The following is a 47,038-nucleotide window of genomic DNA, read 5'->3' as shown; positions in this document are numbered from 1 at the left end:
AGCTTTTTAAGATGGATAAAAATGCAAATGTCTCATTATCAAAAAAATATGCCTACTTAAAAAAGCTGGGTATAGTAAGGAAATTGAATTTAATATAACATTAACTGAGTATGAGCAAAATTAATTATCAATTTTTTCCGCGTTCTCAAGGAATAAATAATAACATCAGACAAGTTATAGATTGTTTTATAAAGGTTCAAGATGAAATTAATTCTGAAAAATTTAATCTTAAAAGTAACGAAGTTTTACAAAAAGTGCAATCAGGCTTAATTGAATTAGGGTTTAAAGTAGAGATAAGTAAATCTCAGAATGACAAAATTGATGTTCCTGTTTTATTTGGATTGGATAACAGAATTGATAAATCATTTAATGCAGATGCCTTGAGTGCAGATGGGAAAATTGTAATTGAGGTTGAAGCGGGAAGAGCAACTGAAAATAATCAATTTTTGAAGGATGTTTTTCAAGCTTGTATGATGTATGAAGTTGAATATCTAATTATTGCAGTTAGAAATATTTACAGAGGACATAAAGATTTTGAAATAATTTATACATTCCTTGAAACATTATATATTTCTAATAGATTGCATTTGCCTTTAAAAGGAATTCTTCTAATCGGGTATTAATATGGGAGAAGGCTTAGAGAGTTTTGTGAAAAATACATTCTCTAACGCATTTGGCATCGATGATAGAAACGAGAAAAACAAAATTTATAATCAATACTTTTCATATGAGGGTTCTAAAAGGACTCCTCCAGACTTGATGTTAAGAGGTGGTGATGCTTTAGAGATAAAAAAAATCGAAACACTTACTACAGAATTGCAATTAAACAGTTCACACCCTAAAGCTAAATTATTTTCTAATAGCACATTAATTAACAATCATTGCAGAACTTGTGAAGAATGGGAAATCAAAGATTTTATTTACGTTGTAGGTCATCTACCCAAATCTAATTATTTATCTTCTTTGTGGTTTGTTCATGGAGAGATTTATGCCGCTGATGAAAGCGTTTATATCGGTTTAAAAAATTCTGTATCAGAACTACTAGAAAGTTCGGATCATATAAGTTTTTCTCCAACAAATGAAATTGGTAGAGTTAACGCAGTTGATCCTTTGAAAATTACTAATTTAAGAGTTAGAGGAATGTGGTTATTACAACCACCATACAAAGCTTTTGATTATATTCATGAATATGACAAAACAGCTAAATTTCAAGCAATTGCAATTTTATCTACAAAAAAATACTTAACATATCCATCTGAGAGTAGAGCAAAAATTGAAGCTTACGAAAAAATAACAATTAAGGATATTAGAGTTAATAGTCCGAATAATCCTATGGACTTAATTGACGCAAAATTAATAACATTTAAGCGTTAAAATACCAACCTAATAGATAGGAAAACATAATTGAAAAAAGACTAGTATCCAACAGTAGTTTGGTGAAATAGCAAAGGAAAAAGCAGTTCTTGTATGGAACTTTTGTGCTCCGAGGTCCCCGGCTGAGCCAAGCTGCAAAATGATATATGCCATCACCTATATCTAACTATATCGCCTTTTGAGGTTGGATACTAGCTAATTTTTCAATTCAGTTTATACCACTGAATATTTGATAAGGGCTGTCGGCGCTGTGCATGCTTTACAGGACCGTAATATTTGCTCAAATAGTCAAGAACGATTGGTTCTGCTTCACCCAAATCCCAAAGCTTTTGTGTTCTTTGCATCCATCGAATTCTTTCTAACCAACCTTCACGAGAAGCTCGGAATTGCAAAATCATTTTACTCGAGTGACAGCCTGTACATTGCGCTTTTACCATGTCTAATTCTTTGGCAATTACAAGGCCTGTTTCAGGGTCTAATCCTTTGGTCGAATCTACGTAAATAGCTTTTGAACTGTATTTTTGTGGCGTAATTTTTCCTAGGGAAGCGAGGTAAGCCATAGAAAGCATTGTCGCTACTAACATGATTTTTTTCATAAGATAACAATTGTATTAAACCACTTTAACTGCGATTCTATGACATGAATTATTGAGATACCCTGCTGGATTCCAGGCAGGAATGACCATTGGCTGAGAGATACCCTTAGCATCGGTAGCTTTTGCCCAAACTTCATAATATCCTTTTCTTGGAAATTTTACCTCTGTTGACCAGTGTTGCCAAGCTAATCGATTTTTAGGTTTTTGTAGGCTAACCTTTTGCCAAGTTGCCCCAAAGTCTATCGAAATTTCCATTTGACTCACTTCCAAATCGCCCGCCCATGCATGTCCTCTCAAGCTGATAGTTTTACCATCATCAACCATCGCACCAGTTTTAGGATAGGTAATAACCGATTTTACAGGCATTGATTCTATAATTCTGTAATCGCTATCGGGTGCTTTTCCACCTGGTTCAATAGGGTACAAAGGCACTCGATAATGGGTACCATCCATTTTTTCACCATCGTGAACTTTGTTACGTACCACAATTTTTTCTAACCATTTTCCTGAAACAGAAGCAGGCCATCCACCAAGAATCAATCTTAAAGGATACCCATGCATCAAAGGAATTTCTTGTCCATTAACAGCCCATGCTAATAAACTTTCATCTTCTAGTGCTTTCTTTATTGGAACACCTCGAGAAATCGTAACCTTTTTAGGGTCGCCACTCAAGTGAATATCTTTGCCAAAATAACCGATATATACAGCATCATCCTTAATTCCGACTGAATTTAGTACGTCTTTTAGACGCACACCTGTCCATTCGGCACAATTAATAGCACCTTCGGACCATTGATTGCCTGAAGCTTGTGGCACAAAACCACTTCGACCATTCCCTCCACATTCTAATTGAATTTGGTAAGTGTATTGCTTAAACTGCTTTTTGAGTTGTTCTAATGTAAAAGTCTTTTTGGTTTTAGCCGATTCTCCTTCAATAGTAAGTGTCCATGATTTAACGTCGATATTTTCTGGAGGATTTCCGTTATTTCTTACAAACATTTTGTCCAGAGGAGTAACCTCATCATCTAAAAGATGAGCTGGTGCCTCGATGTTCCATGGACGATCGCTCAAAATGGTCATTTCCTTATTTTTTTTGAGCGTATCAAGCGGATTCTCTTCTAGCGAATTTAGAATAACAGGAGTATAGCCTTTAGGCATATTGTTGGCAAAAACGATTTCAGTACCAAGGACAGTCATAGTACTTGTTCCAATAAGTTTTTTCAAAAAGTTTCTTCTTTTTTGCGTCATGGTTAAATGAGGGCTTTGTACAATTTTTGTAAATATAAGGAACTTTCAGGAAGAGTGTATAATGATTTGCGTTAGTTGTATATAAGTCTATAGGATAGATAGGGTATGACTTTGGCGAAAAAGATATATTCTACTTACTGAAAGAATTACTTAGTTATATTTTTGCGATTCCAAGAAGTATACGTCTAAAATTGCTTTTGGGCGGGCAAGATATTCGCGAAGATAGGTTTTGTAGCCAGAAGGTACATCTTGGGCAGCAAATGCTACTGCATCAACTCCTAGATGTTGTGCTAAAAACAAGGCTCTAGCATTGTGCGTGGGTTGTGAGACAATCGTAAATTTCTGCTGATTAAATACTTTTTTACAACGAACAATTGAATCATAAGTTCTAAAACCTGCAAAGTCTAAAATCATGACATCGTAAGGCACACCTAGTTTAAGGAGCGCTTGACGCATATCTGCGGGTTCATTATAAAAGATAGAATCATGATTGCCACTTAGTATTAGATATTTGACTTTACCTTCGTGATAAAGTCTTGCTGCAGCTTCGATACGATAACGGAAGAATAAATTTTCTTTACCCTTAGTGACATTTTTACTTGTTCCAAGCACTAGTGCAAAATCATTGGAAGGAAGGTTCTCAATATTATAATAATTATAATTTTCTGTAGAAAAAACAATCCAGATGTTACTCATCAAAACTAAAATAATTCCCATGAAACCCAATGCAATAAGCCCCTTAATCACCCTTTTGATAAATCGGGTAAAATTAAGTGGTTCTCGAATCGCTATTTCAAGGGTACTTTTCATATAGCTTTGGTACAACTTTATTTCTTAAACTAAACTTTTCCAAAACATGATCCAAAATCCATGTACGAGTCATCTAACCTATTTTTTTAAAAATACCATTCTTATAGATAACGCTGAAATCCGTAGGATATGTTAATGAAATTGTTAAATTTTTTGTAAGAAAAGTTTAAGTTTCGGTCTTAATATTTAGTTAATATTGAAAGTATTTCCCTAATATATAAAAAAAAAGTCTGATAACCTCACCGTACTGTAGGGTACACGGTTGAATTATCAGACTTTTAATAAATGGAGTAAAAATTAGAATAATCCTAATTGTTCTCCACTTCCTGAGTCGGAGTTTTCAGGAAACTCAATTTCTTCAGGCTCAACTAATTTTGCCACAATAACATCGTTAGCTTCTGTTTTATCCTCATCTCCAATACTTTCAGGAACGGAAACTTCTACAATTTTAGGCTCTAATGGTTTTATTGCTTGTACTTTATGGGTACTAAGTTTACTACCTAACGCTTTCCAACCCCTGATTTCTGCTACCTCGTCTAGGGCAATCTCTTCATGCTCGAGCGGAGCGCCTTTTTCATCCTTTTTGAAGGTTAGCTCAATACGAGGATAAACATCTACTGAGGCAAAATGCAGTTTTGAACCCTTTTCATCCGAGATAAATAAGAATTTCTTATCAACTGTTGTTGTTTCTATTCTAAATCGTTTGACGTAATACAACTTGCTAGCTCCATCATAGTATACCGCCGAAATGATGCTCTCTGGTACAAATTTGATTAAAACAGCAATATCTTTTGGCTCGTAACGATTGGTCAATTCAAAATTGGTTAACTCATATTGACCGTCATTGTAGATGACTAAAATATGGTCTTTGGCTTCAAAATTGCCTAAGTATTTGCCATGCTCGTCGCGGTTTAGACGACCAATAGTTGGATCATACCAGATATCGAGACCACCTAAAGTAGAAACCCCCGCAGATTTCTGAACAATTTTTCTGACAGGATATTTTGTCAAAACATTGCCCATCGAGTCACGACCTTTGATGAGTAGGTCTTTGAAATCGTATTCAAATTGCTTGACACGAGCGGTACAAGATGCCGTTAGGTTGACTTGAATTACCTCTGCCTCACCGTTATCGTTCGCTGTAAAATACAGTACTTTAGATTTAGGATTTCCTGCTGTTAGGTCATATACTCTATCTCGAGTGACCGCAGTAATCTTGAAACGTTTGATATAACTTGTCCCTGATTTGGCATCAAAATACACCAAGTTGTAGACTTTGCGATCATCATTCTTTTTAAAGACAGAGCAGTAAATAATATCTTTTCCGACAAAAACCTTATCTTGAATTTTGGTTACCACACAAGAGCCATCTTTTCGGAAGACAATAATGTCATCGATGTCAGAGCAATCCATTACATATTCGTCTTTTTTTAGACTGTAACCAATAAAGCCTCCCTCACGGTCTACATAGAGTTTTTGGTTGGCCGCTGCAACTACAGCTGCTGTAATGGTATTGAAATTTCTGATTTCTGTTTTACGTTCACGCCCCTTGCCATATTTTTTGAGGAGCATTTTGTAATAATCAATGGCATAACGGACCAAATTGGCAAGATTATCATTTACCTCGTTGAGTTCCTCCTGCAATTTGATCATCAATTCATCGGCTTTAAAAGAGTCGAATTTAGAAATACGTTTGATACGAATTTCCAATAGACGAAGTAAATCTTCCTCTACAATCTCACGATAGAATTGTGGTTTATAAGGTTCTAATCCTTTGTCTACTGTAGCAACTACCTCCTCGAATGTTTCACAAGTTTCAATATCGCGATAAATCTTATTCCGAATAAAGATTTTTTCGAGTGAACTAAAGAGTAATTTTTCCAATAACTCTCCTTTGCGAATTTCGAGTTCTTGCTCTAATAGCTCTAAGGTTTGGCGTGTACAAACTTTTAGAATTTCGCTAACGCCCACAAAATGCGGTTTATCTGCGATGATCACACAAGCGTTAGGCGAAATAGAAACCTCACAGTCGGTAAAAGCATAGAGGGCGTCGATGGTCACATCGGGAGACGTGCCAGGTGCTAATTGAACCTGAATTTCTACCTCTTTTGCTGTGTTATCTATTACCTTTTTGATTTTGATTTTTCCAGCATCATTCGCTTTGATGATGGATTCGATCAAACTGGTTGTAGTAGTAGCAAAAGGTATTTCTTTGATAATGAGCGTTTTCTTGTCTAATTCTTCTATCTTGGCACGCACACGGATTTTTCCGCCACGCATACCATCGTTGTAATTAGATACATCGATTAAACCGCCTGTTAAAAAATCTGGATAGACTTCAACATTTTTATTTTTGAGAATATCAATCGAGGCTTCGATTAGCTCCACAAAGTTGTGAGGCATGATTTTGGTTGCCAAACCTACTGCAATACCCTCAACACCCTGCGCTAATAATAACGGAAATTTTACGGGTAAGGTAATCGGTTCTCTCTTACGACCATCGTATGACAATTGCCATTCGGTTGTTTGTGGATTGAAAACCACATCCTGTGCGAACTTTGACAAGCGAACCTCGATGTAACGAGCTGCCGCTGCGCTATCTCCTGTACGAATGTCGCCCCAGTTACCTTGGCAATCAAACAATAAATCCTTTTGACCCATGTTTACCAAGGCTTCGTTGATAGAAGCATCCCCGTGAGGGTGGTATTGCATAGTCTGACCGATTACATTGGCCACTTTGTTAAAGCGACCATCATCCATTTCGTTAAGGGCATGTAAGATACGGCGTTGTACGGGCTTTAGACCATCTTCTACTGCTGGTACGGCACGTTCCAAAATTACATACGATGCGTATTCCAGAAACCAGTTTTCGTACAACCCAGCCACTGCCACTTGATCATGTAATGCCTCTTCGCTTTTCGTGTTCTTGTTTTCGTCGAAATTTTCTGTCTGATTTGTGTTTTCCATTACAGCGTATTCTCAAATTTTTTAAAGTAGACTTAGGACCAAACATAATATAGTTCAGTTTTGACGGCTTTGGTCATAAGCTTACGTTTGTTGCTTTTTTACAAAACCCCAATTTACGGAAAAAATATGGGTAAAAAAAATATCTACTCAGTCTGTATTTTGAAGAAATGGCTAAGAAAACGGGCAATTTGTTGGTTTGATGAAAATTAAATCTCTAAAAATTGTTCAAGAAGGGTAATTTTGTAAGTTTTGTCATTTTTTTGAACAATTGCATACTGATATTTCCCTTTAGGAAGATTGCCACTAATAAAGGTGGTAAAGAAGCCATCACCATAATATTTTCCTCTGAGGAGTAAATCAGCTTTTGAGCCATGTTTGTGTTCAACAGGAATTAAATAATCAGCTCTTTCAGAATGCAACATTATAAATGTATCATCATTGTAGGGAAAAGATTGAGCTTCTATTAAATATGAAACCAGTGTAGTTGGATTTTTGGCATCTTGAATGATTGTTGTCGTCGGTATAACAGTCAATCGAAGTGTCGAATCTTTCTCTATTTTAATATTGGGATTCTGGAAGGAGTGCAGAACATCTAGATCAAAGTCTGTATATCGGCTAATTCCCTCATGATACGACAGTGCTAATGTTTTAGCAATATTATGGTTAAAAGCAGGAGATTCTTTGAATATAAAGCCATTCGTTCTGTAGTTGAAAGCTTCGGCACGCTGGTTGTCGAATTGATATTTCAATTTGAGTGTTGATGAATACCAACCGAACAGGTTAATCGTAAATGCTAGGAAGATTGCTAATATTCCGAGTGATTTTTGGAGGAGTTTGGGAGTATTGAGTAATAGTGTTAGATACAACAAGGCTATTGCCCAAAGTGAATTATGCGCATAACGATTGTCTAATCCTGCTGAAGCACCTATCCAAGCTCTGCTCAATGCGACTAAAATTGAAGTGATCAACAAATAGCCAAAGCAAGCTACAAGAAATAAGTTACGATCATCTACGTTAGTTTTAGTTTTCAACAACTTCCAGAATAAATATTTTCCTAAAACAAGAATAAGAGGCACGACAATGATTGCTCCAATAATAGTGGCTATGATATTTGATACAACATAGCGGTTTGTGAATTGCCAAGCAATACTTCCCCAGAAGGTGAAAAGACATCTGAGTAGCATATCAATATGTTGTAAGCTTTGCGAAACATTGGAATTTTGCCCACTTCGATATTGATAAAAATAGAAAGAAATGAGAGCTATCGTAAAAATAGTCCATTTGAGTAAATCTTTCGTTCGCCCAGTAAGGAATAGCATAAATCCCGCAATTAGGAGACCAAATAAGCCATTGCCGTGAGTAAATGTTAGAACAAATCCAACTATGAATGAACCGTAAAAGTATTTCCTATTAGGATTCGTAATGAGCCAAAACAATAGCATTGCCCAAAACAAATTACCTACCTGCTGAAGTACTGAAATCGTCCAGTAAATATTTTCGTGAGCAATAGGTTGGAATAGTAAGAGTGGGATGGGAAGAAAATACCAAGCCGATATTTTAAGTTTTTCAAAGAAAAGATTGAATATCCAACAAATCCCAAAATAGTAGAATAAGGAAATAGTGTTGAATGTTTTCCAATTAATAAAACCTTCGATTTTATAAGCCAAAAGAGTAAATAATCGAGGAAATATTATTCGGTGCTCGTTGTGTAAATCAATTAGAAGTGAAAATTGCTCTTTAAAACTACTAGCTCGTTGGGAATCTGTAACATATCTTAGTAGGTGGTAGTCGTCAGCAAAGAAAAAATTATAACAGTAATTTTGTAAAAAAAAGATAAATAATGCGAATAAAAATAATGATAACCAGAATGCAGATTTTTGTTTTTTCATTGGGTGTAATTTATAAAATTATTAAGTGAGAGTAACATTAATCATGATGATTGAATCAAATCAATCATTTCGGCGATCATCATTGCAGTTGCCCCCCAAACAGTATGACCCTGAATGTCAAAAAAGGCAGCTTCAACTTCTGTGCCTCTAACATTCAAAGTTTTTTTACCAATATTGGCTGGGTCTAACAATTCATCAAGCGATACTTCGACTACTTGGTCTACTTCTCTAGGGTCTGGGTAAAACTCAGGTCTTTTTTCCATGTAACCAATGACTGGTTGAACATAGAAGTTTGAAGGTGGAATGAATAATTTAGAAATTTCACCCAATACTTTCACATCAGTAAGACGAACCCCAATTTCTTCTTGGGCTTCTCTCATAGCTGTTCTTATCAGATTTTCATCTTCTCTTTCTTTTCTCCCTCCTGGAAACGCCATTTGTCCTCCATGAACCCCGTCGTATGCTGGCCGTAAAATCAAAGGGAGATATATTTTTCCTTCATGCGGGTAGAACAAAATCAAAACGGCACTTTGTCGAGTTTTTTCGTTAGGACCTAACTTAAACTTTAACCTCGAACTTGATGCCATACGAATATGGGCACTCTCACCCGGAAGAGGTAATGTGAAGCGCTGTCTCAAGTTGTTGATAAAGTGATTGAAGTCAGTCATAAATTATCTCAATAGCAATGTCGATTGTTTTGTTATTAAATAGAATGTATAAAATTTATATAAATTAGTAGGAAATGAGCATATATACAAACTTTAGCATTGTCATGTGGGTAAGATAATATAATTATATGACAAATAAATCACCATTTCTGTTTAAGATAAAACTTGATTTTCTGTCCTTTCAGTTGAAAATCAAACGCTTAAAATAGCCCTAACCGTTTAATAAAAAGTTATTTTTTTCTTCTTTCAAACGATTAGAGCTAGGTTTTATATTTGGGTTACAGATGGTAATGGCTATTAGGAGCGTATCGAGTGACGAGTTGTTCCGCACATCGTTCTCCATCCATCGCTGCCGACATAATACCTCCAGCGTAGCCAGCTCCTTCTCCACAAGGATATAGTCTTTTAACATTGACGTGCTCTAAACTTTCTTTATCTCTCGGAATGCGTACTGGAGAGGAGGTACGACTCTCGATACCAATAATCTGTCCAAGATTGGTTCCGTAACCTTTCATTTTTTGACCAAATTGTTTGATACCATCTTGAAGAGGCTTTCCAATATGTGGAAACAGTACATCGAGCATATCGGAACTACTCAAACCTGGTTGATAGGAAGTTTCGAGGAGTTCTTTTGATACTTTTTGTTGTAAAAAATCACCTACTAATTGTGCAGGTGCCACTTGCGTGCCGTTCATCATTTGACAAGCACGTTGTTCTTGTTCTTTTTGCAATTGCAAACCAGCCAAAGCACCATACTCTTTGTATGGCTCAAGGTCTATGTCGTTCACAGCTACAACCATTCCCGAATTGGCAAATTTTGAATCTCTTCGAGAAGGTGACATTCCATTAACTACCAATTCGCCTGGTGCTGTAGCGGCAGGTACAATAAATCCACCTGGGCACATACAGAAAGAAAATACGCCTCTTTGAACACCCTTAAAATAAGTTTGTGCAACCAAACTATATGACGCTGCAGGTAAATACTGTCCTCGTTCTTTACGATGATATTGAAGCGAATCAATCAAACTTTGAGGGTGTTCTATACGCACTCCCATAGCAAAAGGCTTGGCTTCGATATAAATATTTCTATGTTGACAAAGTTCAAAAATATCTCTAGCCGAGTGTCCTGTAGCTAAGATAACGCCAATTCCCTTTATTTCGCGACCATCTCCTAGAACAACGCCTTTGAGGGTGTTTTGTTCAAGAATAAAATCAGTGACTTTGGTTTCAAAATGAACTTCTCCACCAGCATTTTTAATGCTCTCACGAAGTTCTGCTACAATTTTAGGGAGTTTGTTGGTGCCGATGTGAGGGTGTGCATCTACCAAAATTTCTTCGGTGGCGCCGTGAGCTACAAAAATTTCGAGAATACGGCGAATATCCCCACGTTTTTTACTTCTTGTATAGAGCTTACCGTCTGAGTAAGTTCCTGCACCACCTTCTCCAAAACAATAATTTGATTCTGGATTTACGTAATGATCTTTGTTGATGGCAGCTAGGTCACGACGACGAGTTCTGACGTCTTTTCCTCTTTCAATCAAAATGGGTTTAACTCCCAGCTCAATCAAACGTAACGCAGCGAATATACCAGCAGGACCAGCTCCAACAATAATGGCTTGCGGGGCGTTTGATACATTAGGGTAGTCTTTGGTAAATTCAATCATCGAGGTTGGTGCCTCATTTATAAAAGCTTCGACTTCTACATTAACTTTTACCTGACGACCTCTGGCATCAATGGAGCGCTTGATGGCTCTTACATGAGCCTCTTCAGTTGTTGAAACTTGAAGAATATCTTTTACCTTGTTAACGAAGTTATCTTGGTCAAATGCAATTTCTGGTTCTAACACCAGAGAAAGTTGTTTTTTCATCTTTGGTAAGGTTTTTATCCTTAAATTTTTCACAAAATAACAAAAAAAGAACGATGTTTCCTTATTCCCTAGGCATTTTTGATTAGTAAGAGCGAATTGTGAAGATTTTAGGAAAAAGAAAGTAGTGAACCAGAAAATTTCTCTCATTTCATCGTTTTCTTTGAAATATAGAACTGAAATAGCCCAGTATTTATTTTCTGATTATTAGAAAAGTTCAAAATAAACCAAATACAAATTATGCTCAGAGAATTGAGAAATAAGCTTCCAATAATGGTACTTTGTTGGATGGTTTTGATGAGTGACTTTTCCCATTCATTTGGTCAAAATAACTTTGTTTTTACGCCATCAACCAGCAAAGGAACTATTAATTGGCAACAATTTCCGAACTTTTCGTTGCCATTTTTGAACGTTTACACAGGGCCTAGAGTTGCCAATGATGTTCAAGAACCTTTGAAGCATGGCTTTAGTCATTTGGCGAGATATAATCAATTTGATTCGGATTTACCTGTAAAAAACCGAGCATTTCTATGGTATGGAGTTGCTAGTGTTGCTGGGCAGCCTTGGTATGAATTGGAAAGTCCTTGGGATAATAATCTGGCATCGTATCAATCTTATTGGAAAGGTAGTATGCAAAGTTTTGCCAATGAATTTAATAACACAAGAGGGCAGACATTTCCGCAGTATGATTTTTTAGTATTAGATATTGAAAGAGAAAGACCTACCAACAATAGTATTTTGACCTTGAAGCAATCATCAGGAGTGTCGCAAAAGTATAAAAACCTTTCAGATTCGGTATTTATTGAGCGTTATAAGCGTGATATAATGAATTTGTATGCGCAACCTATGAGCTATTTATGGGATAGTGGTTTTCCTAAAACTACAAAAATTGCCTCTTACAGTGATGCTCCCATCAAAAATCAAGAATTTCCCATTGGCTATTCTTGGAAAGCGATTTTGGATGATCCTACTGCACTAAACTACTACATGAAAGACTCCCTTACCCAGAAAGTAGGAGGCCCATTTTATGCGCAAAATACCCACTTGACTCCTTCGGCTTATTTGTGTTATGAATATCGTAATTTCCCCAATTACAGTAATGTCGCTTATCAATTGTTTCAAGTAGAGGCAAATCGTGCCCGCAGTAACAAGGATATTATTTTGTTTGAGTGGCTGGGCTATAATCGCTGCCAAAACTCTAATTATGCCTTTAATCAATCATTGCCCAAACATTTGATTGAAGCTCAGGCGATTATGCCTTACTTTTCTGGAGCTAAAGGTATTTTTCTTTGGGAAGGCCCACTTGCCAGACAGGATACCATGAACCTTAATAAATATGAGTATTTTGTAAATGGCTTATATCGCTTGTCTGCTTATAAAAACTTTTTTACAAGAGATTATTCTCTATATATCCCTAAAACCGCTTACCAACATTTTCAAGAATATGATCCTATTTGGCGTGCAGTCATCAAGGGTGATAGTGTTTTGGTGGCGGCAGTCAATGAGTTTGCTAACGATAATGCTACCACAAACCTCAATATACGGATTGGTTCATGGACCAAAAATATTGCTTTAAAAGGAAAAGAAACCTTTTTACAAGCTTTTGCGTTGGAAAAGTTTACTGAAAAAATATTGGTGTATCCCAATCCGAGTGTTGGCCCTTTTAACCTTGAATATCAAGGTTCGGGCTCAATCACAGGAACGGTTCAATTGTATGATTTACTGGGTAATATTAGATTTGAAGCAAACTGGGATGATTTGACCAATGAGAGTTTTGTTGTCAATCGTCGACTTATTAATCCTAAATTGCCAACTGGCATCTATATATTGAGAGTAAACAATCAAGGACATTTGATGGAGCAAAAAGTGTTCTTGACGAATAATTAAGTTTTGCTTAGTAATAGTGTTGGATGAACACATTTAGAGCATAAATCTTTAATTTTGCCTCCTTAATTTTAAAAATGGTACATTCTTTTCAAGCATTTATTTAATCTTATACTTAAAATACAACCATTTTTATATCAAAAATTATGAATCGATTAGCAAAAGAAACATCTCCTTATTTGTTACAACATGCACACAACCCTGTAGATTGGTTTCCATGGGGCAAAGAAGCACTTGACAAAGCAAAGGAGGAAAATAAGCCAATTCTGGTCAGTATTGGCTATTCAGCATGTCACTGGTGCCATGTGATGGAACGTGAGAGCTTTGAAAGTGAAGAGCTTGCAGCGATTATGAATGAGCACTTTGTGAGTATTAAGGTAGATAGAGAGGAACGTCCCGATGTGGATGCTATATATATGGATGCGGTTCAGGCGATGGGAATTCAAGGTGGATGGCCGCTTAATGTATTCTTGATGCCCGATGGAAAACCATTTTATGGGGGAACCTATTTTCCTCCTATGAATTGGAAAAAGCTTCTTTATGCGGTAAGCGAGGGATTCCAGAACCATTTACCAGATTTACAAAAATCTGCGGAAGGCTTTACTGAGAATATGTCATTCTTGGAGTCTGTAAAATACGGCTTACAATCTGACGAGGTTGGCTTCAATATGGATGATTTAGAGTCCATGTACCAAAAACTATCAGGTACTTTCGACCCTCAATGGGGTGGTTTTGAACGTGCTCCAAAGTTTCCAATGCCTTCGGTTTGGTTGTTTTTGTTGAGATATATTCAAGCAGGGGGAGAGAAAAAAGAGGAGGCTCTTGCACATTTACGATTGACCTTGAGTAAAATCGCCAAAGGCGGAATTTACGACCAACTGGGGGGAGGTTTTGCACGCTATTCGGTTGATGGTGAATGGTTTTGTCCCCATTTCGAAAAAATGCTTTACGATAATGGTCAGCTACTGAGCTTGTATTCAGAGGCATATTCCTTGACAGAATTACCGCTTTATCAGCAGGTTATTTTCGAAACTATAGATTGGTTAGAACGTGAAATGTTAAGTCCAGAGGGTGGATTTTACTCTGCACAAGATGCTGATTCTGAAGGCGTAGAAGGGAAGTACTATGTGTGGACTCATGCCGAAATACATCAGGTATTGGGTGAAAAAGCTGATAAGTTTTGTCGTGCCTATCAGGTAAGCATGGAGGGCAACTGGGAGCATGGGGTAAATATTCTTTGGAAAAACCATACATTCTTAAATTCTGATTTTTCGGAAGAAATTGCGCTTTTAATGGCTCACAGAAACCAACGCATCAAACCAGGGCTTGATGATAAAATGTTGTGTTCTTGGAATGGATTGGCTCTCAAAGGTCTGGTGGATGCCTACAAGGTTTTTGGCGAAGAGAAGTTCTTAGATTTAGCCTTGAAAAATGCTTCCTTTATCGAAAAATATTTGTTGAATGACAATCAGTTATGGCATTCTTACAAAAACGGAGAAGCAAAAATTACAGGATTTTTAGAGGATTACGCCGCTGTAATTGATGGATTTACGAGCTTGTATCAAGTTTGTTTTGAAGAAAAATGGCTACATCTTGCCGAAAAACTTTCCCTGTATGTTTATTTAAACTTTTGGGACGAGCAGGATGAATTGTTTTTCTTTACCGACAAAAATGCAGAGGCATTGATTGTTCGTAAAAAAGAGATTTTTGACAATGTGATTCCTAGCTCAAACTCCATGATGGCTAAGAATTTTTATACGCTTGGGTTGATTTTAGATAGAGAAGATTTTATCGATTTGTCAAAATTGATGGTTGGCAAAATGAAAGATATGCTTACCAAAAATGTCGATTATCTAACCAACTGGGCTTGTTTGGCATCTCAATTAGTGACCCCAACAGTCGAAATTGCCATAGTTGGAGAGGAGTATTTGACTTTTAGAGCTAAGATTGACCAAAAGTATTTTCCTAATAAAGTCTTATCGGCTACTAAAGATAAGAGTGAGCTTCCGCTGCTCGAACACCGAACAGCATTTGATGGGCAAACCAACATTTATGTTTGTTTTAACAAAGCATGTCGCCGACCTGTACAAACTGTCGAGGAGGCTTGGGAACAAATTTTATAACTCGAAGATGGTCAGCCAAAAGGTTGACCATTTTTATTTTATGGCTTTTATTCCTTAATTTGAATAAATTCAAAAACCTATTGCGCCATGAAAACCCTATTTCTTCGAAGTCTTTTTATTCTACTATACTTTTCTTGTCAATCATTTGCCCAACTCAGTCGCAAACAAGGGAGTGCCCAATTGGGTATCAGACCTATGGCTAGCTTGGTGTCTTTGGGACTACCTCAAAGTATTCCTGTTTCAGATGGTTTTTCTTCGAGTGCTCTCAGTAATATTCCTAAACCATTTTTTCCGCTACCTATCAATTTTACTGTCAATAAAAATGGCGGAACAGAAGCATTTGGTCTTGTCGGTACTTTTGGTTTAGGGCTGAATTATCAAAAACTATTTCGAAACAATCGACTTTTTAGACTCGAGGTGGGTGCACACTATACCAAGTCTCCTCATAGCTATGCGCTCGATGACAACATTAAGTTTTTTATCAAGGGAAAAGAGGCTAGTTCTTGGGTAAATACCATCAGTAATACAGGTTTTTGGGGAAGTGTCATGTATTCATCTATTTCGAAAGGAAGAAGAGGTTTCGGTGAATTACGTAATTATCTTGAACTCGGCGTACAATCGATGAATTTTCAGTCAAAATCTATGCAAGACTCTGACACATGGATCTATGATGGCAAGGGATTTACTTTACAAAATACCATTACAAACCCCAATAGCTATTTGTTTTTTGTAGAGATAGGAAAAACCTATTGGCGACCAGCCGACGATGGTCGAGCCTTGAACTTCGGCATACGATTTGGCATTCCATATCAGGCTATTTCTGAAACGAAATTTGTAGGATATGCACAAAATCAACCAGTCGCAGGGCAAACACTTCGAGAAAATACTGGTATGATTTCGCTCCAAATGAGCTATGAATTGCCTGTGGTTCAATTACAAAAAGCAAGGAAACCTATTGCTCAATCTCTTTGTGAGATACAGCGTAAAGTGGTGATAAAGAAGCGCTTTCAGATTGCTCAAACTACCATTTTGTTATCTCTTTATGACCACGAAAATGAGGATGGAGATATTGTATCGGTCTGCTGGAATGGAAAATATTTGATAGAAAACTACACTTTGACCAAAAAAACTAAAGTACTTGAATTACCCATGAGTCCTGTCGGTCAAAATATCCTAACTGTTTATTCAGTCAATACAGGAACAGAGGGAGCCAATACTACGGCTATTTCTTTTGAGAATGGAAGCAAAAAAGAGGAAATTCTACTCTATGCAGATAAAAAATACTCAGAGGCGATAGAGTTTATCAGAAAATAATATTACTTAAGTGAGTGTGCAAAATTAAATAAATTTTACCCGTAATAGGCGTTAGGCTTAATGCTTACGGCTTATTGCCTAAAGCCTACTGCATACCTTATTTAATCCTATTGGGATTTTCATTGATAAAAGCTGCCCAGCCTTTTTTCGTACCCTTATTAGTTGCCATAATATTATTGCCATGAAAATGATGACATACTGCAATCCCCAAGGCATCTGTAGCATCAAACATTTCTGGCTCTAATTTCATTTTCAACAAATGGTCAAGCATACTTGCAACTTGTTCTTTGGAAGCATTTCCGTTGCCTGTTACAGATTGTTTGACCGTTTTGGGAGAATATTCTACAATCGGAATTTGTCTGGAAAGGGCGGCAGCCATTACCACGCCTTGCGCTCGTCCAAGTTTGAGCATTGATTGTACGTTTTTCCCAAAAAATGGTGCTTCAATCGCCATTTCGTCTGGCGAAAACTCTTCGATAATCCCGATGATTCTTTCGAATATTTTTTTTAGTTTCAATTCCTGTGTAGCATATTTGCTCACATTGATTACACCGTACTGCAAAACTGAGATATTTCCACGTTGCACCAATATCACCCCGTATCCCATAAATCGGGTGCCGGGGTCAACTCCTAAAATGATTTTCTCAACAGACTCTGCCATGTAAAGTGTAACTTTGTTTCAAAATTGATTCAATGCAAAGGTAATCAATAAATTTTATAGAATTTGAAAGAAGCTTTGGGTAAATATTTTGGTCAAAAACTCATTTTTGTAGTTCGAATCCTTCTCTTTTGTACAGTGATGTATGCGCTTTTTCGTACAATACAGCACCAACAGCAAGGGTTTGAGGGACTTATGGCTACGTTTTTGAGCTCATGGCAGGGGACACCATTTTATTTTTGGATAGTTCTTTTGACACTGATGGGGCTAAATTGGACCTTGGAATCATTGAAGTGGCAAACACTTTTACAACACATTGAACCCATTTCAACGGTGAAGGCTTTTAAATCCGTATTGACAGGTCTGGCACTTGGCATGCTACTGCCAAGCGGAACGGGCGATGTAGCAGGACGAATCATAAACCTTAAAAAGAAAACCGAAGGAATAGGGGCAGGTATTGTAAGTGGTGTTATTCAGACAATCGTCACTATAAGCTTTGGCTATATTGGATTGGTTTATATTGTTCAAAAATTTGCGCTAAAAAATTCCCTCGAAAGCTATTTAATCCTTGGGATGCCTGCTTTCTGTATAATTGCTTTAATCGTAATATGGTATTTGAGAAATCAAAAAAAGCTTATAAAATACCAGCGTATCCAGCAGGTTTTAGAGGCTATTTATACCCTAAGAAAAAAACAATGGCGAAGTTTGTTTGCGATTGGAATTATGCGTCATTTGGTTTTTATCTTACAGTTTTGTTTGCTATTCAATTGGGCAGGTGTCAAATTACCATTTGTAGATACTTTGGCCATCGTAAATAGCGTTTTCTTGGCAAAAACCATCATTCCAGCTTTAAACTTTGTCAGTGATTTGGGCGTCCGTGAGCTTTCTGCTATTTACTTCATGAGACATTACGCCGTTGATATCAACCAAGTGATTACAGCTACTTTTAGTCTTTGGCTTTTAAATATTGGAATTCCTGTACTGATTGGCAGTATTTGGATACTTTTTACTCGAAAAAATGCTCATTAATATCTTACTTTTTTTGGTGGCGATTTATGCCCTATTTACCTTCACATTAGCGGGGATTTGGCTTAAAAAGGTAACTTTTGGCAAACGTTTTATGCGAAAAGTGCCCAAAGATACGACCATTTCGGTGCTTGTTGCTGCCCGAAATGAGGCCTTGAATATTCCCTGTCTGCTTCGAGATTTGGCTAAGCAACGTTATCCCAAAACACTATTAGAAGTCATCATTATCAACGACCATTCAACGGATGACACCGTTTTTCAAATTGAAAACTTACGCAACGAGTTGGGTTTTCCTGTTCATATTATTCATTTAGAGGAGTTTGATGTAAGAGGTAAAAAGAATGCGATAAAAATAGGCATTCAAAAAGCGCAAGGTGAGCTAATAGTATGCACCGATGCGGATTGTAGAGTAGGAGAGTTTTGGTTGTTAGGAATGCAACAATTGTACAAAGGACAAAATGCCAAGCTTATTAGCGGAGGTGTTACGTTTCTTCCCAATGGTCGATTATGGACTGTTTTGCAAAGTATAGAGTTTGCTAGTTTGGTTGGTTCGGGTGCTTGTGCTATGATGATTGGCAAGCCGAATATGTGCAACGGTGCGAATATTGCCTATCCAAAAGCCGTATTTGAAGAAGTAAACGGGTTTGATGGAAATGAACATATCGCCTCTGGAGACGATGAGTTTTTGATGCATAAAATTGTCGAAAAATACCCAAATCAAATCGTTTTTGCTCATTATCAACCTAATATTGTCTTTACTCAATCACAGGAAAACCTTCGTACATTTGTCCAACAACGCAAACGCTGGGCCAGCAAATGGAATCATTATAAAGATTGGAAAGTTACTTTTCTGGCAATTGCTATTTTTACCCTTAATTTTGGTATGCTTTTAAGTCCAATTTTATGGTTAAAAGACGATTTAACAACCTCTGAATTTATGGTACTTTGGCTAGTTCGTTGTTTGCCAGAATACCTATTTTTAGCGCCAGTCTTGTCTTTTTTCAAGAAGAGTTCCTATATTAAATACATTCCCTTAGTGCAGATTTTATATCCATTTTACGTAGTATTTTTCGGTATTTCGGCTTGGAAAAAAGGATATGTTTGGAAGGGAAGGAGGCATTTTTAATTTGAAGATTTGAAAATTTGGTGATTTGAAGATGGTAAAAAGATTTTATCTTTTTTGATTGAGAATTTTGTAATCGTGCAAAACAAGATTTAACCAATTGTGTATAAAAAATAGTGATAATTAAAAAAATACATTCACAATTCACAACTCATAATTCATCGCTAACCTATTTATCTTATGTTTTTACATAAAAGCAACTTTCTTTTTCGAGCTATTTATCCAGAAATGACTTGGCGTATTCCGAAGTCTAGCCTCGGAGATGAAAAGGTGATTTATTTGACTTTTGATGATGGGCCAATTCCTGAAGTGACTGAATTTGTATTGGATACGTTAAAGCAGTTTGAGGCAAAAGCAAGCTTTTTTTGCATAGGTGACAATATTTATAAGCACCCCGATATTATGGATAAGGTGATAGCGGAAGGGCATCTGATTGGCAATCACACCTTTAATCATTTGAGAGGTTGGAAAACTGAAAATGAGTTGTATTATGAGAATTTTTTGAAATGTGAAACGTGGATTAATCAACACCAAGGCACCATTAGAGGACAGAAGCCAAAGTTTCGACCACCACATGGAAGAATCAAAAAGTCACAAGCAAAAAATATCTTAACTTCTCATGAGATTGTGATGTGGGATGTATTGACAGGGGATTTTTCTCAAAATCTTGGTCCCGAAACTGTTTTACAAAAAAGTATTCAGTACACAGAATCTGGTTCTATCGTGGTGTTTCATGACAGTATTAAAGCCAATCGAAATATGAGTTATGCTTTACCAAGGTATTTAGAACATTTTAAAGAAAAAGGATTTGAGTTCAGAAGCCTATCTTAAAGTGTTGAACTTTAATGGATTGTATTTATATGGAAATAGATGAGACTGTATTAGTTGCTAAGAAAAAACCTTTGGTAACCATCTGGATTGCAGCACGAAATGAAGAAGAGAATATTATTGAATGTCTTACCTCGATAGATGCAACCAAGTTTCCCAAAAATCAATTACAAGTTTTAATTGGGAATGATCAATCTACCGACCAAACTGCCAGATTAGTGGCAGAATATATCCAAGATAAGCCTTATTTTGAGCTGATTTCAATCCAAAAAACAATCAATAATCAGCGAGGGAAAGCTAATGTGCTGGCTAATCTTTATGAGTATTCTAAGGGGAAATATTTTTTGATTACCGACGCTGATGTAAAAGTAAACCCTAATTGGATAGCAGGAATGATCGAAGGTTTTGAAAATAATCCTAAGTTGGGGCATCAAGTTGGAGTAACTGCGGTTAGAGGCAAATCACTTTGGCATCAATATCAATCAATCGACTGGCTACATGCGCTTACTTTACTCAGAACAGCTGCGTTTATTAATCTACCATTAACTGGCTTGGGAAATAATTCAGGTATGACTCGTGAGGCTTATGAAGCTACAGGAGGTTATGCCAAAATACCTTTTTCGATTACGGAAGATTTTGCATTATTTCATGAAGTAGTACAGCAAGGATTTAGTTTTAGAAACTCGATTAATCAGCAGGTTTTTGCCGAGACCTTACCCATGACGAGCTTGAAGGAATTTTTACATCAGCGAAAACGTTGGATGGTAGGAGCTTTGCAATGTCCGTGGTGGATTGTATTTTTGCTGTATTGTCAAGCGCTCTTTTTGCCGATTCTTGTGGCAGTTGCTTGCTTACATTCATGGAAAATTGCCCTTGGCATTTGGGGAATTAAATGGCTAGGACAAACTCTGACGGTATTACCAACCATTGTCAAACTCAAACAATTTCATTTAATACGGCATTTGTTGAGCTATGAATTATATGCCAATTGGTGGCAAATTACCATGGTGATTTTTTATGCAATTCCTGTTAAAATAGACTGGAAAGGACGAATTTACTCCTGATTAGGGAGATAACCATTAACAACGATCATAATGAATATTATAGAAACCCACGCACACATTTACGATGAAGGATTCAACGAGGATATGGAACAAATGTTGGCGCGTGCCTTTGATGCTGGAGTAGAGCAAATCTGGATGCCCAATTGTAATCATGAAACCATCGATAGCATGATGGCATTAGCAAAAGCATATCCCGAGAAATGTTTGCCCATGATTGGTTTACATCCATGTTATGTAAAAGAAGATTTTGAGAAAGAAATTCAAATTATAGAAGATTATTTGGCGAAAGACAAATTCATCGCGATTGGTGAGATAGGTTTGGATTTGTATTGGGACAAAACCTTTTTTGCGCAACAACAAGAAGCATTCTTACAACAATGTGCCTTAGCAAAAAAACATAACCTTTGGATAGATATACACTCAAGAAATGCTTTTTGGGAAACGGTAGCGTTGATAGAAAAGAATGCAGATCCTAATTTAAAAGGCATTTTTCATTGCTTTACAGGTACATTGGAAGAAGCTCAAAAAGCTGTTGAATTAGGATTTTTATTGGGAATTGGCGGTGTGGCAACTTTCAAAAATGGTGGCTTAGATCAAGTGATACCACATATTTCTTTAGACAAATTAGTTTTAGAAACGGATGCGCCGTATTTGGCACCAGTTCCATACAGAGGAAAACGTAACGAACCTTCCTATTTGCCTTTAGTCGCCCAAAAGATTGCAGATTGGCATCAATGTGACGTAAGCGTAGTCTTAGAAAAAACGACACAAAATGCTAAAGCTTTATTGGGCTAAGTATCGATGACAAATTTTAAATTATCTGGTTCAAGTGAAACACTTGAACCTATTTTTTTGACAGTTTCCAACTGTTCAAAAAAATATTGAAGTCAAATGTAAATCTTTTTTTCTCCGACAATTCCCAGAATCACCGTAAAATAGTCTTGGTCATTTCCTATACTTCGGGAAATTATCCTCCAAAATCTATTCTAGCCTCATTTTTTCGCTTTTTGACAAATCCCTCAATCATCGCTTGATTCTTTGTTTGCGTTTTGATTGCTGGTGTAATTCAGTACTTTTGCGCCACAATTCATCCCCCAAACTAAATATGTACAAAACAATTAAGATTAAAACTAAATCCTCGGGTAATTCGAGGGTGCTGGTGATTTATACTGGTGGAACGCTAGGAATGGCCTACGACCATCATTCTGATAGCCTCGTGCCTTTTGATTTTGCTCAAATCCCCGACAATCTTCCAGAAATGGCACGTTTGGATTTTGAAATCACCGTGCTTACTTTCGAAAACCTCTTAGATTCATCCAATATCAAGCCTGCTTTATGGATACGACTAGCAGAAATTATCGGAGAAAAATACAATGAATACGATTCTTTTGTGATTATTCATGGTACCGATACAATGGCATATACAGCATCGGCTTTGAGTTATTTATTAGAAAATCTCAATAAGCCTGTGATTCTAACTGGTGCGCAGTTGCCCATTGGTGTAGCCCGTACAGACGCTAAAGAAAACTTTATTACAGCACTTGAAATTGCGGCTGCTAAACAAAACGGTCGACCTATAATTTCAGAGGTTTGTATCTACTTTAACTCGCTTTTGTTGAGAGGCAATCGAGCACGAAAGCATGAAAGTGTTCAGTTCAATGCCTTTGAATCCGAAAACTATCCTCCACTAGCTGAAGCAGGTGTGCGAATTGAATACAATTATCCTTTCATTGGTCATTACAAACAAAACGTACAGTTGAAAGTCAATACTAAGCTGGATGAAAATGTGGTGATTTTGAAGCTTTTCCCAGGTATTTCTGAAAAAGTTGTGAAAAGTATTCTCGGTATTGAGGGGTTACGCGGTGTTATCATGGAGACTTACGGCTCGGGTAATGCCCCAACTGAGCAATGGTTTTTAGATTTGATTCAACAAAGTATCGACAACGGAATAATCATTTACAATGTATCTCAATGTAATGGAGGACGAGTGATTCAGGGAAGATACGAAACCAGTCATTTCTTGCAGGAAGTAGGTGTTGTGAGTGGCGCAGACCTTACGACAGAAGCGGCAGTCACTAAAATGATGTATGCTTTGGGCAAAGTCAATGAGAAAGAAGAGATAAAAGCGATTTTGAAAAAGCCTTTAGCTGGCGAAATGTCGTAGTTGGTAATAGGTATTTTAACGCATAATTGGAGTTTTTTTTAGCAGAATATTTTGTTGAAAAGGCTCCATTTTTTATTTTTAGGAATAAAATAAAACAAAATTATTATCGTTGAAAACACAAAGTTGAACTTCTTGTTACATACAAGTTATTACTTCTGAGTTCTTCTAAAACTATTAATTTATATAAACTACACAATTCGATGACCTACATAAAATGTACACTTATTGCATTTACTTTTCTAATCACCTTCAAAATATCCGCTCAATCTTCCAAACTCATTGGCAAACCTGCCCCTGATATTCACTTTACAAATGTCTTGAATGACACCAAAACGAGTTACAAACTTTCTGATTTTAAAGGGAAGGGGGTTATTATTGATTTTTGGGCTACGTGGTGTGGACACTGCGTTACCTCTTTACCACGATTGGCAGAATGGCAGAAAAAGTATCCTCAAGTCTTAAAAGTTATTACTATTTCATCTGACGCTAGAGGGCAACTACAAAAGTTTTTTACATCAAAAAAGATAAACATTTCTGTAGTAATGGACTCTTTAGGGAAGTATAAAAAATATTTTCCTCATTTTGAATTACCGCACACGATTATTATTGATAAAAATGGGTTCGTAAAATATATAACTGCTGGAAATATGCTTAAGGAGAGAGATATTGATTTGCTGATCCAAGGAAAGAAAGTAAGTCTACCATTGAAGGAATAACACCAAAATTTTGATTATAAATACATATTTGATTGATTCAAAAACTTCAATCGTTCACATAAATTCACACACTTATGACCTACACAAAACTTTCTCTTATTGCGTTTACTTTTTTAATCACCTTCAATATATCCGCTCAATCGTCCAAACTCATTGGCAAACCTGCCCCTGATATTCACTTTACAAATGTCTTGAACGACACCAAATCGAGTTACAAACTTTCTGATTTTAAAGGGAAGGTGGTTATTATTGATTTTTGGGCTACTTGGTGTGGTCCATGTGTGGTTGGATTGCCTCGTTTAGAAAGTTGGCAGAAAAAATACCCAGATAACTTAAAGGTTATTACCATTGCTAGTGATTCAAAAGGTAGAATACAAAAGTTTCTGAAAAATAGACCTATTGGTCTTCCAATCGTTTTGGATTCTACTGATCAATACGAAAAATATTTTCCTCACAGAGGCATTCCGCATACGGTGATTATTGATAGAAACGGAATTGTAAGTGCTATTCCATCAGTTTACCAATTGAGAGATACAGATATGGAACTGTTGCTTAAAGGAAAGAAGGTGGATATTGTAATGGAAGAAGAAAGGCTTGATTTTAACTCAGATAATGATCTGGCAACATATTCTAAAGGAAAGGGGGTACAAATATTACTAACGCCGTACTTGAATGGTTTACCAGTTATGTCAACTTCATTTATGAATGGTAAAATGACTTTTGTTAATGTAAATCCAACCATTATTTACCGAGCAATAACAGGAATCAATCCCTTTACGCGCTCCGAGTGGTTATCTGTAAATTCGAAATATAGGGTATTCGGAGAAGAAACTTCTATATGTCTTGAATTGAAAGCTGCCGATTTTACAGAGGAGGAAGCCAAATCATCTTTGATGCGATATATGCAAGTTTACTCTCCCTTATATGCAAGCATTGAATTACGTGAACGCAAAGTGAAAGTATTGAAAATGATAAAAGATCAATTTAATCTATCGAAATCTGAGAGTCAGGAAGAAGGAACATATAGCTCCTCAGGTAATGGGATAGAGGTTAAGGGTCTTAATATAAAGCCTTTATCAGATTTTTTGGAACAAAAGCTTCGAGTGCCTATTGTAGATGAAACGCAGATAATAGATAAGCTAAATTATAAATTCCCGTGGTATCTCGAAAAACCTGAAGCCTATGTCGAAGAACTAGAAAAACTGGGACTAAAATTAGAGGATGCCACTCGACAAATTGAAGTTTTAGTTTTTTCGGACAAGAAATAAAAGCTTGTAATGAAGTTAGTAGGCAAAATTAAAATAAAATTTACCCGCTTTAAGCTCTAGGCTAAAAGTTGAAATAAATTTCTCATGAAATAATTTAAGATCTTTTGCTTAATGCCTACGGCTTACAGCTTAAAGCGTATTAATGCAATTTTATTTTGCATTAATACTTAAACATGACTTATATTTTATTTTTCACCCAAACTATACAACTCAATGACCTACAAAAAAATTACATTAATTACCTTTATTGCTCTACTTCCATTTTTTTCCAATGCTCAATCTTCCAAACTGATTGGAAAACCCGCTCCTGAAATTGTATTTAAGGAGGTACTCAACGATACGAAGCTGAGCTATAAACTCTCGGATTTTAAAGGGAAAGCTGTCATTATCGATTTCTGGTCGACAAGTTGTAGACCCTGTATCGAATCTTTTCCAAAATTAGAAAAGTGGCAAAAGGATTATCAGAAAGATTTGAAAATTATTACTATTGCTCAAGACAAAAAAGCAAGAATTGTCAAATTTCTCCAGAATAGGAAACTGGCACTGCCTGTAGTTTTGGACACAAACGATCAACAATATGTGAAGTATTTCCCTCACGAGGCTGTGCCACATACCATTTTTATTGATAAGAGTGGAATGGTACAAAGTATTACCACTGCTGGATTAGTAACAGATAAACATATCAAAGAACTTATTGCTGGCAAAAAAGTAACTGCGCAATATTCTGATGGGGTAGAGAAGGAGATAGAAAATCTGATTGGATCAGAGCAAGGAGAAACTGATGTTCAAATGGTACAAAAACCTTTTGATAAGAATGCCTATAGCGTTTACAAATCTTTCAAAAATGGAAGGTTAACTTTTATCAATATGTCATACTCAACTATCTATGAAATATTGTATAATTATCCCAACAGAACTAGGACGAGATGGGAAAATCCAAAATCATATTACCGTGGATGGGGTGCGCCTGACCAAGCAATTGGTTTGGAAATATATGCGCCTAAATTCACTGAAGAACAAGCCTCAAACGCTATACTAGGGTATTTAAGTGGTATTGCTCCTGTGAAGGTGAAGTTCGAAGAAAGAGAGATTGAGGTGAAAGTTTTGACAAAATTCAGTGATACTGTTAAAATGGAAGAAGCTAAGAGTGATGATACACCTGCTGTTTCTACCTCAGCAAATGGAATTGAGATGAAAAGCGGAGGAATAGAAAACCTTGCCTCTTTTTTAGAGGACAACCTCAGTAAACCTATAATTGATGAGACGGGATTAACGAAAAAATACAATTTATCTTTTCCTTGGTATCCCGAAAAACCAAACGCTTGTATGGAGGAGTTAGAAAAGATAGGTTTAACATTAAGGGATGGAAAAAGAAAGGTAAAGCTGATGATTTTAGTAGCTGATAAATAGTATTAGGAGCCATCATTACATTTAGTGAATGATGGTTGAGTGATTTAGTGATTATTTTAAAAATTTATATTTTACCTCTTTAGACTCAATGCTTTGCGTCTGGAGCTTAGTCATTAAGCGTCTCAATATCAAAAAAAGGGTTCGAAAATTGTTTTTTCGACCTCTTTTTTTGACGAATGGTTTGAACTCTTACAGTCAAATTAACAAAAATCCTTTCATAAAATAATCACTCAATTACCCTTCGCTAAACGATTATCACCCGATAGAGGTTCGTATCTTCAACCAACCTTTTTTTGAACCTTTTGGGGTGAAGAAAACATGGACCGTATCGCTGGAATAAAAGTCATTTCGGACATCAATATTTATTTTTCCTTTAGAAAGCTTTTGTGTACTGAGCATTTCAAATTTTAAGGTTTTTTTACCTTTTTTCTTTTCGAAAGTATAAACTCCATAGGATACCTCAGCACTATCGTCTAATTCACCTGTAATTTTTAACAGTATTACTAGGTGTGAAGAGCCTTTTGTAGAAGAAACTGAATCTACAAAACTTTGAGGTTGAGAAACATCAGAGACCTTAAATTCTGCGAATGGAATCTTGTGGGGGTATAGTTCCATAAGCCAAACTCCTAGAAGAAAAAGTAAGTGAAAAAGGATGTACGCAATACCGAGTTGGATGAAAAACCTCACGGTGGGATGTAATTTTTTTAGTGAATAGAACATGGCAGTAGAAAGTTTATTTTAGGTGTTACATCAACTACGAGAAGAACGTTCAGGTAGCTAAATACTAAATTAGGATAATCTTAAAAGCTATGAAAGTATTTCAAAAATAACTTATTCTTCGGGTGCTCACACCTAAGCTAGTGGGCAAAATTAAAATAATTTTACCCGTTTTAAGCTCTATGCTTTATGCAGTAGGCTAAAAGTTGAAAAGTATTTCTCATGAAATAAGTAAACCTTTTTTGCCTAATCCCTATGGCTTACGGCCTAAAGGTACTGTCTGAAGTTCCTAATACTTAAATTATTTATTCTTTAATGTTTGTTTGCTAATATTTGTTAAAACAACTAATATTGTAGCGATAATTAACCTTTGATATTGTACGATAAATTTTAACAAATTAGACCATTAGCACTAGACAAACCAATGAAAGAAGCACTCAAAAGATTTGAAAACAAACGACCAGAAATCGTATTTGAATGGAAAGATTCTGAAACTGAAGCTGAGGGATGGGTAGTCATCAATTCCCTACGTGGAGGGGCTGCAGGTGGTGGGACTCGTATGCGCAAAGGACTTGATAAGCGTGAGGTGGAATCTTTGGCTAAAACCATGGAAATCAAATTTACGGTATCTGGTCCTCAAATCGGTGGGGCGAAATCTGGTATCAATTTTGACCCAAGCGACCCCCGTAAAAAGGGTGTTTTGGAGCGTTGGTATAAAGCTGTGGCGCCACTTTTGAAAAACTACTATGGCACTGGTGGCGATTTGAATGTAGATGAAGTTCATGAAGTAATTCCTGTCACTGAAAAATATGGTTTGTGGCACCCACAAGAAGGTATAGTAAACGGACATTTTCATGCTTCTGAGGCACAAAAGATACGTTTGATAGGTCAGTTACGTCAAGGTGTTTCTAAAATTATTGAAGATTGGAATTACACACCGACTTCAAGCCAAAACATTCATAGATATACCGTTTCTGATTTGATTACGGGTTACGGGGTGGCTGAGGCTGTCAAGCATTATTACTCGTTGTGGGGTGGTAATTTGTCAGAAAAAAGAGCGATTATTCAGGGTTGGGGAAATGTGGCTGCCGCTGCGGGACTCAATTTGGCGCGTATGGGTGTCAAAATTGTGGGAATTATTGACAGAAACGGAGGGGTGATTGTCCCAGAAGGTTTAGGCTTGGAGGAGATTAAGGATTTGTTTTTTAACAAAAAGCAAAATACCTTATATGCTGAAAATATGTTGAGCTTTGAGAAAACAAATGCCAAAATTTGGGAAGTAGGAGCAGAGATTTTTATTCCTGCGGCAGCTTCAAGAATTGTAAGTGCCGAGCAGGTGGAAAAATTAGTTAACAATGGTCTCGAAGTAATTTCTTGTGGCGCCAATGTACCGTTTAACGACCCAGAAATTTTCTATGGTCCTACCATGGAAATGGCAGATGCTAAAGTTGCTTTGATTCCTGATTTTGTGGCAAATTGTGGTATGGCTCGCGTATTTGCCTATCTCATGAGCGATTCGGCGATGGTGACAGATGAAGGAATTTTTGAGGATGTTTCTGAAACGATATGTAAAACTCTAGACGAACTACATACACAACATCCAAGTAGAACTTTGCTAGCCAATGAATTATACCGTATTGCCTTGGAAAAATTAGAAAATAAAGTGGAAGTAGAATTAGTGTAAGAAAAATAGGAGGCAATTCAGACAAAATACCGAGACTGAGTTGCCTCTTGTGTTTATTCCTAAAATCTCTTTTGAAAATAGCGCTATTTTGAATATTTTGCCTCTCTGCTAATTCAATCTCAACCGTAAAACTATGAAAATTCTTTGGTCGCCTAGCGAGCAACAAGTTGCGCAGTCCAATCTCAAGCGATTTATGGATTATCTTTCGCATGAATATGGGCTGCATTTCAATACTTATCAAGAACTTTGGCAATGGTCAGTAAAAGACATCGCCAAGTTTTGGGATATATTTTTACATTATTCTGGCATTCAATTCACAGGACAATATTCAGAAGTTGTTTCTGGAAAAATGCCTCATGCCAAATGGTTTGAAGGAATTCAGCTCAATTATGCTGAACATGTATTTTCCTTCGAAACGAGTCATCGTCCTGCGATTCTTTTTCAATCAGAAACATCCCCACTTCGTGCCATTTCTTGGGCGGAACTTCATCAAAAAACCGCCTCTTTAGCAGATTATCTACGAGCCTCTGGAGTCAAAAAAGGCGATACCGTTTGTGGGTATTTACCAAATATTCCTGAAGCAGTGATAGCATTTTTAGCCACTGCTTCAATTGGAGCAATATGGTCGAGTGCTTCCCCTGATTTCGGAGGAGGAAGTGTTTTGGAGCGTTTTGGACAGATAGAACCGAAGGTATTAATCGCCGTAAATTCATATTCGTATGGCGGCAAAGTCTTTGATAGAAGTGCTGTAGTAGCCAATCTCCAAGAGAATTTACCAAGTTTGCAACAGACTATTCTGATTGATTATATGCCTATTGGCAATACCTTGCCGAATACTGTTGATTGGAATACTACGGTGGCAAACCGCAATAGCGTATTAGCATTTGAGCCATTATCATTCGATTTTCCGTTATATATTCTTTATTCTTCGGGCACTACAGGCATTCCAAAGCCTATTGTTCATGGTCATGGAGGAATTTTGCTGGAGCATAAAAAGTATCTTCTTTTTCATAATGATGTAAAAGAAAATGAAAACTATTTCTGGTTTTCAACGACTGGTTGGATGATGTGGAATTTTTCCATTTCAGTACTTTTTTCAGGTGCTACTTTGGTACTGTATGATGGAAGTCCAGGGTATCCTAATATGGAAACGCTTTGGCAATTAGTTTCAGAAACTCCCGTACATCATTTTGGAACGAGTGCTGCTTTTATTCACGCTTGTATGAAAGAGCAAGTCCGCCCAAGGGTAAATTATACGTTTGAACATTTACGTTCGATTGGCTCGACAGGTTCTCCTTTGTCTCCCGAAGGGTTTGATTGGATCTACGAACAAGTAAACCCAGAAGTATGGCTAGCATCAATTTCTGGTGGGACAGATGTTTGTACAGCTTTTGTAGGCGGCAATCCTATCTCTCCTGTGTATGAAGGTGAAATTCAATGTATAGGATTAGGTGTTGATTTACAGGCTTGGGACGAAAATGGGATGCCTTTACATGATGAAATAGGGGAGATGGTCATCACTCAGCCAACCCCATCAATGCCTGTTTCTTTTTGGAATGATCCTGATTTTGAACGATATAAAGCCAGCTATTTTGAAGAATATCCCAATAACTGGCGCCATGGTGATTGGGTGAAATTGACATCAACAGGAGGCTTGGTCATTGCTGGGCGGTCGGACGCTACACTAAATCGTGGAGGTATTCGTATAGGTACTGCCGAAATATATAGAGCCGTTGAAGCCCTTGAATTTGTCAAGGACTCTTTAATTATTCATTTAGAGGACAAAGATTTCATGCCATTGTTTGTGGTTACAAAAGAGGGTAGTGAACTTGAAGAGTCTCAAAAACAAATCATCAAAAAAGTATTAAGAGAAACGTATTCGCCTCGACACGTTCCAGATCAGATTATACAAGTTTCGGAAATACCTTATACGATTTCTGGCAAAAAATTGGAACTACCAGTAAAAAAACTGATTCAAGGAAAACCTTTTGACAAAGCTGTCAATATAGGTGCTGTACGTAATCCTCAGAGTTTAGAATTTTTTAGAAATTTTCACATAGCGTAGAATTTCTTCTAAGGATATATAAAACATGAGTCATCCCGAATTTTTAGGATTGGGATTATTCTCTAAGTTTTTACCAAAAAGGGGTCGGAAAATATTTTCCGACCCCTTTTTTGATGCTACTAGGCTAGATATGACTTGGCTCAAGACGCAACGATAGAGTCTCTATTGATTAAATTCAAATTATACAAAATCACTCACTAAATTCGGGTTGAATCATATAATAAACAAGAATTTAATCTCAAAAGCTTATCAAATCAGCACAAGTAAAGATGGTTTTAATGCTTCTAGCCAAGCTATTTCGTCTGATAGTTCTTGAATCAGTTTTTGCACTTGATCATTCGTTGGTTCTGGTAATTCTTCTAACTCTTGGGCAATATTACCAAGTTTCATAAAACTCACTGAAAGAGCTGTTCCTTTGAGTTTGTGAGCCAGCGATTGAACCAACGCCCAATCTTTATTTTCAAATGCATTTTGGATTTCTATTAAAAAACTATCTGTTTGCTCGAACGTTAATTCCATCAATTGCCCAATCAATTCGTTGTTGGCTCCTGTTCTTTCCATCAGTTCATTTTTATCAAAATGTACCTCTATGCGTTCTGTCGATGGAAGTGTTGAAGTTTCCTTTTGGGGTTGCTCCAAGACCCATTTAGTAATCATTTTTTGAATAGTTGCCTTCAAAACAGGTTTGGTAATATAATCACTCATACCAGCCTCTAAGCATCTTTCTTTTTCGCCCACCACTGTTCCAGCTGTGAGTGCAATAATTGGAATAGGGTTTTTCCCAACTTCTATTTTTCGAATAGCAGTAGCCGTTTCATAGCCATTCATCACAGGCATTTGAATGTCCATAAAAACAATATCTGGTCGTTTTTCTTGAAATTTCACTAGTGCTTCTGCGCCATTATTGGCTTTGATTACAGTGGCATTTGGTACTATTTTGTTCAAAAAAGTAGTTGCCAAAAGCATGTTTACAGGATTATCTTCTACTAGTAAAATATCCATTTTAGCCTGAAACGATTCTGCAAGGGTCGCGTCTGAAAGCTCTACATTGCTTGTTTGAAGAGTACCTTCGCTAGCGTGAAGTTTCGAAAGTGCCTCATAGAATTGCTGAATCTTGATAGGTTTTACCAATCTTTGTTGAATAGATAATTCATGACAAGCCACCTGAAGACTATCATCATCTGAAGAACTTGATAGCAAAATAATAGGCAATTGTTTGGCCTCAATTTCTAGTTTTTTACGAATATTTCTACTGGTTTCAATGCCGTCAAGATAAGGCATGTGATAATCCATTAAAATAACATCAAATTTTTCACCTGACTTTAATTTATCTAATGCTTCAATCCCATTTTTGACACAAACCGCTTGTATTTGCTTAAGCGTCAACATTTCCTGAATAATGAGTCTATTGGTATCATTATCATCAACAACTAATACTTTCTGGATAGATAAAGGTAAATTAGCCTTGATAGGACCCGCTTGTTCGGTTTCGAAAGCTACATCAAAATAGAAGATACTTCCTTGTCCAGGGGTACTTTCTAACTGCAATCTGCTGTTCATCAATGCCAATAATTTATTAGCAATGGTTAAACCAAGCCCAGTTCCTCCAAACTTTCGAGTAGTTGAAGCATCTTCTTGAGAAAATGCTTCAAAGATTTTCTGCTGATTCTTAGGTTCTATACCTACACCTGTATCTCTTACCGAAAATCTAAATGAGGTTGGGTGGTTAGGGCTTGAAGATAATACTTCCACTTTTAGCTCTATTTCTCCTGTTTGTGTGAATTTTACAGCATTACCTAACAAATTGACGAGCACTTGGCGTAATCGAACGGGGTCGGCATGAATATATCTATTGACTAATGGAGAAATGTTCAACAGCATTTCTAAGTCTTTGCGATGCGCTTGAAACTTAATCATATCTGCCACTTGACCGCCCAATTCTAGTAAATCAATTTTTTCTGGAGCTAACTCCAATTTGCCAGCTTCTATTTTAGAAAAGTCTAGAATATCATTAATAATATCAAGCAAAGCATTGGCACTTTGATAGACTGTCGACATATATTGATGTTGGGTTTCGTCCAATTGGGTACGCATCAACAAATCAGTAAATCCTATGACACCATTTAGAGGCGTACGGATTTCGTGGCTCATGTTTGCTAAAAACTCTGATTTTGAGCGACTGGCGGCTTCTGCTTGTTCTCTAGCTCTCATCAATTGCGCCTCAGTTTCTTTACGAGAAGTAATATCTCTAATCACTGACTGTACAATCCTTGTTCCACTGATATTAATGGAGTTTAAGAGGATATCACATGGGAAAGACTCACCTGTATCCATTTTTTTATGCAAAAATTCAAACCCATAAAAATCCCTATGTTCAAGTTCTGAAAGTACATCGTGAATCATATCTACGCTCCTAAGACCATTAGGTTGAAATTCGGGAGAGAAATCAATCGGATGCTTTCCTAAGAGTTCGTTTTTAGAAGATACACCCAACAACCTTAATGTCGCAGGGTTACAGTCCATAATACCATTTTGATTGTAAAGCACTACTGCATCTGAGGTATAGTCGAATAAACTTCTGAATTTTTCTTCAGAGGTAGTTATCTGGTATTCAAACTCCTTTCTCTTCGTAATATCTTGCAGGTATCCATGCCATAGTGACGAGTCCTCTGTTTTTTCTGGAGTTGAAGCAGCTCTTAGCCATTTTATATTACCCTTAGAATCTAAAATTCTAAACTCTTGTTCCCATGGAGAAAATGAATTCAGGGCAAACTTCATGCTGTCAATCACCCGTTGTTGGTCTTCAGGAATGATTCTGCTGAAAATTAGCTCAGGATTCTGTATTATCTTTTCTGGTGTTACCTCATATATCTCTGAAATACCAGCAGAGACATACGGAAACGAAAATTTTCCAGTTTTTTCAGAAAATTCATATAAGTACAAACTACCAGGCACTTGACTTGATAGTTTTTGAAGTAGCAAAGTTGATTTTTTCGCTTCCTCCTCTGCAATTTTTACTTTTGTAATATCTTGAACTACACCATAGGCTTTTTGAGGCGTGGACTCAACATCCATTTTGCCAATCAACCTTAACCATTTTTTTATACCCTTTTGTGTAAATATTTCTACCTCGATGTCAAAGCTTTGCTGGTGTTGAATACAATTTTCTACTGATTCACGTAGCAAATTTCTATATTCTAGTGTGTAGAAATTTACGCTTTTTTCTAAGGCAGGAATAAAGTCTTGCTCAACCTCAAAAATACTTCTAGTGATGTCATTCCAATAGAGGTTTCTGTTGGGTAATCTCAATTCCCATCCTCCGACTAGAGCTACTTCACTGGTTTGCTGAAGGGATGCTTTTGTAGCTTGAAGCTCATCTTCTGCAATTTTTTTGGCAGAAATATTTCGCTCCACGGCAATGTAGTTGGTACAATGATTATTTTCATCAAAAACAGGATTTATTGTCATGTCTATCCAATAAGTCTGTTTATCCTTTGTATAATTCAAAATAACCTCAGAAATAGGAACCTGATTTTTGATGGCGTTTCTGATTCTTTTAACTGTTTCAGCATCCGTTTCAGGTCCATGAATCAATTCTGAAGGTTTTCGTCCGATTACCTCTTCGAGCGAATAGCCTGTTAAATCTTGGTAAGCCTGATTTATCCAAGTTATTCGGCCTTTAGCATCCGCAATGATGATAGCATCTGTGGTTTTGGAGGCAACCAATGCCAACTCCTTGAGCTTTTCTTCTTTTTCTTTATTTTCTGAAATATTTTGACTTGTAAAGACTAAATTTTTGGTGGCAGCATCGTAATTGATGGAGGAGCGAAGCCATACCCATTCTTCTGAAAAATCTAATATTCGATATTCAACCGAGGTTTGTGTTTGAGACTCTCCTACGTTTTTGATCGCTGATGCTAGTTTTTCTTTATCTTCTTCATGAATTAATGTCAAATAGTTTAACCCCATCCAGCCCTCTACAGATTGATTTAATACTCTTTCCCAGCTGTTTGATAGATACTTTATTTTAAAATCAGTTCCCACTACCATAAGAATATCCGACATAGTAGCTACGAGCACACTAAGGTCGTTTTGAATTCTGATTTGATCAGTGATATTATAGCCTGTACAAAGAATTTCAAAAACGTTGCCTTGATGATCCGTTTGCCCACTAAATTCCCAAGCATTGACGATTACCTCGCCATTTTTGTCTGGTTTTCTTAATATTACTGGATGTGGTTTATTGGGAAACTGAAAACACAGTTCAACTGCATCTTGGCACTTTTGATGATCTTCAGGAATGATATTTATTAGCGCATTTTGTCCAATAATTTCTTCCTTTGAAAAGCTAAATACTTTACAGAAGTGCTCATTGACAAAACTGTAGTTCCCAAACAAATCAGTGGTAACTACATAATAGGCTCTGTTTTGAATAATTGAGTTTACGAGTTCTGTTTTTTCTTCTTTTACTACCTCCTCGACATTAAACCCTAGAGCAATTTTATCAGAGTTGTTGAAATGAAATAACTGAGCTTTGATATTGAAGTCTTTATGCTGCAAACTTGATAGTTGGAGCGTGAAAGAGTCCATTGAAAATGGCGCAAATTCCTGAACTCTCTCCTGAAACTCAGAAAGCTGTATGGAATTGTTACTAAAAAAATCAATAAGTGCGGTATTAAACCAAATAGCATTAGTTTCATTGGATTGTATGAAACCGTATCCTGTAAAACCATTCGAAATAATCCAATCAAAAAATATTGGATTGTGTTTTACTTCCTCAAATAAATCAATCTTCCCCTGATTCATAGTACTAGTGTATTAATGGTTATCAAATAATTCCTTACCTCCACCCTTGTAGGCGGAATACATCATAAATTGAGCGTTGGTTGAGGTAGTTATTTTACCATTGTTAACGGATGTTACACGGCTATTCACAGAGATGGTTCTCTGAGAATAGTTATCACTTAAGCAGAAGATGAGTTTGGAGCAATAATCTTGATGTTGAAGGCAACGGCAAGTTAGAATAATGAAATATAAAAACAAATGACTATAGTTAGAAATTCCTATAAAAGAGTGTAAAATCCCTAGTATTAGGGATGATTTTTGTTAGTTTTTGAGGATAAATGACAAAATACAGAGATGAGAAATTTATGGTAGTGTTGTGATTTACTTTTGAGGAGATTGTCTTTGATAAAATTTTTTAGGAAATAACCTGTAAAATAAGATTCATTTCCTGAAGAATAATATCCGTAATCAAGTGCTTTTGAGGTATTTATGGACTAATATGAAAGATTAGGGATTGTAAGCCTTAAGCAAAATTAAATTGAATTATTACGCTTAAGGCGATAAGTATTAAGTAAAAACCACTATATTATTTCGATCGAAAAAATATAGTGGTTAATGTTTATAGCCTAAAGTAGTACAACATACGTTAAACTTGAACTTTTTTCAATTCAATTTTATGATACAAAAGCTTCGTAGCGATGCCTTGTTGGTCTCTAAAATTAAACACCTGTCCATCGGCTCTTACTTGTTCCAACAAGTCAAAATCTAAGGTTTGGTAATGCCATGTTGGTTTTTGTGTTTCACCCAAAGAAATAATACCTTCTTCTGGTAAATTCTTATCAGGAGTGGCATAAAAAGCCGCATATCCATAATTGATGTCGACTGCTGGCGACCAAAGGGCATTTCCAACCGTTTGAGATACAGCGGTATAAATTTGGTTTTCTAAAGCTCTGGCTCTAGCGCCAATATGTACCCGAGTAGCGCCTCTGATGGTTTCGGTGCAGCTTGGCGCAACAATTAATTGGGCACCTTCTGAGGCAAGCAACTGACTACCAATCGGAAATTCCACATCATAACAAATTTGAATCCCAAATTTTCCCCATGAGGCTTCAAATATGGTGAGTACTTTTTCGCCACTCGAAATTCCCCATTCTTCATTTTCAAAACGAGTCATGAAAAATTTATCTTGATAACCCACATAGCCTTTCTCTGAAAAAACCATGGCTCTGTTGACAGGACGCCCGTTGATAATAACAGGCAAACTAGGCGCTACAATGGTCACATGGTTTTGCTGTGCTGCCGTAGTCCAGACATCAATAAATTTTTCTTGTAAATTACTCAACTCAATCACTTGCCCTTGAAGGGAAGACTGTAAATTGGCAGGTAAAATACTCGTCAATTCCATAGCTCCATACTCAGGGAAAACCAACAGTTGGGCTTCTTTTGCCGAAGCCTCCGCCACCCATTCGTGTACGTGATTTGCCCACGCATCAAACGAGTTATGTTGCGTAATGGGATATTGTGCGGTTGCAACACGAACTTTCATACGAATGGATTAAAATGTTTATTGATGAAAATAATTACAGATTTTTGAGCCAAAATCGAAGGGGCTTTCGGGTACTTTGCGTTTCGCCAATATCTAGCCAACTCATTTCACAAACCAAATGTGGCTGTGGCGTATAACCTCTTTTAGTCCAAAAAACATCATTTGGTCTATATTCTGAAGGTTTTAGAGGATGGTTTTCGCCACGGTCAACTGAGCAGAAAGTGGCAATTTGAAATCCATTTCCCTGAGCAAAAGTTTCTCTTTCATCAAAAAAACGATGTCCAAGTCCTATTCCTCGATGCGATTTAAGCAATATACTTTCTCCAAAATAGAAAATATTATCCAGTGAAAAACCCTGTTCTATAAACGGTATTTGTACCTCTTCTGTTTCATCCACTAAGGGAATCGCTGTGGTAGCACCCACCATTTTGCCTTGATCATACACAGCGAATAAAAAGCCTTTCTCTGAATTAGCGTAAGTTTTCAAATACTCCAACTCATAGTCTAAAGTTCCCTCATATAGATAAGGGTAGTCATGAAAAACCTCAATTCGGAGCTTTGCTAAATCCACAAAAGCACTTTCGATTTCTTTGCCTACTTTTCTGATAAATTCCATGTTACTTTGACACTAATTCAATCCAAAGTGTAAGGTTGTAATACGTTGTTACTCGGGTGATTTTTCCGTCTTTAACTTCCAAAAAAGCACCTGCTGGCAATACATAAGTTTGTCCATGCGCTTCAGGAAGACCTTCTTCACCTTTTTTGTAGATACCATTCACCACAAATTCTACTGCCACACGAGTGCCCGTTTCCTCTGCTAGAAAAACCATATCAGTAAGTGTTTCTTCATAGCTATCATCCATTTTTTGAAGAAATGCTGTGAATTTATCTTTTCCCACACGCACATCGCCTTGGTTACTTTCGTGACGGATATTTTCATCAAGCAAGTCTAACATTCCTTGCCAATCTTTTTGATTAAAGCTATTGTAGTACGCCTTTACGATTTCTACACCTTTCATTGCACTAAATTGTATTAATAATCATTGATTCCAGCGATACACTGGGCATAACTTTTATGCAATTCAAAATTAAATAATTCAAGAATCAAATGAGTATTTTATTTGTAGGTACATCAATTTATTACCATTAGTGAAGTGCAAGATGGTATATTTAGTATTTATCGTTGTACTTTTTTTGTACTATAGATTCAGCTTTTTATTGGGAATACTCTGACCCTTATTATAGGGTAGTAAAACTTGTTTTTATATTTTTGATAGGTATGCTAAAATTAAAATACAAATGAGTGCTTGATAGTCAGAGGTTTGAGTGCTTTTCAAACAAAAGTTTGGTTGTAGTAATTTAATTAAATGCGGATATTTTTAGTTACAAGATGAAATTCCTAAATATTTGAAGAAAACTTTGTCGTGCTGGCTTATTTTTTTATATTTACATCGAGCATTATTGTTACTTGAAATTATATAAAAATGGCATCCTTGCTACTCTCTCATAATTGTAAATCCTTATGTTGCATTACTCATTCAAAAATTTTACCGCCACTAACACAGTACAAGACATACCGAAGTCAATAACTGAGAGCCTTCAGCGACTCTGTACTGAATACGAGCATATTCCAATCGAAGAAATTGCCCAGCCACACTCTTCACAAACCCGTCCGATTGTCTTTTATTACCTGCCCAGTTTTACATCTCCTGAAATACAGCTTTACAACGACTACCGCCAGCAGTCATCTCCCCTCTACATTGTATTAATACTTCCCAAAGACAATAAAATCGAACTAAAAGCTCAGAATGAGCTTAAATATGAAGATTATTTGCTCGATAGTCAACTCACAGAAGATTGGGTAGAGCGAGTGCTGACTTTTTATGAGAAAAAGAAAGAAAGCAAACAAAAGCTATCCAAATACGTAGACCTTTATCAGAGCTTGTTTACCACTTCGGCAATACCGATGATTGTGACCTGTGCTTACACCAATCGAATTGTGATGGTTAATCAAGCCACTAAAGACACAATTTCGGCAGAGGAGGAATGGCTCACACAATTCAAAATTACTGAGTTGTGTCATCCCGAGGATAGAGAGCGTATGGAAACTAACATGGCTTCTCGAACAGGCGAACGAACTGTCGTAAGATGGTGTCTGCCTAATAATCAGACCTTGCATATAGAGTTTTCGGCCTACAATATTATCGTTAATGAATACCCTGCCTCATTGGTAATTTTTACCAATATTACCCAACTAATCGAATCTCGAGAAAGAGAACGCTCTTCACTTTTACAGTTCGAAACGATTTTTGACAAAACTCAAGAGGCTATTTTGGTTTTTGACGATGAAGGGCAGATTATTGATGCCAATCGTTCGGCAGTCAAATTGTTTAAGGCTTACAATAATCAACTGACAGATTCTAAAATACAACCTTTGATGACGGATGGTTTTAAGAAATCATTTTGTCAGATTTGGCAGACTTTCCTTGATCATAACCAAGCAAAAGGCATTACCAAAATAAGAGATTTTGAAAATAATCAACTTATTGCAAGTTATCAGTTACACAGAAAGCTAATTGGTGGTAATCATTTGGCTACCTTGCTGGACATTACCGACAACTACCAAAAAAATCAAGAAACACTTTGTTTAAATGAAATATATAGACTGCTCGGTCAAACACAAACCTTTAATGAACCATTTGAAATGGTACTGAAACGAGTTTGTGAACAAGCAGGTTATCAAACAGCCTTATTGTGGGTGGTGGATGGTACCGGTAAATACTTGAAAAATGTGAGCTTAGGAACACATAATTTCAATGAAAGTCTATCTTTTGCACCTTCCATTCGACTAGAACACTCTGATGATTGGGAAACCCAAGTATTTCGTCATGGACAAGCCATGCGCGGTAGACAAGTGCGAGAAATAGCTCCCGGAAGGTCTGTTGATTGCAACTCCTTTGTATTACCGCTCAAAAGCAAGCATAAAGTAGTAGGGATTTTGTCCCTTTGCACGCAGGATGTTACTCTTATCAACAAAAGACATACCTCATTTTGTAAAAGTGTGGCAGATATATTAGGGTTAAAAATCGTTAAACAAAATGCCCTGAAAGACTGGGATAATGTCTTTAATCACTCCAATAATTACATCTGTACGATTGGTCGAGACGGTGGTTTTATCAAAGTAAATCCTCGTTTTTGTAAAGAGTTAGGGTATCCGAAAGAAGATTTCTATGCAAAGCCATTTTTACAAGTGGTTCACCCTGAGGACTTAGGTGCTGCAAGATTTGATTTGGATTTGATGTTTGAGAATAATGCTAGTGCTACTTTTACCAATCGCTGTGTTGCCAAGGATGGAAGTATCAGATGGATAGAGTGGAGTTCAGCGTATGAGCCTAATACGGAGTTAGCTTATCTAATTGGTAAAGATATTACACAAGAACAATCAGCCAAAAGACAGTATCTCCTAGAAGCAGAAAATAGTGGTAGGATTTTATCGAGTATTACCGACGGATACTTTATCGTAAATGATCAATGGCGAATTCAATATGCCAATAAGGCTGCTGAACAGCTTTTTGATATGGATGCACAGTCGCAAATGGGGATGTATCTATGGGAAGTTTTTAATATTCACCCTTACCATCCATTCTTTATGCAACACGTAGTAGCGCAAGACGAAAATAGAGAACACTCTTTTGTCGATTATGAAATGCAATCAAAAAAATGGCTTTCAGTAAGTTGTAACCCTCTCAATGATGGTATGGCTATTTCTTACAGGGATATTACAACCTTGAAAGAACAAGAGAATAGAATCGAGCAAATGAAGTCTAACTTGGAGTTATTGATTAACAATACAGATAATTATATTTGGTCAATTGATACTGAAAAAAGGTTAGTTACTTTCAATTCTACGTTTGCGCAAAGATTAGCTAATATGTTAGGAGAAGAACCCTCTGTTGGCTGGTATGCACTAGATGAAAGATGGTCACCCGAAGAATTAGCGTTTTGGAATGGCTTATACGAAAGAGCATTAGCAGGAGAGTCTTTTTTTGAGGAAATATCTGGTTTTAATCCAGTTAAGGGCGAAATAGAGATTTCTGAAATTAATTTATATCCTATTTATCGAGATAAAGAAATCATTGGTGTATCGTGTTTTTCAAAGGATATTACTGAAAAAGAGAAATATGTTCGTGCCATTGAAGAACAAAATAGTAAACTTCGTGAAATTACTTGGATGCAATCGCATGTGGTTCGTGCGCCACTTGCACGCATATTGGGCGCAGTAGATTTACTTATGCACGATTCGCAGGGAAATTTGCCATCTGCAGAATTGCTCTCATGTTTAGATATTTCGGCACGTGAGATGGATGGAATCATTCATGAAATTGTTAAAAAAGCATCTCCTTGGTCGGCCGAACCTAAAGGTTTTTCCAATAATTTAATGTTATCATAAATTTATCGTAACGATAGGCTTCTTCTTTTAAATTTGTTTTGTATTTTAACTCCTGTACCATATTGAAAATGACAACAATATGATATGGGAGTTTGAAATTGTATAGTCAATTTAGCGATTTGTACCAATCGAGCACAAACGATAGTAAAAGGCTAAGTATGCTTACCCAATTGAAACAAAAACTTATGGAATCAAGAAGAGAATTTATTAAAAAAGCCTCCTTTCTAGCTAGTGGCGCTGGATTTTTTGGCGCACTACCTCAATCTATTCAACGAGCATTGGAAATTAACCCTGCCCAAGGAAGTTCTTTTTGGGATGCGGAGCACGTGGTAATTTTGATGCAAGAAAACCGCTCGTTTGACCACTGTTTTGGTACCCTACAAGGAGTTCGTGGCTTTAATGACCCTCGCGCTTTGACGGATGGTAATAAACGTAAAGTTTGGTTACAATCTACAAAAGATGGCAAGACTTACACTCCTTTTCGGCTAAATCTCAAAGATTCAAAAGCTACATGGATGAGTTCGTTGCCACACTCGTGGGAAAATCAAATCGATGCACTTAACAATGGAAAGAATAACGGTTGGTTGGGAGCGAAGCAGTCTGGTAACAAAGATTATAAAGATATGCCCCTGACTTTGGGCTATTATAATCGTGAGGATATTCCTTTTTACTATGCCATGGCTGATGCCTTTACCATTTGTGACCAAAATTTCTGCTCTTCTTTGACGGGAACAACGCCCAATCGTTTGTATTTATGGTCAGGTACTATTCGTGAAAAAGCTACATTCAATTCTAAGGCCAATGTAAAGAATGAGGATATTGATTATGAAAAATGGGCAAAATGGAAAACCTTTCCCGAAAGACTTCAGGAGGCAAATGTACCTTGGAAAATTTACCAAAACGAAATCAGTTTATCTTCAGGCTTAGAAGGAGAGGAGGATGCTTGGCTTTCTAACTTTACTGATAATCCTATTGAGTGGTTTGAGAATTATAAAGTAAAATTTGCTCCAGAATATTATGAATACATTCAAAAAATGGAGAAAGTTTTACCAGAAGAAATCAGCACTTTGGAACAAAAACTTCCAACGTTAGATACCTCGAGTGCTGAATATAAAAAAGCTCAAAGACAACTCGATTCGAAAAAAGGCTGGTTAGCACAAATCAAAGTTGACTTAGTTACCTATCATCCTGACAAGTTCAAGGATTTGACAGATATTCAAAAAGCCATACATCAGCGTGCTTTTACGAATAACAGAAAAGACCCTAATTATAGAAAATTAAGTCATATCAAATACGATTTTGATGGCAAAGAGCGTGAAATGGCAGTGCCACAAAGCGATGTCTTGTATCAGTTTCGTGAGGATGTGAATAATAATAATTTGCCAACAGTTTCTTGGTTAGTGGCACCTGAAAACTTTTCTGACCACCCAGGTGCTCCATGGTATGGTGCTTGGTATTTGTCAGAGGCAATGGATATTTTGACCAAAAATCCAGAGGTTTGGAAGAAAACCATCTTTATTTTGGCGTATGACGAAAACGATGGCTATTTCGACCATATTCCGCCTTATGTTGCTCCAGACCATCAGGCGCAAGACTCTGGAAAGGTATCGCATGGTATTGATGCCTCAGCAGAGCGAGTAAATATTGCGCATGAACAGCAACGTCCTTACAAGGATATTCGCAAAGGACCTATTGGATTAGGCTTTAGAGTGCCACTTTTGATTGCCTCTCCATGGACTCGTGGCGGACGTGTATGTTCAGAGGTTTTTGATCATACTTCTGTGATTCAGTTTTTGGAAAAATTTGTTTCTAAAAAAACAAAGAAGAATATACATGAAAGCAATATAACTGAATGGCGAAGAACCGTTTGTGGAGATTTGACTTCTGTTTTTCAGTCATACAATGGCGAAAATATTCCTCTGCCTAGTTTTGTCGAGAAAGAACCTTTTATACAAGCCGTTCACCAAGCGCAGTTTAAGCAACTGCCATCGGGTTATAAGGTACTGACCGAAGCCGAGCAAGAGGCAATTAACCAAAATCCTCAAGTAGCAAAATGGATGCCTCAACAAGAAAAAGGTATTCGACCAGCCTGTGCTATTCCTTACGAATTATATGTAGATGGACAGTTAAAAGGTGATGCTTTTGAACTCAAAATGAAGGCAGGAACAACGGTTTTTGGTAAAAGCACCAAAGGTTCACCTTTCAAAGCTTATTCGACGATTCCTTATCAAAAGAAAGACGCCGAAGGAAAACCTATAGGTTATGAGACGATGTTGGCAAGAGATTATGCCGTAAAAGCTGGCGATCAATTGAAAGATACTTGGCAATTGTCTGAGTCTGAGTCAGGACAATACGCTGTTGACGTTTATGCTCCCAATGGCTTTTTTAGAACGTTTAAAGGCGATGCATCAGATAAGTTAAAAACAAGTTTGACCTACGAATCGGCTTCTACCAGCGAAATCCTAACGGGCAATGTTGTGTTGAATTTAGAGAATATTTCAAAGGCAGACATTGTTGTAGAGATCATCGATGAATCTTATGAAACGGGTTTAAAAACGATTAATGTTTCCGCTGGTCAATCGCAAAAATTAGTCTTAAATCTTACCAAAAGTTATAACTGGTACGATTTCTCGGTAAAAGTAATAGACGATGCTGTCTTTTTGAGAAGATACGCAGGGCATGTCGAAACGGGTAAATCAAGTTTTACCGACCCGGCGATGGGACTAGTCAAAACAGTCTAGATCTTTCCCCTTAGCGTGCGACTTAAGTCGAACGCTAAGGGGAAAGATATTTTTGTCACACAACAGATAAAGTTTATCTTACCTTCATAGTTAGTTTGTAGGATAAAATGTGTTTTCAAGAAATAGAGCAGCCTGCTAACTAATCTTTTAAATTCACAATTAGTGCTTTACGAAAGTTTAGTTTATTGACAACTCTTGCAGTTACCGCCTTCTACATGGCAACCGCAAGGGTTGCATCTATACCCAAAAAACAATGAATAAGAACTTTTTTGAACAAAAATAAAATCCTTTCTACAACTCAAATTCACAGTTTGCCATTCACAAATCTACGTTTAAGCTTCTTCAACAGTTTTACCAATTTGCAAGTAGCACTTTCAGTAAAAAATTACTTACAGGTTCTTTTAAAAGAAATTTATGTGAAAACCTGTAATCTAATTAATTTATGTTCCAACGAATCTTCACTTGTATTGCTATCAGTTTTTGCCTGAGTATTATTGGCGTTAATGCACAAGCCCTAAAAGTCCAACATGATTTGGTAGTAGCAAAAGATGGTACTGGCGATTTTAAGTATATCCAAGATGCTATCAACGCTGTCAGAGTTTATCTTCCCAAAGGCATCACTATAAAAATCAAAAAGGGTAAGTATGTAGAAAAATTAGATATTCCGAGTACCTTGACCAATATCAAATTTGTTGGCGAAGACAAGGATAGCACGATTATCAGCTATAACGATTACTCAGGAAAAGGTAAAATGGAGACTTTTGATTCTTATACCTTGCGAGTGATGGGCAATAACCTTTCTTTTGAAAACTTAACTATTGAAAATACCGCTGGCAGGGTAGGACAGGCGGTGGCATTGCATGTCGAAGGAGATAGATGCTTTTTTAAGAACTGCCGTTTTTTAGGAAATCAAGATACCATTTTTGCTTCAGGAGAAAACGCTCGACAGCTCTTTGAAGATTGTTATATCGAAGGAACTGTCGATTTTATTTTTGGTTCTTCTACGGCACTTTTCGAACGTTGTCATATTCACTCAAAGGCAGATGGATACGTTTCGGCAGCATCGACACCTGATTGGGTGATTTACGGCTATGTTTTCAAAAACTGTAAACTTACTGCTGATGCCAACGTCACCAAAGTGTATTTGGGCAGACCTTGGAGAGATTTTGCTAAAACTGTTTTTATCGATTGTGAAATTGGCAGTCATATCTTAGCAGAAGGATGGAATAACTGGGGTAGACCATCAACCGAAAAAACAGTATTTTATGCTGAATATAATTCGACAGGAAAAGGTGCAAACATGGCAAATCGGGTAAAATGGTCTAAGAATTTGACTAAAGTGGAAGCCTTAAACTACAGTAAATCAGAGATTTTTGCAGGAAAAATAACACAAGAATTATCGAAATTCTGGTCAGATAAATAAAAGAAGCCTTATCTTTGTTGAAATAAGAGTAAAAAATCTTTAAATATTTATAAATATTGTGAAAACTCTACTGACAATTTCTCTTTCCGTTTCATTATCTATTTCCTCATGGGCTCAATCGACCATCGGAGTCACAGGCGTGAGAGATCATTCTTATAATAGCTATTCAGCTTTAAAAACAACCCTCAAAACACATCCCAATGCACTTTTGGTTATTGAAAACCAGTATGCAAATGTGACAGAAAAACGGGATATAGTATATGCCAAAATCGGTGAAAGGGAATTGAAATTGGACGCTTTTTATCCCAAAGAAAAGCATCATCAACCACATCCTGCTATTTTGATTATTCATGGAGGAGGTTGGCGTTCTGGTAATAGAGCGCAGCATATTCCTTTGGCTCAAAAGCTAGCTTCATTGGGATACGCTACTTTTACGGCAGAATATCGTCTTTCTACTGAGGCGTTGTACCCTGCGGCAGTGCAAGATTTGAAAGCTGCTGTAAGATGGATTCGTGCCAATGCGCCTCAATATCATGTAGATGCCAATAAGATTGCAAGTTTGGGTTTTTCTGCTGGAGGACAACTGGCTTCGTTGGTGGGTAATACCAACGGTGTTAAAACTTTTGAAGCAA

Annotated in this window: 33 protein-coding genes (1 of these 33 running past the window's edge); 20 read left to right on the top strand and 13 right to left on the bottom strand. The window is 36.8% G+C overall.

Translation table 11 applies throughout. From position 1 onward, the window contains the following. The first annotated feature begins 110 nt into the window (after nucleotides 1-110). The gene (locus GVN22_RS16205; protein WP_166552055.1) at nucleotides 111-623 is read left to right on the top strand and encodes a hypothetical protein; all 513 of its coding nucleotides are present in this window, start codon (nucleotides 111-113) and stop codon (nucleotides 621-623) included. A gap of 1 nt (nucleotide 624) precedes the next feature. After that, nucleotides 625-1,374 (top strand): NgoPII family restriction endonuclease, encoded by a 750-nt coding sequence (locus GVN22_RS16200; protein WP_166552054.1) that lies wholly within the window; start codon nucleotides 625-627, stop codon nucleotides 1,372-1,374. A gap of 203 nt (nucleotides 1,375-1,577) precedes the next feature. Here GVN22_RS16200 and GVN22_RS16195 read toward each other — a convergent pair whose 3' ends face one another. The 7 genes from GVN22_RS16195 to GVN22_RS16165 form a co-directional block, all read right to left on the bottom strand. Next, complete coding sequence (locus GVN22_RS16195) at nucleotides 1,578-1,970, bottom strand: hypothetical protein (protein ID WP_166552053.1); 393 nt, start codon at nucleotides 1,968-1,970, stop codon at nucleotides 1,578-1,580. Between the two features lie 15 nt (nucleotides 1,971-1,985). Further along, nucleotides 1,986-3,218, bottom strand: a complete 1,233-nt coding sequence (locus GVN22_RS16190; protein WP_166552052.1) for a sulfite oxidase — start codon at nucleotides 3,216-3,218, stop codon at nucleotides 1,986-1,988. Nucleotides 3,219-3,368: 150 nt separating this feature from the next. Continuing rightward, complete coding sequence (locus GVN22_RS16185) at nucleotides 3,369-4,028, bottom strand: vancomycin high temperature exclusion protein (RefSeq protein WP_205690927.1); 660 nt, start codon at nucleotides 4,026-4,028, stop codon at nucleotides 3,369-3,371. A gap of 297 nt (nucleotides 4,029-4,325) precedes the next feature. Further along, nucleotides 4,326-6,995 carry a DNA gyrase/topoisomerase IV subunit A gene (locus tag GVN22_RS16180; protein ID WP_166552051.1) on the bottom strand — a complete coding sequence of 890 codons (2,670 nt, stop codon included), beginning with the start codon at nucleotides 6,993-6,995 and terminating at the stop codon, nucleotides 4,326-4,328. A 206-nt stretch (nucleotides 6,996-7,201) separates the two neighbouring features. After that, complete coding sequence (locus GVN22_RS16175) at nucleotides 7,202-8,884, bottom strand: hypothetical protein (protein ID WP_166552050.1); 1,683 nt, start codon at nucleotides 8,882-8,884, stop codon at nucleotides 7,202-7,204. Nucleotides 8,885-8,925: 41 nt separating this feature from the next. Further along, nucleotides 8,926-9,552, bottom strand: coding sequence for a CoA pyrophosphatase (locus GVN22_RS16170; protein ID WP_166552049.1), 627 nt, complete (start codon nucleotides 9,550-9,552; stop codon nucleotides 8,926-8,928). Nucleotides 9,553-9,830: 278 nt separating this feature from the next. Then, nucleotides 9,831-11,420 (bottom strand): NAD(P)/FAD-dependent oxidoreductase, encoded by a 1,590-nt coding sequence (locus tag GVN22_RS16165; protein ID WP_166552048.1) that lies wholly within the window; start codon nucleotides 11,418-11,420, stop codon nucleotides 9,831-9,833. 237 nt (nucleotides 11,421-11,657) lie between these two features. Here GVN22_RS16165 and GVN22_RS16160 point away from each other — a divergent pair, with 237 nt between their 5' ends. The 3 genes from GVN22_RS16160 to GVN22_RS16150 all read left to right on the top strand — a co-directional run bounded on the left by GVN22_RS16160 (nucleotide 11,658) and on the right by GVN22_RS16150 (nucleotide 16,738). After that, entirely contained in the window at nucleotides 11,658-13,304 is a 1,647-nt protein-coding gene (locus tag GVN22_RS16160) for a T9SS type A sorting domain-containing protein (RefSeq protein ID WP_166552047.1), read from the top strand. A 143-nt stretch (nucleotides 13,305-13,447) separates the two neighbouring features. Beyond that, nucleotides 13,448-15,424 (top strand): thioredoxin domain-containing protein, encoded by a 1,977-nt coding sequence (locus tag GVN22_RS16155; protein ID WP_205690926.1) that lies wholly within the window; start codon nucleotides 13,448-13,450, stop codon nucleotides 15,422-15,424. Nucleotides 15,425-15,511: 87 nt separating this feature from the next. Continuing rightward, nucleotides 15,512-16,738, top strand: coding sequence for a hypothetical protein (locus tag GVN22_RS16150; protein ID WP_166552046.1), 1,227 nt, complete (start codon nucleotides 15,512-15,514; stop codon nucleotides 16,736-16,738). A gap of 97 nt (nucleotides 16,739-16,835) precedes the next feature. Here GVN22_RS16150 and ruvC read toward each other — a convergent pair whose 3' ends face one another. Next, nucleotides 16,836-17,399, bottom strand: a complete 564-nt coding sequence (gene ruvC / locus GVN22_RS16145; protein ID WP_166552045.1) for a crossover junction endodeoxyribonuclease RuvC — start codon at nucleotides 17,397-17,399, stop codon at nucleotides 16,836-16,838. Between the two features lie 63 nt (nucleotides 17,400-17,462). Here ruvC and GVN22_RS16140 point away from each other — a divergent pair, with 63 nt between their 5' ends. The 9 genes from GVN22_RS16140 to GVN22_RS16100 all read left to right on the top strand — a co-directional run bounded on the left by GVN22_RS16140 (nucleotide 17,463) and on the right by GVN22_RS16100 (nucleotide 26,995). Next, entirely contained in the window at nucleotides 17,463-18,425 is a 963-nt protein-coding gene (locus tag GVN22_RS16140) for a lysylphosphatidylglycerol synthase domain-containing protein (protein ID WP_166552044.1), read from the top strand. After that, the gene (locus tag GVN22_RS16135; protein WP_166552043.1) at nucleotides 18,415-19,548 is read left to right on the top strand and encodes a glycosyltransferase; all 1,134 of its coding nucleotides are present in this window, start codon (nucleotides 18,415-18,417) and stop codon (nucleotides 19,546-19,548) included. Before GVN22_RS16140 ends, GVN22_RS16135 begins: the two co-directional genes overlap by 11 nt. A gap of 177 nt (nucleotides 19,549-19,725) precedes the next feature. Next, nucleotides 19,726-20,376, top strand: a complete 651-nt coding sequence (locus GVN22_RS16130; protein ID WP_166552042.1) for a polysaccharide deacetylase family protein — start codon at nucleotides 19,726-19,728, stop codon at nucleotides 20,374-20,376. A gap of 29 nt (nucleotides 20,377-20,405) precedes the next feature. Beyond that, nucleotides 20,406-21,437, top strand: a complete 1,032-nt coding sequence (locus tag GVN22_RS16125) for a glycosyltransferase (protein ID WP_166552041.1) — start codon at nucleotides 20,406-20,408, stop codon at nucleotides 21,435-21,437. Nucleotides 21,438-21,467: 30 nt separating this feature from the next. Next, nucleotides 21,468-22,232 (top strand): TatD family hydrolase, encoded by a 765-nt coding sequence (locus tag GVN22_RS16120; protein WP_205690925.1) that lies wholly within the window; start codon nucleotides 21,468-21,470, stop codon nucleotides 22,230-22,232. Nucleotides 22,233-22,542: 310 nt separating this feature from the next. Next, entirely contained in the window at nucleotides 22,543-23,601 is a 1,059-nt protein-coding gene (locus GVN22_RS16115) for an asparaginase (RefSeq protein ID WP_166552040.1), read from the top strand. Nucleotides 23,602-23,801: 200 nt separating this feature from the next. Next, nucleotides 23,802-24,317: a TlpA disulfide reductase family protein gene (locus GVN22_RS16110; protein ID WP_166552039.1), complete on the top strand. Its 516-nt coding sequence runs from the start codon at nucleotides 23,802-23,804 to the stop codon at nucleotides 24,315-24,317. A 74-nt stretch (nucleotides 24,318-24,391) separates the two neighbouring features. Then, nucleotides 24,392-25,585 (top strand): redoxin domain-containing protein, encoded by a 1,194-nt coding sequence (locus GVN22_RS16105; protein ID WP_166552038.1) that lies wholly within the window; start codon nucleotides 24,392-24,394, stop codon nucleotides 25,583-25,585. Between the two features lie 213 nt (nucleotides 25,586-25,798). Beyond that, on the top strand, nucleotides 25,799-26,995 hold the full coding sequence (locus GVN22_RS16100; protein WP_166552037.1) for a redoxin domain-containing protein: 1,197 nt from the start codon (nucleotides 25,799-25,801) through the stop codon (nucleotides 26,993-26,995). Between the two features lie 255 nt (nucleotides 26,996-27,250). Here the strand turns inward: GVN22_RS16100 and GVN22_RS16095 are convergent, their stop codons facing one another. Beyond that, entirely contained in the window at nucleotides 27,251-27,715 is a 465-nt protein-coding gene (locus GVN22_RS16095) for a hypothetical protein (protein ID WP_166552036.1), read from the bottom strand. 421 nt (nucleotides 27,716-28,136) lie between these two features. Here GVN22_RS16095 and GVN22_RS16090 point away from each other — a divergent pair, with 421 nt between their 5' ends. Continuing rightward, the gene (locus GVN22_RS16090) at nucleotides 28,137-29,396 is read left to right on the top strand and encodes a Glu/Leu/Phe/Val dehydrogenase dimerization domain-containing protein (RefSeq protein ID WP_166552035.1); all 1,260 of its coding nucleotides are present in this window, start codon (nucleotides 28,137-28,139) and stop codon (nucleotides 29,394-29,396) included. Nucleotides 29,397-29,529: 133 nt separating this feature from the next. Further along, nucleotides 29,530-31,461, top strand: a complete 1,932-nt coding sequence (locus GVN22_RS16085; RefSeq protein ID WP_166552034.1) for an acetoacetate--CoA ligase — start codon at nucleotides 29,530-29,532, stop codon at nucleotides 31,459-31,461. Nucleotides 31,462-31,710: 249 nt separating this feature from the next. Here the strand turns inward: GVN22_RS16085 and GVN22_RS16080 are convergent, their stop codons facing one another. The 4 genes from GVN22_RS16080 to GVN22_RS16065 all read right to left on the bottom strand — a co-directional run bounded on the left by GVN22_RS16080 (nucleotide 31,711) and on the right by GVN22_RS16065 (nucleotide 38,811). Beyond that, on the bottom strand, nucleotides 31,711-36,267 hold the full coding sequence (locus GVN22_RS16080) for a PAS domain-containing hybrid sensor histidine kinase/response regulator (RefSeq protein WP_166552033.1): 4,557 nt from the start codon (nucleotides 36,265-36,267) through the stop codon (nucleotides 31,711-31,713). A gap of 625 nt (nucleotides 36,268-36,892) precedes the next feature. Then, nucleotides 36,893-37,792 (bottom strand): carbon-nitrogen hydrolase family protein, encoded by a 900-nt coding sequence (locus tag GVN22_RS16075; protein ID WP_166552032.1) that lies wholly within the window; start codon nucleotides 37,790-37,792, stop codon nucleotides 36,893-36,895. A gap of 34 nt (nucleotides 37,793-37,826) precedes the next feature. After that, nucleotides 37,827-38,408 carry a GNAT family N-acetyltransferase gene (locus GVN22_RS16070; RefSeq protein ID WP_166552031.1) on the bottom strand — a complete coding sequence of 194 codons (582 nt, stop codon included), beginning with the start codon at nucleotides 38,406-38,408 and terminating at the stop codon, nucleotides 37,827-37,829. 1 nt (nucleotide 38,409) lies between these two features. Further along, nucleotides 38,410-38,811, bottom strand: a complete 402-nt coding sequence (locus GVN22_RS16065; RefSeq protein ID WP_166552030.1) for a ketosteroid isomerase-related protein — start codon at nucleotides 38,809-38,811, stop codon at nucleotides 38,410-38,412. Nucleotides 38,812-39,314: 503 nt separating this feature from the next. Between GVN22_RS16065 and GVN22_RS16060 the strand changes: the two genes are divergently transcribed. The 4 genes from GVN22_RS16060 to GVN22_RS16045 form a co-directional block, all read left to right on the top strand. Next, nucleotides 39,315-42,242: a PAS domain S-box protein gene (locus GVN22_RS16060; protein WP_166552029.1), complete on the top strand. Its 2,928-nt coding sequence runs from the start codon at nucleotides 39,315-39,317 to the stop codon at nucleotides 42,240-42,242. 185 nt (nucleotides 42,243-42,427) lie between these two features. Beyond that, entirely contained in the window at nucleotides 42,428-44,983 is a 2,556-nt protein-coding gene (locus GVN22_RS16055; RefSeq protein WP_166552028.1) for a phosphocholine-specific phospholipase C, read from the top strand. Between the two features lie 442 nt (nucleotides 44,984-45,425). Further along, nucleotides 45,426-46,406 carry a pectinesterase family protein gene (locus GVN22_RS16050; protein WP_166552027.1) on the top strand — a complete coding sequence of 327 codons (981 nt, stop codon included), beginning with the start codon at nucleotides 45,426-45,428 and terminating at the stop codon, nucleotides 46,404-46,406. Between the two features lie 58 nt (nucleotides 46,407-46,464). Continuing rightward, on the top strand, nucleotides 46,465-47,038 hold the 5' portion of the coding sequence (locus GVN22_RS16045) for an alpha/beta hydrolase fold domain-containing protein (protein WP_370520424.1). Its footprint extends 431 nt past the window's final position; the window shows 574 of its 1,005 coding nt (coding positions 1-574); it begins with the start codon at nucleotides 46,465-46,467; its stop codon lies off the right edge, out of view.

This window comes from Cellulophaga sp. BC115SP (genome assembly GCF_009905545.1).
In the GTDB taxonomy this organism is placed as follows: domain Bacteria; phylum Bacteroidota; class Bacteroidia; order Cytophagales; family Spirosomataceae; genus Flectobacillus; species Flectobacillus rivi.
The sequence above is the reverse complement of the archived record's forward strand: the minus strand, read 5'-3'. Positions and strand labels throughout refer to the sequence as shown.

Bases quoted from the DNA above. Each gene is read 5' to 3' on its own strand.
- GVN22_RS16205 (WP_166552055.1), top strand. From the start codon at position 111: ATGAGCAAAATTAATTATCAATTTTTTCCGCGTTCTCAAGGAATAAAT.
- GVN22_RS16200 (WP_166552054.1), top strand. From the start codon at position 625: ATGGGAGAAGGCTTAGAGAGTTTTGTGAAAAATACATTCTCTAACGCA.
- GVN22_RS16195 (WP_166552053.1), bottom strand. From the start codon at position 1,970: ATGAAAAAAATCATGTTAGTAGCGACAATGCTTTCTATGGCTTACCTC.
- GVN22_RS16190 (WP_166552052.1), bottom strand. From the start codon at position 3,218: ATGACGCAAAAAAGAAGAAACTTTTTGAAAAAACTTATTGGAACAAGT.
- GVN22_RS16185 (WP_205690927.1), bottom strand. From the start codon at position 4,028: ATGAAAAGTACCCTTGAAATAGCGATTCGAGAACCACTTAATTTTACC.
- GVN22_RS16180 (WP_166552051.1), bottom strand. From the start codon at position 6,995: ATGGAAAACACAAATCAGACAGAAAATTTCGACGAAAACAAGAACACG.
- GVN22_RS16175 (WP_166552050.1), bottom strand. From the start codon at position 8,884: ATGAAAAAACAAAAATCTGCATTCTGGTTATCATTATTTTTATTCGCA.
- GVN22_RS16170 (WP_166552049.1), bottom strand. From the start codon at position 9,552: ATGACTGACTTCAATCACTTTATCAACAACTTGAGACAGCGCTTCACA.
- GVN22_RS16165 (WP_166552048.1), bottom strand. From the start codon at position 11,420: ATGAAAAAACAACTTTCTCTGGTGTTAGAACCAGAAATTGCATTTGAC.
- GVN22_RS16160 (WP_166552047.1), top strand. From the start codon at position 11,658: ATGCTCAGAGAATTGAGAAATAAGCTTCCAATAATGGTACTTTGTTGG.
- GVN22_RS16155 (WP_205690926.1), top strand. From the start codon at position 13,448: ATGAATCGATTAGCAAAAGAAACATCTCCTTATTTGTTACAACATGCA.
- GVN22_RS16150 (WP_166552046.1), top strand. From the start codon at position 15,512: ATGAAAACCCTATTTCTTCGAAGTCTTTTTATTCTACTATACTTTTCT.
- ruvC (WP_166552045.1), bottom strand. From the start codon at position 17,399: ATGGCAGAGTCTGTTGAGAAAATCATTTTAGGAGTTGACCCCGGCACC.
- GVN22_RS16135 (WP_166552043.1), top strand. From the start codon at position 18,415: ATGCTCATTAATATCTTACTTTTTTTGGTGGCGATTTATGCCCTATTT.
- GVN22_RS16130 (WP_166552042.1), top strand. From the start codon at position 19,726: ATGTTTTTACATAAAAGCAACTTTCTTTTTCGAGCTATTTATCCAGAA.
- GVN22_RS16125 (WP_166552041.1), top strand. From the start codon at position 20,406: ATGGAAATAGATGAGACTGTATTAGTTGCTAAGAAAAAACCTTTGGTA.
- GVN22_RS16120 (WP_205690925.1), top strand. From the start codon at position 21,468: ATGAATATTATAGAAACCCACGCACACATTTACGATGAAGGATTCAAC.
- GVN22_RS16115 (WP_166552040.1), top strand. From the start codon at position 22,543: ATGTACAAAACAATTAAGATTAAAACTAAATCCTCGGGTAATTCGAGG.
- GVN22_RS16110 (WP_166552039.1), top strand. From the start codon at position 23,802: ATGACCTACATAAAATGTACACTTATTGCATTTACTTTTCTAATCACC.
- GVN22_RS16105 (WP_166552038.1), top strand. From the start codon at position 24,392: ATGACCTACACAAAACTTTCTCTTATTGCGTTTACTTTTTTAATCACC.
- GVN22_RS16100 (WP_166552037.1), top strand. From the start codon at position 25,799: ATGACCTACAAAAAAATTACATTAATTACCTTTATTGCTCTACTTCCA.
- GVN22_RS16095 (WP_166552036.1), bottom strand. From the start codon at position 27,715: ATGTTCTATTCACTAAAAAAATTACATCCCACCGTGAGGTTTTTCATC.
- GVN22_RS16090 (WP_166552035.1), top strand. From the start codon at position 28,137: ATGAAAGAAGCACTCAAAAGATTTGAAAACAAACGACCAGAAATCGTA.
- GVN22_RS16085 (WP_166552034.1), top strand. From the start codon at position 29,530: ATGAAAATTCTTTGGTCGCCTAGCGAGCAACAAGTTGCGCAGTCCAAT.
- GVN22_RS16080 (WP_166552033.1), bottom strand. From the start codon at position 36,267: ATGAATCAGGGGAAGATTGATTTATTTGAGGAAGTAAAACACAATCCA.
- GVN22_RS16075 (WP_166552032.1), bottom strand. From the start codon at position 37,792: ATGAAAGTTCGTGTTGCAACCGCACAATATCCCATTACGCAACATAAC.
- GVN22_RS16070 (WP_166552031.1), bottom strand. From the start codon at position 38,408: ATGGAATTTATCAGAAAAGTAGGCAAAGAAATCGAAAGTGCTTTTGTG.
- GVN22_RS16065 (WP_166552030.1), bottom strand. From the start codon at position 38,811: ATGAAAGGTGTAGAAATCGTAAAGGCGTACTACAATAGCTTTAATCAA.
- GVN22_RS16060 (WP_166552029.1), top strand. From the start codon at position 39,315: ATGTTGCATTACTCATTCAAAAATTTTACCGCCACTAACACAGTACAA.
- GVN22_RS16055 (WP_166552028.1), top strand. From the start codon at position 42,428: ATGGAATCAAGAAGAGAATTTATTAAAAAAGCCTCCTTTCTAGCTAGT.
- GVN22_RS16050 (WP_166552027.1), top strand. From the start codon at position 45,426: ATGTTCCAACGAATCTTCACTTGTATTGCTATCAGTTTTTGCCTGAGT.